The 57,049-nt window shown below is 66.0% G+C and carries 53 protein-coding genes and 1 tRNA gene (2 of these 54 only partly in view); 36 read left to right on the top strand and 18 right to left on the bottom strand.

The window, feature by feature from the left end:
- The 3 genes in view from rsgA to ACFWIX_RS15230 are tightly spaced (at most 6 nt apart) and all read right to left on the bottom strand, a layout consistent with a single transcriptional unit that may run on beyond the window.
- A protein-coding gene (rsgA, locus tag ACFWIX_RS15240; protein ID WP_377216973.1) for a ribosome small subunit-dependent GTPase A crosses the window boundary here: on the bottom strand, positions 1-1,080 show its 5' portion. It extends 36 nt beyond the left edge of the window; only the first 1,080 of its 1,116 coding nucleotides appear in the window; it begins with the start codon at positions 1,078-1,080; the stop codon falls past the left edge of the window.
- On the bottom strand, positions 1,064-2,431 hold the full coding sequence (gene aroA / locus ACFWIX_RS15235; RefSeq protein WP_377216972.1) for a 3-phosphoshikimate 1-carboxyvinyltransferase: 1,368 nt from the start codon (positions 2,429-2,431) through the stop codon (positions 1,064-1,066). Before aroA ends, rsgA begins: the two co-directional genes overlap by 17 nt.
- A 6-nt stretch (positions 2,432-2,437) precedes the next feature.
- On the bottom strand, positions 2,438-2,953 hold the full coding sequence (locus tag ACFWIX_RS15230) for a DoxX family protein (protein WP_377216971.1): 516 nt from the start codon (positions 2,951-2,953) through the stop codon (positions 2,438-2,440).
- A gap of 349 nt (positions 2,954-3,302) precedes the next feature.
- Between ACFWIX_RS15230 and ACFWIX_RS15225 the strand changes: the two genes are divergently transcribed.
- Both ACFWIX_RS15225 and rsrA read left to right on the top strand, forming a co-directional pair.
- A complete protein-coding gene (locus ACFWIX_RS15225; RefSeq protein WP_377216970.1) occupies positions 3,303-4,031 on the top strand; it encodes a sigma-70 family RNA polymerase sigma factor in 729 nt (242 codons plus the stop codon).
- Positions 4,028-4,288 carry a mycothiol system anti-sigma-R factor gene (gene rsrA, locus ACFWIX_RS15220; RefSeq protein ID WP_377216969.1) on the top strand — a complete coding sequence of 87 codons (261 nt, stop codon included), beginning with the start codon at positions 4,028-4,030 and terminating at the stop codon, positions 4,286-4,288. Before ACFWIX_RS15225 ends, rsrA begins: the two co-directional genes overlap by 4 nt.
- 112 nt (positions 4,289-4,400) lie before the next feature.
- Here rsrA and ACFWIX_RS15215 read toward each other — a convergent pair whose 3' ends face one another.
- The 5 genes from ACFWIX_RS15215 to ACFWIX_RS15195 form a co-directional block, all read right to left on the bottom strand.
- A complete protein-coding gene (locus ACFWIX_RS15215) occupies positions 4,401-4,475 on the bottom strand; it encodes a 50S ribosomal protein bL37 (protein ID WP_369299106.1) in 75 nt (24 codons plus the stop codon).
- A 90-nt stretch (positions 4,476-4,565) separates the two neighbouring features.
- Positions 4,566-5,192, bottom strand: coding sequence for a PadR family transcriptional regulator (locus ACFWIX_RS15210; protein WP_377216968.1), 627 nt, complete (start codon positions 5,190-5,192; stop codon positions 4,566-4,568).
- A complete protein-coding gene (locus ACFWIX_RS15205; RefSeq protein ID WP_377216967.1) occupies positions 5,192-6,019 on the bottom strand; it encodes a DUF4097 domain-containing protein in 828 nt (275 codons plus the stop codon). The genes ACFWIX_RS15210 and ACFWIX_RS15205 overlap by 1 nt, the downstream gene beginning before the upstream one ends.
- 84 nt (positions 6,020-6,103) lie before the next feature.
- The gene (locus ACFWIX_RS15200; RefSeq protein WP_377216966.1) at positions 6,104-6,703 is read right to left on the bottom strand and encodes a GDSL-type esterase/lipase family protein; all 600 of its coding nucleotides are present in this window, start codon (positions 6,701-6,703) and stop codon (positions 6,104-6,106) included.
- Between the two features lie 102 nt (positions 6,704-6,805).
- On the bottom strand, positions 6,806-10,612 hold the full coding sequence (locus ACFWIX_RS15195; RefSeq protein ID WP_377216965.1) for a multifunctional oxoglutarate decarboxylase/oxoglutarate dehydrogenase thiamine pyrophosphate-binding subunit/dihydrolipoyllysine-residue succinyltransferase subunit: 3,807 nt from the start codon (positions 10,610-10,612) through the stop codon (positions 6,806-6,808).
- A 530-nt stretch (positions 10,613-11,142) separates the two neighbouring features.
- Here ACFWIX_RS15195 and ACFWIX_RS15190 point away from each other — a divergent pair.
- The 5 genes from ACFWIX_RS15190 (at position 11,143) to ACFWIX_RS15170 (ending at position 16,317) form a co-directional block, all read left to right on the top strand.
- Complete coding sequence (locus ACFWIX_RS15190) at positions 11,143-12,480, top strand: hemolysin family protein (protein ID WP_377216964.1); 1,338 nt, start codon at positions 11,143-11,145, stop codon at positions 12,478-12,480.
- Positions 12,477-13,547, top strand: a complete 1,071-nt coding sequence (locus tag ACFWIX_RS15185) for a hemolysin family protein (protein WP_377216963.1) — start codon at positions 12,477-12,479, stop codon at positions 13,545-13,547. Before ACFWIX_RS15190 ends, ACFWIX_RS15185 begins: the two co-directional genes overlap by 4 nt.
- Before the next feature lie 83 nt (positions 13,548-13,630).
- Positions 13,631-14,626, top strand: a complete 996-nt coding sequence (locus ACFWIX_RS15180) for a metal ABC transporter solute-binding protein, Zn/Mn family (RefSeq protein ID WP_377216962.1) — start codon at positions 13,631-13,633, stop codon at positions 14,624-14,626.
- Positions 14,627-15,442: a metal ABC transporter ATP-binding protein gene (locus tag ACFWIX_RS15175; RefSeq protein ID WP_377216961.1), complete on the top strand. Its 816-nt coding sequence runs from the start codon at positions 14,627-14,629 to the stop codon at positions 15,440-15,442.
- Positions 15,442-16,317, top strand: coding sequence for a metal ABC transporter permease (locus ACFWIX_RS15170; RefSeq protein ID WP_377216960.1), 876 nt, complete (start codon positions 15,442-15,444; stop codon positions 16,315-16,317). The genes ACFWIX_RS15175 and ACFWIX_RS15170 overlap by 1 nt, the downstream gene beginning before the upstream one ends.
- A 19-nt stretch (positions 16,318-16,336) precedes the next feature.
- Here the strand turns inward: ACFWIX_RS15170 and ACFWIX_RS15165 are convergent, their stop codons facing one another.
- The gene (locus ACFWIX_RS15165; protein WP_377216959.1) at positions 16,337-16,807 is read right to left on the bottom strand and encodes a Fur family transcriptional regulator; all 471 of its coding nucleotides are present in this window, start codon (positions 16,805-16,807) and stop codon (positions 16,337-16,339) included.
- A gap of 95 nt (positions 16,808-16,902) precedes the next feature.
- Between ACFWIX_RS15165 and ACFWIX_RS15160 the strand changes: the two genes are divergently transcribed.
- From ACFWIX_RS15160 to ACFWIX_RS15145, 4 genes are read left to right on the top strand one after another with little or no spacing between them, the layout of a single operon-like run.
- The gene (locus ACFWIX_RS15160; RefSeq protein ID WP_377216958.1) at positions 16,903-17,559 is read left to right on the top strand and encodes an MBL fold metallo-hydrolase; all 657 of its coding nucleotides are present in this window, start codon (positions 16,903-16,905) and stop codon (positions 17,557-17,559) included.
- The gene (locus ACFWIX_RS15155; RefSeq protein ID WP_377216957.1) at positions 17,559-18,452 is read left to right on the top strand and encodes a sulfurtransferase; all 894 of its coding nucleotides are present in this window, start codon (positions 17,559-17,561) and stop codon (positions 18,450-18,452) included. The genes ACFWIX_RS15160 and ACFWIX_RS15155 overlap by 1 nt, the downstream gene beginning before the upstream one ends.
- Positions 18,449-19,609, top strand: a complete 1,161-nt coding sequence (locus tag ACFWIX_RS15150) for an NAD(P)-dependent alcohol dehydrogenase (protein ID WP_377216956.1) — start codon at positions 18,449-18,451, stop codon at positions 19,607-19,609. Before ACFWIX_RS15155 ends, ACFWIX_RS15150 begins: the two co-directional genes overlap by 4 nt.
- The gene (locus tag ACFWIX_RS15145; RefSeq protein ID WP_377216955.1) at positions 19,606-20,034 is read left to right on the top strand and encodes an HIT family protein; all 429 of its coding nucleotides are present in this window, start codon (positions 19,606-19,608) and stop codon (positions 20,032-20,034) included. The genes ACFWIX_RS15150 and ACFWIX_RS15145 overlap by 4 nt, the downstream gene beginning before the upstream one ends.
- 65 nt (positions 20,035-20,099) lie before the next feature.
- On the opposite strand, the gene hrpA is transcribed toward ACFWIX_RS15145, so the two are convergent.
- Both hrpA and ACFWIX_RS15135 read right to left on the bottom strand, forming a co-directional pair.
- A complete protein-coding gene (hrpA, locus tag ACFWIX_RS15140) occupies positions 20,100-24,098 on the bottom strand; it encodes an ATP-dependent RNA helicase HrpA (protein ID WP_377216954.1) in 3,999 nt (1,332 codons plus the stop codon).
- 92 nt (positions 24,099-24,190) lie between these two features.
- On the bottom strand, positions 24,191-24,358 hold the full coding sequence (locus ACFWIX_RS15135; protein WP_377216953.1) for a hypothetical protein: 168 nt from the start codon (positions 24,356-24,358) through the stop codon (positions 24,191-24,193).
- 81 nt (positions 24,359-24,439) lie between these two features.
- Here ACFWIX_RS15135 and ACFWIX_RS15130 point away from each other — a divergent pair, with 81 nt between their 5' ends.
- Positions 24,440-25,405, top strand: coding sequence for a GlxA family transcriptional regulator (locus ACFWIX_RS15130; protein ID WP_377216952.1), 966 nt, complete (start codon positions 24,440-24,442; stop codon positions 25,403-25,405).
- Between the two features lie 27 nt (positions 25,406-25,432).
- On the opposite strand, the gene ACFWIX_RS15125 is transcribed toward ACFWIX_RS15130, so the two are convergent.
- Together ACFWIX_RS15125 and ACFWIX_RS15120 are read right to left on the bottom strand one after the other, a co-directional pair.
- Entirely contained in the window at positions 25,433-25,813 is a 381-nt protein-coding gene (locus ACFWIX_RS15125) for a protealysin inhibitor emfourin (RefSeq protein WP_377216951.1), read from the bottom strand.
- 72 nt (positions 25,814-25,885) lie between these two features.
- On the bottom strand, positions 25,886-26,941 hold the full coding sequence (locus tag ACFWIX_RS15120; RefSeq protein ID WP_377216950.1) for a M4 family metallopeptidase: 1,056 nt from the start codon (positions 26,939-26,941) through the stop codon (positions 25,886-25,888).
- 182 nt (positions 26,942-27,123) lie between these two features.
- Between ACFWIX_RS15120 and ACFWIX_RS15115 the strand changes: the two genes are divergently transcribed.
- On the top strand, positions 27,124-28,911 hold the full coding sequence (locus ACFWIX_RS15115; RefSeq protein WP_377216949.1) for a DUF222 domain-containing protein: 1,788 nt from the start codon (positions 27,124-27,126) through the stop codon (positions 28,909-28,911).
- 108 nt (positions 28,912-29,019) lie between these two features.
- On the opposite strand, the gene ACFWIX_RS15110 is transcribed toward ACFWIX_RS15115, so the two are convergent.
- From ACFWIX_RS15110 to ACFWIX_RS15095, 4 genes are all read right to left on the bottom strand, one after another.
- Positions 29,020-29,095: transfer RNA gene (locus ACFWIX_RS15110), tRNA-Arg, on the bottom strand.
- Positions 29,096-29,193: 98 nt separating this feature from the next.
- Entirely contained in the window at positions 29,194-30,774 is a 1,581-nt protein-coding gene (locus ACFWIX_RS15105) for an FAD-dependent oxidoreductase (RefSeq protein ID WP_377216983.1), read from the bottom strand.
- 68 nt (positions 30,775-30,842) lie between these two features.
- Positions 30,843-31,718 carry an FAD:protein FMN transferase gene (locus ACFWIX_RS15100; RefSeq protein ID WP_377216948.1) on the bottom strand — a complete coding sequence of 292 codons (876 nt, stop codon included), beginning with the start codon at positions 31,716-31,718 and terminating at the stop codon, positions 30,843-30,845.
- Between the two features lie 22 nt (positions 31,719-31,740).
- A complete protein-coding gene (locus ACFWIX_RS15095; protein ID WP_377216947.1) occupies positions 31,741-32,196 on the bottom strand; it encodes an FMN-binding protein in 456 nt (151 codons plus the stop codon).
- Positions 32,197-32,351: 155 nt separating this feature from the next.
- On the opposite strand from ACFWIX_RS15095, the gene argS reads away from it, so the two are divergent.
- The 10 genes from argS (at position 32,352) to ACFWIX_RS15045 (ending at position 44,954) form a co-directional block, all read left to right on the top strand.
- The gene (gene argS / locus ACFWIX_RS15090) at positions 32,352-34,016 is read left to right on the top strand and encodes an arginine--tRNA ligase (protein ID WP_377216946.1); all 1,665 of its coding nucleotides are present in this window, start codon (positions 32,352-32,354) and stop codon (positions 34,014-34,016) included.
- A gap of 5 nt (positions 34,017-34,021) precedes the next feature.
- On the top strand, positions 34,022-35,497 hold the full coding sequence (gene lysA, locus ACFWIX_RS15085; RefSeq protein WP_377216945.1) for a diaminopimelate decarboxylase: 1,476 nt from the start codon (positions 34,022-34,024) through the stop codon (positions 35,495-35,497).
- Positions 35,498-36,814 carry a homoserine dehydrogenase gene (locus ACFWIX_RS15080; RefSeq protein WP_377216944.1) on the top strand — a complete coding sequence of 439 codons (1,317 nt, stop codon included), beginning with the start codon at positions 35,498-35,500 and terminating at the stop codon, positions 36,812-36,814.
- Complete coding sequence (thrC, locus tag ACFWIX_RS15075) at positions 36,815-37,921, top strand: threonine synthase (protein ID WP_377216943.1); 1,107 nt, start codon at positions 36,815-36,817, stop codon at positions 37,919-37,921.
- A gap of 2 nt (positions 37,922-37,923) precedes the next feature.
- Entirely contained in the window at positions 37,924-38,898 is a 975-nt protein-coding gene (gene thrB / locus ACFWIX_RS15070) for a homoserine kinase (protein ID WP_377216942.1), read from the top strand.
- A 293-nt stretch (positions 38,899-39,191) separates the two neighbouring features.
- Positions 39,192-41,282: a transcription termination factor Rho gene (gene rho / locus ACFWIX_RS15065; protein WP_377216941.1), complete on the top strand. Its 2,091-nt coding sequence runs from the start codon at positions 39,192-39,194 to the stop codon at positions 41,280-41,282.
- 111 nt (positions 41,283-41,393) lie between these two features.
- Positions 41,394-42,467 carry a peptide chain release factor 1 gene (gene prfA, locus ACFWIX_RS15060; RefSeq protein WP_377216940.1) on the top strand — a complete coding sequence of 358 codons (1,074 nt, stop codon included), beginning with the start codon at positions 41,394-41,396 and terminating at the stop codon, positions 42,465-42,467.
- Positions 42,468-42,477: 10 nt separating this feature from the next.
- Positions 42,478-43,359, top strand: coding sequence for a peptide chain release factor N(5)-glutamine methyltransferase (prmC, locus tag ACFWIX_RS15055; protein WP_377216939.1), 882 nt, complete (start codon positions 42,478-42,480; stop codon positions 43,357-43,359).
- Between the two features lie 12 nt (positions 43,360-43,371).
- Complete coding sequence (locus ACFWIX_RS15050) at positions 43,372-44,199, top strand: L-threonylcarbamoyladenylate synthase (protein ID WP_377216938.1); 828 nt, start codon at positions 43,372-43,374, stop codon at positions 44,197-44,199.
- Positions 44,199-44,954 carry a WecB/TagA/CpsF family glycosyltransferase gene (locus tag ACFWIX_RS15045; RefSeq protein WP_377216937.1) on the top strand — a complete coding sequence of 252 codons (756 nt, stop codon included), beginning with the start codon at positions 44,199-44,201 and terminating at the stop codon, positions 44,952-44,954. The genes ACFWIX_RS15050 and ACFWIX_RS15045 overlap by 1 nt, the downstream gene beginning before the upstream one ends.
- A gap of 39 nt (positions 44,955-44,993) precedes the next feature.
- Here ACFWIX_RS15045 and ACFWIX_RS15040 read toward each other — a convergent pair whose 3' ends face one another.
- The gene (locus ACFWIX_RS15040; RefSeq protein WP_377216936.1) at positions 44,994-45,890 is read right to left on the bottom strand and encodes a glycosyltransferase; all 897 of its coding nucleotides are present in this window, start codon (positions 45,888-45,890) and stop codon (positions 44,994-44,996) included.
- 290 nt (positions 45,891-46,180) lie between these two features.
- Between ACFWIX_RS15040 and ACFWIX_RS15035 the strand changes: the two genes are divergently transcribed.
- The 13 genes from ACFWIX_RS15035 to ACFWIX_RS14975 form a co-directional block, all read left to right on the top strand.
- Positions 46,181-47,293, top strand: a complete 1,113-nt coding sequence (locus ACFWIX_RS15035) for an MraY family glycosyltransferase (RefSeq protein WP_377216935.1) — start codon at positions 46,181-46,183, stop codon at positions 47,291-47,293.
- 112 nt (positions 47,294-47,405) lie between these two features.
- Positions 47,406-47,888, top strand: a complete 483-nt coding sequence (locus tag ACFWIX_RS15030) for a hypothetical protein (RefSeq protein WP_377216934.1) — start codon at positions 47,406-47,408, stop codon at positions 47,886-47,888.
- Complete coding sequence (locus ACFWIX_RS15025) at positions 47,881-48,219, top strand: hypothetical protein (protein WP_377216933.1); 339 nt, start codon at positions 47,881-47,883, stop codon at positions 48,217-48,219. The genes ACFWIX_RS15030 and ACFWIX_RS15025 overlap by 8 nt, the downstream gene beginning before the upstream one ends.
- Before the next feature lie 81 nt (positions 48,220-48,300).
- Positions 48,301-49,101 carry a F0F1 ATP synthase subunit A gene (gene atpB / locus ACFWIX_RS15020; RefSeq protein ID WP_377216932.1) on the top strand — a complete coding sequence of 267 codons (801 nt, stop codon included), beginning with the start codon at positions 48,301-48,303 and terminating at the stop codon, positions 49,099-49,101.
- A gap of 79 nt (positions 49,102-49,180) precedes the next feature.
- Positions 49,181-49,384: an ATP synthase F0 subunit C gene (atpE, locus tag ACFWIX_RS15015; RefSeq protein ID WP_009356484.1), complete on the top strand. Its 204-nt coding sequence runs from the start codon at positions 49,181-49,183 to the stop codon at positions 49,382-49,384.
- Between the two features lie 52 nt (positions 49,385-49,436).
- Complete coding sequence (locus ACFWIX_RS15010) at positions 49,437-49,988, top strand: F0F1 ATP synthase subunit B (protein ID WP_377216931.1); 552 nt, start codon at positions 49,437-49,439, stop codon at positions 49,986-49,988.
- Positions 49,988-50,815, top strand: coding sequence for a F0F1 ATP synthase subunit delta (locus ACFWIX_RS15005; protein WP_377216930.1), 828 nt, complete (start codon positions 49,988-49,990; stop codon positions 50,813-50,815). The genes ACFWIX_RS15010 and ACFWIX_RS15005 overlap by 1 nt, the downstream gene beginning before the upstream one ends.
- Positions 50,816-50,897: 82 nt before the next feature.
- On the top strand, positions 50,898-52,535 hold the full coding sequence (gene atpA, locus ACFWIX_RS15000) for a F0F1 ATP synthase subunit alpha (RefSeq protein ID WP_377216929.1): 1,638 nt from the start codon (positions 50,898-50,900) through the stop codon (positions 52,533-52,535).
- Positions 52,536-52,606: 71 nt separating this feature from the next.
- Positions 52,607-53,497: a F0F1 ATP synthase subunit gamma gene (locus tag ACFWIX_RS14995; protein ID WP_377216928.1), complete on the top strand. Its 891-nt coding sequence runs from the start codon at positions 52,607-52,609 to the stop codon at positions 53,495-53,497.
- An 83-nt stretch (positions 53,498-53,580) separates the two neighbouring features.
- On the top strand, positions 53,581-55,035 hold the full coding sequence (atpD, locus tag ACFWIX_RS14990; RefSeq protein ID WP_377216927.1) for a F0F1 ATP synthase subunit beta: 1,455 nt from the start codon (positions 53,581-53,583) through the stop codon (positions 55,033-55,035).
- Between the two features lies 1 nt (position 55,036).
- Entirely contained in the window at positions 55,037-55,321 is a 285-nt protein-coding gene (locus ACFWIX_RS14985; protein WP_377216926.1) for a F0F1 ATP synthase subunit epsilon, read from the top strand.
- Between the two features lie 10 nt (positions 55,322-55,331).
- On the top strand, positions 55,332-55,763 hold the full coding sequence (locus tag ACFWIX_RS14980; protein WP_377216925.1) for a DUF2550 domain-containing protein: 432 nt from the start codon (positions 55,332-55,334) through the stop codon (positions 55,761-55,763).
- A 5-nt stretch (positions 55,764-55,768) separates the two neighbouring features.
- Positions 55,769-57,049, top strand: partial view of an alpha/beta hydrolase gene (locus ACFWIX_RS14975; RefSeq protein ID WP_377216924.1) — the 5' portion only. It continues 66 nt past the right edge of the window; only the first 1,281 of its 1,347 coding nucleotides appear in the window; its start codon is at positions 55,769-55,771; its stop codon lies off the right edge, out of view.

Raw genomic sequence — 57,049 nt, 5'->3', positions numbered from 1 at the left:
CTCGTTGCGCGGATCCGCACCGAGCAGACGGCGCAGGGATGCCAGCCGGGCGGGCCCGGTGGGTCCTGCGTGCCCGTCGTTGACCCACGCATCGAGCCCGCAGTCCACGGCGGCGGCGGTGTGCTTGCAGCCCCGCTCGCAGTCCTCGATCCCGGGGGAGAGATCCGGAAAGGAACGCAGGATCCGGTCGGGGTCCACGTGGGCGAGCCCGAACGAGCGGATGCCGGGGGTGTCAATGATCCAGCTGCCAGGGGGAGCCTCTGCAAGCCGGAGGGCCAGCGCGGACGAGGAGGTGTGGCGGCCGCGGCCCGTGACCGCATTGACGCCGCCCGTCGCGCGTTCCGCCCCGGTCAGGGCGTTGACCATGGTGGACTTGCCCACGCCGGAATGGCCCAGCATCACGGTGACCTTGCCGTCCAGATGGGCCCGCAGCCGGGCGACGGCGCCGCTGTCCAGCCGGGCGGATAGGCCGTCGTCGGAGCGGGCGTCGATTCCCGAGGCGCGGTCGTCGGCCGTCCGGCTGATGATGACGGGGAACTCAAGGTGCGTGTAGTTCGAAAGGAGCTCCGCAGGATCCCTGACGTCCGCTTTGGTAACCAGCAGGATCGGCTCGATGCCGGCGTCGTACGCTGCCACCAGGGCGCGGTCGATGAACCCGGTGCGCGGCTCCGGGTTGGCCGCGGCGACAACGATGACCAGCTGGTCCGCGTTGGCCACCACTGCGCGCTCAATAGGGTCGGTGTCGTCGGCGCTGCGGCGCAGCAGGGTGCGGCGGTCCTGGATCTTCACCAGGCGCGCCAGCGTATCGGGCTCGCCGGAAACGTCACCCACCAGCGAAACGAAGTCGCCGGCAACCACCGGGGAGCGCCGCAGTTCACGCGCCCGGGCCGCGACGACCACGCGCTCGGACGGGGAATCCTCGTCCACAACGGCCGTATAGCGACCCCGGTCCACCGTGATGATGCGCCCCGTGACAGCGTCGTCGTGGCTGGGCCGGTCCTTGGTGCGCGGCCGGGAGCCTTTCTTGCTGGGCCGGATGCGGACATCCGACTCATCCCAGGAGTCAGTGCTCCGAGCCACTGCCCGAACCCTCCGCCCCTTGCGCGAGCATCCCGGACCAGAGCCTGGGGAAGTCCGGCATCGTCTTGCCAGTGGTGGCGATATCCTCCACCTCAACTCCGTGGACGGCAAGGCCCAGGATGGCGCCCGCGGTGGCCATCCGGTGGTCCGCATAAGTGTGCACGACGCCGGCGCGCAGCGGAGCGGGGCGGATCATCAGCCCGTCGCTGGTCTCCTCGGCGTCGCCGCCCAGCCGGTTGATTTCAGTAACGAGCGCGGCGAGCCGGTCCGTTTCGTGGCCGCGCAGGTGCGCGATACCGCTCAGCCGGGATGGCCCGGAGGCAAGGGCGCACAACGCCGCCACGGTGGGGGCCAGTTCGCTGGTGTCGGCAAAATCGCCGCCCTTGATCTCCGGACCGCCGGTGACCGTCAGCGTGCCGTCGCGGAGGGTGACGTCCGCCCCCAGCTCAGCGAGGATGCTGCGCCACAGGTCGCCCACCTGTTGCGTCTGTTCGGGCCAGTCCGGGATCCGCACGGTTCCGCCCGTGGCCAGGGCCGCGGCCAGGAACGGCCCCGCGTTGGAAAGGTCCTGCTCGATCCGCTGGTCGAAGGCGCGGATGGGCCCGGGTTGCACCACCCAGTGGTTGGGCTTGGAATCATCCACCTGCACTCCGGCGCCGCGGAGAACGGCGACGGTCATGTTGATGTGGTCCAGGCTCGGAACCGTGGCGCCGGCGTGTTCCAGATGCAGTCCCTCGGTGAAACGGGCGCCCACCAGCAGCAGGGCGGAAACAAACTGGGAGGACGCGCTGGCGTCGATCACGAGGTGCCCGCCGCGGACTTCCCCGGTGCCTTCCACCACGAACGGAAGGGACGACGGCGTGCCCCCGCCTTCTGCGGTAACCGCCACGCCCAGCCCCAACAGGGCCTCGATGATCGTTCCCATGGGCCGCTTGCGCGCGTGGGGATCGCCGTCAAACACGCTGGTGCCGTTCCGGAGCGCTGCGAGCGGCGGGACGAACCGCATCACCGTGCCGGCCAGGCCGCAGTCGATGGCCGCGTCCGCAGCCGGCGCGCCGGCACGGGCCGGAATGACCTCGAGGTCCGGCCCGAATGCCCCATCACCCGGAACCTCGGTGATGGTGGCCCCCAGCTGGCGCAGGGCGTCGATCATCAGGGCCGAATCCCTGGAATGCAGGGGTGCGCGCAGGCGGGACGGGCCGTCAGCCAGTGCGGCAAGCACCAGATACCGGTTGGTCAGCGACTTGGAGCCAGGGACCTGGACGGTGGCGTTGACAGGCCGCGATGCGAACGGTGCGGGCCAGTGGGGGAGTGCTCCGGTGCCGGCCGGTGCTGCGGGTGCTGCGGTCATTCGGCTTTATGCCCCCGTGGCGTGCCCGACGGCACGGCGAACGGCTTTGTCGGCCTTGTGGATCTTTTTGTTGGTTGTCCTGCGTGCATCCGCGGCGAGGTGCTCCGCGCGCCATGCCAGCCCGGGCTTGCCCGCGGTGTCCACTGAAGCCAGCAGCGCGCCGCCGCTGAGCGAGAGATTCTTCAGGAGCTGGGTGCGCCGGTGCTCGCGGCCCTCCTTGCTGCTGATGTCGGCGCTGCGCCATTCCACGAAGGTGTTCAGGAGCGATACCACCGTCAGCACGCCGGCGGAGAGGCGGGAGAACTTCCCCAGCCCAAACAGGATGCCCGCGCCAACCTGGGTGCCGCCAATGACGCGGGCCAGGGCCTTCTCATCAGCCTGGAAGGGCAGGGCAGCGGCGGCCTTGCGGAGCAGCGGAGAGAGCTGCTGGGCGGTGTCTTCGGAATTCTTGAGCTTGTCCATTCCGGCCAGGACAAAACTGGAGGCCAGCATGGGCCGTGCAAGCGTGCGGATAACGGACATGGATTTCCTCCTGGATGGACGAGCCGCATCGGAGCGGGGGAGTCCGTTCTAGTCTTGCACTTTTGGGGAATATTTGCCCAAGGCGCGGGGTTACGTAAAGCAGGTCCGCATCCGCAGGGCCGCACAAAAGCACGGACACATTCCAGGCAGCAACTGCCGGCGCCCGCACGCGTTCGCGCGCACGCGCTGGCGGCCGCAGCCTGCGGTGGAAGACAGGAACGGGGTGGCCTTGGGAAGCGTAACGGATTTCGTCTCCGCGCCAGGTCCGGTGGAGACGGACGCATTGCTGTCCGATCCGCCGGAGTATGGCACGCCGGCGGGGCGCGCCCTGACAGTAGACTTGAGGGCAATGAGCACCCTGGATCCGGCCGTTCCGGCCACCTACGAGGAATCCTCCGTCCCGGCCAGCGCCGCGGCGGGGCCAGCTGTGGCCGCCACGGAAGAGCTGGTGGACGTCGCCGCGGAGTCAGCTGAAGAACGGCGGGCCCGGTTCGAGCGGGATGCCATGCAGTACGTGGACCAGCTGTACTCAGCCGCCATGCGGATGGCCCGGAACCCGTCGGACGCCGAGGACCTGGTGCAGGAGGCTTATACCAAGGCATTTTCGGCGTTCCACCAGTACAAGCCCGGGACAAACCTCAAGGCCTGGCTGTACCGGATCCTCACGAACACCTACATCAATCTTTACCGGAAGCGCCAGCGCGAGCCGCTGCAGTCGAACTCGGACACCATCGAGGACTGGCAGCTGGCGCGGGCGGAGTCCCACACCTCCAGCGGCCTCAGGTCCGCGGAAGCCGAGGCTCTGGACCACCTTCCGGATTCGGACGTGAAGCGTGCGCTGCAGGAGATTCCGGAGGAGTTCCGGCTTGCCGTGTACTTCGCGGATGTCGAGGGATTTGCGTACAAGGAAATTTCCGACATCATGAACACCCCCATCGGTACGGTGATGTCCCGGCTCCACCGCGGCCGGAAAATGTTGCGGGACATGCTCGCGGAATACGCCGCCGAGCGCGGATTTACGGCCGCCGCCGATCCAAAGGACGCGGCAGGAAGCACACAACAGGAGAGCGGAAAATGAGCGACTGCCAGGGATTGGGCGATTGCGACGACACCAGGATGCAGCGGATCTACGAGTACCTCGACGGCGCACTCACCCGGGAGGACCTCACGGAGATCAAGACGCACCTCGACGAGTGCCCGGAGTGCAGTGAGCAGTACGACCTCGAATGCGTCATCCGCAAAGTGGTCAAGCGTTCCTGCACGGAGGCCGCACCGGAGAACCTGAAGAACGCGATCCTTGACCGGATCCACTCCATCCGGTCGGTCGGCGCATAGCTGCCGGGGCGGCTGCCCGTCCCCGGGTGCACAAGCCCCGGACACAGAAAGGACCCCGGAAACCGAGAGGTTTCCGGGGTCCTTTGCTGTAACCAAGTTACCTGGCGTGTGCCTAGGTGTTGGGGCGCTTCCCGTGGTTCGCGCCGCCACGCTTACGGTCACGACGCTTGCGTGCACGCTTGCTCATAGCTGGCCTCCTTAATGTTGGTACTCAAAAGAGCTGCCCTCAAGTCTCCCACATCCGCAGGGTGCCCGCGAACCGGAACCGCAGGTACGGCTACGCATCCAGTGCGGTGCGGATGGCGGCGCCGGCCTGGTCCAGGACCGTCCGCAGCGTTTCAAGGGCGGCCGGGCTGAGGGGCCGGTCCCGGGAGCGAAGCCGCAGTTCAGCGCGGATTCCGTCGCGGAAGTCCTGCAGCAGGGCCTCGGCATCCTTCAGTGGCCGAGCAGCCTGCGGGGGCATGCGGCCACCGGGCATGCGCATATCAGCCGACTGGGCGGCGGAGTGGGCTGCAAGCCTGGCCGCCTCGGCCGTGGCCACGAGGTCCGCCCGCAGGCCGCGCATGTTGCTGCGGATGTCTTCGCGCAGGGTGTCGGCCAACCGCCGCACCGACGCGGAGATGTCGTTTTCGACGGCGGCCAGCTCGTCGCGCCGGCGCTCCAGTTCAGCCAGACCGGCAGCGGTTATGCGGTAGTTCGTCCGGCGGCCCGCGGCTTCAGTGGCCACCAGGCCCTCTGCCTCCAGCTTGCCCAGGCGCGGGTAGATGGTCCCCGCACTCGGGGAGTAAGTGCCGCCAAAACGCTCCTTGAGTGCCTTGATCAGCTCGTATCCATGTTTGGGACCCGACTCAAGCAGGGCCAGGAGATAAAGGCGGAGTGCTCCGTGCGCGAACACGGGAGGCATCAGCGGCCTGCTTCCGCGTCTTCCGGCGCGGGTCGATGAAATACGGACGTTGCACCGGAAACCGAGTTGGTCCGCAGCAGCATCAGCTGCCGGTCCGGGCCCGCGATGGTCTCCACCGTTCCCGCGAGGTGCGGGAAGCGCTGGTTGTCGATGACCACCGCGCCGCTGGCCGATTTGGCGATAACGTCCACGCCGACGTCGTGCGGCAACCGGATGGTGAGGTCTCCCGAAACCGAGTTCGCCCCGAAATCATGCGCGTGGCCGTACAGATCGAAGCTGAGCCCGCCGCTGACGGTGTTGGCCCTGACATTCGTCAGCTCCCCGGAAACGGTCACTTCACCGGAGACGTTCTTTGCGGTCAGTACGCCGGTATGGTTGCGGGCCGCTACCTCGCCGCTGACGGTGTTGACATCGAGCTGGCCCGTGGTGCCGTCCGCCACCACCGAACCGGAAACCGTGTTCAGGCGGGTGTGGCCGGTCGTTCCGGAAACCAGGCCCTCGCCGCTGACGATGGCCGCCTCGACGTCCACACCGGCGGGGAGGGCAATGCTGATGACGGCGGAGTTCTCGCTGTTGTGGCCGACCGCCCCCATCAGGTTCTTAAGCCATCCCTGCGCACCGTGCAGCTGGTGCCGGATTTCCAGCCGGCCACCGGTTACAGAGACAGCCACGGGGTCGCCCTGGACGTCCGAGACCTCCACCCGGGCCACCGGGTCCTCGTGTGTGACCACATCAAACCGGCCGCGGACCATACCCAGCTTCAGGGACGAAACACCGTCCACATCGATGGTCTGCGGGCTAGTGATGCTCCACTGCTGATCGGACACGTCTCCTCCAAAGGCGATATATCGTGTTGGGCTTCCAACGGTACCCCCGGGCGGTCCGGCAATCAAGATATATCGCGAAGGGTGCTACTCCGGGGCGTCCATGCCCAGCCACTGGAACCAGCCGCGGTGCAGGACCAGCCAGGCCATGAGCCCGTAACCCGCCTGGCCGGGCGCCCCGCCGTTGGCTGCCAGGTCCTGGCGCCACTGTTCATGGTTCAGCAGGGGAGAGAAGGTATCGACGTAGAGATGCTTCCGGCGGGTGGTGACGTCCGCGAAGGCCGTATTAAGCTCATCCAGCCTCCGGTTGCGCACCGGGTCGAGCGTGGGCGGCGGGCCTACGACGAAGACCTCTATGCGGTTCTGCGAGGCTGAGTCGAGGATATTGGCGAGGTTGAGCCGGCTCCGTGCGGTGGAGAGACCGAACTCGATGTCGCGTCCGGAGAGGCCTATGACCAACCGGTTCTCCGCCTGGTCGCTGAACCGCCGGCCCGCTTCGTCAAGCCAGCGGCTGGCCAGGCCCTCGGTGCCTTCCTCGGGGCAGGCCAGCGCGTAGCTTTCCACCGCTGTGCCGTCCTGGGGAGTGCGGGCCAGCACGCGCCCGAACCAGCCGAGCGCGCGCGGGTCTCCCATTCCGGCCAGCAGTTCATCTCCTACGGCTGCAATGCGCAGCTTCCTGTCTTCCACACGTACCTCTTCACTTCCGGGGCCTGACCGGTGTTGTCCATTAAACGGCAACTGCCCGGCCGGAGTCTGATGGGTCGACGTCCGGCCGGGCAGCCTTGGTGCTTACTTGCGTGCGAATGCCTGCTTCAGCAGGACGTCCTGCTCAGCGGCGTGCCGCTTCATCGAGCCGGCAGCCGTGGAGGCCGAAGCGGGGCGCGAAACCAGGCGGATCCTGCGGTCGAGGGCGTCCGGCAGGTTGAGGCCGATGAACGGCCACGGGCCCTGGTTGGCAGGCTCATCCTGTGCCCAGACGACCTCGGCGTTCGGGTACTTAGCCAGTTCCGCGGCGATTTCCTCGTGCGGCAGCGGGTAGAGCTGCTCGACGCGGATGATTGCCGTGGTGGTGTCGCCCGTCTTCTGACGGGTGGACAGCAGGTCGTAGTACAGGCGGCCGGAGACCAGCAGGACACGTTCGACGGCGTTCGCCGCCAGCTGCTCGTGCTCAGCGATGACGGGGCGGAAGGCGCCGCTGGTGAAGTCCTCCACGGAGGACGCTGCAGCCTTCAGACGCAAAAGCTGCTTGGGCGTGAAGATGATCAGCGGCTTTCGCGGGCGACTGTAGGCCTGGCGGCGCAGCAGGTGGAAGTGCGAGGCCGCCGTCGTGGGATTGGCCACGATCATGTTCTCCTCGGCGCACAGCTGGAGGAAACGCTCAATGCGTGCTGAGGAGTGGTCCGGGCCCTGGCCCTCATAGCCGTGGGGCAGCATGAGTACCAGCGACGAACGCTGACCCCATTTCTGTTCCGCGGAGGAGATGAACTCATCGATGATGGTCTGTGCACCGTTGACGAAGTCGCCGAACTGGGCCTCCCAGAGGACCAGCGCGTCGGGACGCTCCACGGAGTAGCCGTATTCGAAGCCCATGGCGGCGTATTCGGACAGCAGGGAGTCGTAGATCCACAGCTTGGCCTGGTCGTCGGAGAGGTTGCCCAAGGGCAGCCATTCCTTGCCGTTCGCGCGATCGTGGAACACGGCGTGGCGCTGCACGAAGGTGCCGCGGCGGGAGTCCTGGCCGGCGAGCCGGACAGGGACGCCTTCCATGATCAGCGAGCCGAATGCGGCGATTTCGCCGAAGCCCCAGTCGATGCCGCCTTCGCGGGACATCTGCTCGCGCTTCTCCAGCAATTGCTTGAGCTTGGCGTGGACGGTGAAGCCTTCGGGGACCTCGACGTGCGCCTTACCGATCCGGGCAAGGGTTTCCGCGGAGATGGCCGTCGAGGCAGGGGCGTTCACGCTCGAATCGGACTGCTGTGCCATGGGGCGCTCGATGTCCGACACCGCGGCGGAGTCGGCCGTGATGATCGGGATCGGAGATGTCTGTGCCGCGTGGGTTTCGGCGAACACCCGCTCCAAGCGCTCCTGGTAGTCGCGGAGCAGCTGCTCTGCTTCTTCCTCGGTGATGTCGCCGCGGCCGATCAGCGATTCGGTGTACAGCTTGCGCACCGAACGCTTGGCCTCGATGAGGTTGTACATCAGCGGTTGGGTCATCGAGGGGTCGTCGCCCTCGTTGTGGCCGCGGCGGCGGTAGCAGACCATGTCGATGACGACGTCCTTGTGGAACCGCTGGCGGAACTCATAGGCGAGCTGGCCGATGCGTACCACGGCCTCGGGATCGTCACCGTTCACGTGGAACACCGGCGCCTGGATCATCTTCGCAACGTCGGTGGAGTACGTGGAGGACCGCGACGAGGAGGGAGCCGTGGTGAAGCCCACCTGGTTGTTGACCACGATATGGATCGTGCCGCCGGTGCGGTAGCCGCGCAGCTGGGACAGGTTCAGTGTTTCGGCAACTACGCCCTGGCCGGCGAAAGCTGCGTCGCCGTGCACCATGATGGGCAGCACGGGGAAGGTCTCGCCCTGGTCCAGGCGGTCTTGCTTGGCGCGGACGATGCCTTCGAGGACCGGGTCCACGGCTTCAAGGTGGGACGGGTTGGCGGCGAGGTAGACCTTGGTCTCCTTGCCGTTGTCCGAGGTGAAGGTGCCTTCGGTGCCCAGGTGGTACTTGACGTCACCGGAGCCTTGGACCGAGCGCGGATCCTGCGTGCCCTCAAATTCGCGGAAGACCTGGGCGTAGGTTTTGCCGGCGATGTTGGTCAGCACGTTGAGGCGGCCGCGGTGTGCCATGCCGATGGCAACCTCGTCGAGGCCGTCGTCGGCGGCATCGGACATGATTGCGTCCAGCAGCGGGATCAGCGACTCGCCGCCCTCGAGGGAGAAACGCTTCTGGCCCACGAACTTGGTCTGCAGGAAGGTCTCGAAGGCCTCCGCGGCGTTCAGCTTGGAGACGATCCTGAGCTGCTCTTCGCGGCTGGGCTTGGAGTAGGGGTGCTCAAGCTGGTCCTGGAACCACTTGCGTTCGGCGGGCTCCTGGATGTGCATGTACTCGATGCCGGTGGTACGGCAGTAGGCGTCGCGGAGAACGCCCAGGATGTCGCGGAACTTCAGGCTCGGTTTGCCGCCGAAGCCGCCCGTGGGCCATTCGCGGTCCAGGTCCCAGAGCGTCAGGCCATAGGTGAGGACATCGAGGTCCGGGTGCTTGCGCTGGACGTACTCCAGGGGGTCCGTGTCCGCCATGAGGTGGCCGCGGACGCGGTAGGAGTGGATGAGCTGCTGGATCCGGGCAACCTTGTTGATCTCGTCTGCCGGGTCAACCTGCTTGTCGGCGCTCCAGCGTACGGGCTCGTACGGAATCCGGAGGGACTCGAAGATCTCGTCGTAGAAGTTCTGCGCGCCGAGCAGCAGCGAGTGGACCAGCTTCAGGAACTCGCCGCTGCCGGCGCCCTGAATGACGCGGTGGTCGTAGGTGGACGTGAGCGTGAGGACCTTGCTGATGGCGTTCTGCGCAATGATCTTCTCGCTGGCGCCTTGGAATTCTGCCGGGTAGTCGAGTGCGCCCACGCCGATGATGGCGGCCTGGCCCTTGGAAAGGCGGGGCACCGAGTGCACCGTGCCGATGCCGCCCGGGTTGGTCAGCGACACGGTGGTGCCCTGATGGTCTTCCGCTGTGAGCTTGCCGTTGCGGGCGCGCTTGATCAGGTCCTCGTAGGTGTGCCAGAACTCCGAGAAGTTCAGGGTTTCGGCCTTCTTGATGTTCGGAACCATGAGGAGGCGGGTGCCGTCGGGCTTGGGCATGTCGATCGCGATGCCGAAGTTGACGTGTGCCGGCTGAACGGCGACGGGCTTGCCGTCCACTTCGTTGTAGTAGACGTTCATGGACGGGAACTGGGAGAGTGCCCGGATCACGGCATAGCCGATCAGGTGGGTGAAGGAGACCTTGCCGCCGCGTGCACGGGCCAGGTTGGAGTTGATGACCACGCGGTTGTCGATCAGCAGCTTCGCGGGAATGGCCCGGACGCTGGTGGCCGTGGGTACTTCGAGGCTGGTCACCATGTTGCTGGCAATGGCCTTGGCGGGACCGCGGAGGACGGAGACGACGTCCTCTTCGGGCGCCGTGGGGGCCTTGACGTTCTTGGGCAGCTGCGCCGGAATCGGGGGAGTGCCGCCGCCTGCTTCCGTCTTCTTGGAGCCGTCGCGGGCGACGGTGGCCGGTGCCTTCTTCGCGGGGGCTGCTGCCGGCGCCGGTGCCGGGACAGGTGCGGAGGCGGGTGCGGCAGGAGCTGCGGCCGGCGACGCTGCCGGAGCCGCAGGAGCTGCCTTGACAACCGGAATCTGCGTGGTGGGAGGGTTGGCCGCGTTCCCCGAATTTCCGTTGGAAGAAGAACGGCTGCCCGAGTCAAAGGATTCAAACAGCGGCCACCACTTGGCGTCTACTGCGTTTTTGTCCTTCTGGTACTGCTCGTACAGTTCGTCAACGAGCCACTCGTTTCCGCCAAATTCCTCTGGTAGACGGTGGCTAGGCTGCTCTGGCACTTGAAATACGCCTCTTCCATGAGTTTGATTTCTCTCCGGCCCACGGTGCTTGAGTACTCCGTTCGAACCAGTCTCTGCGTCCTCTGAACCCAGACCTTGCAAGTCTAGTGAGCATCACGCGTTAACTGCCAATAAGCGTGACCCAAATCATGAAGTGACGTCCGGTGTCCCGGAACCGGTGCTCTCCATAAGGGCGCCGCGGCCATTTAACGGCCCCGCCGCGGCAGGGCCGGCGTGGCCACGGGCTCCTGTAAACTGTGAGCCTTATGGACAGTAAATCCAGGTGCCGGCCTGGGGGCTGCAAGCGGAGGTCTGCCACGACCGCTGCGCAGTCCACCCGCCGAGCCGGCAGACCCCGAACAAATGCCCATTACCAGCCCGAGCCGGGCCCTGCCGCGCCCCGTACCGAAAGAGGGGCGGCCTCAGCCGACCACCCTCCGCCGGAACGGGCCACCTACAGACGAACCGGCCCGATTCCCGAAACGCCCCCTCCTGCAGGTCCCGCCGCTTTCCGTCAGGCGGGATGCTGAGTGGAATGGCTCCTTCTGGCCGCCGGCCTGCTCCTCATCGCCGGCACAGGATTCTTCGTGGCGGTTGAATTCTCCCTTATTGCCCTGGACCAGCCCACGGTCCAGCGGGCGGTCGACGACGGCGATGCCGGTGCCGTCCCGCTCCTGAAGTGCCTCAAATCCCTGTCCACCCAGCTGTCCAGCTGCCAGCTGGGCATCACGCTCACCACGCTGCTCACCGGCTACGTCATGGAACCTTCGGTAGGCCGGCTGCTGGAAGCCCCGCTGGCCGCCGTCGGACTTCCCGACGCTGCCGTGTACTCCATTTCGCTGGTGCTGGCCATGGTCCTCGCCACCCTGCTCTCGATGCTCCTGGGCGAACTCGTTCCCAAGAACATGGCGATCGCATTGTCCTTCCAGGTGGGCAAGGCGCTGGCACGTCCGCAGCTGATGTTCACCGCGGTCTTCAAGCCCGCCATCGTGGTCCTGAACGGCTTTTCCAACAAGGTCCTCAACGCCTTCGGCCTGGAGGCCAAGGAAGAAATTTCCGGTGCCCGCACACCCGCCGAGCTTGCCTCGCTGGTGCGCCGCTCGGCTGCCATGGGAACGCTCGACGCCGGGACCGCCAATTTCGTGGCCCGCACCCTTGATTTCTCCACGCGGACGGCAGCGGACGTTATGACGCCCCGCATCCGGGTGGAAACCATCGATGCCGGCCAGCCGGTGTCGGATGTCCTGGACGCAGCACGCCGCACGGGATACTCCCGGTTCCCGGTGATCGGCGAGTCCGCGGACGACATCCGCGGACTGGTACACGTCAAAAAGGCGGTGGCCGTCCCCGCGGACCGCCGGCAGAAGCTTGAAGCCGGCGCCATCATGACCGAAGTGCTCCGTGTTCCGGAGACCATTCACCTGGACGCACTCCTGGCGGAACTGCGCGACGGCAACCTCCAGCTGGCGGTGGTGCTGGATGAGTACGGCGGAACGGCAGGCATCGCCACGCTTGAGGACCTGGTGGAGGAAATTGTGGGCGAGGTGGCGGACGAGCACGACAAGGTCCGACCGGGCCTGCTGCAGAGCGCCTCCGGGGACTGGTATTTCCCGGGACTGCTCCGTCCCGACGAGCTGTCTGAACAGATCCCGGGCCTGACGGTCCCGGACGAGTCCGCCTACGAAACGGTGGGCGGCTATGTCATGAGCCAACTCGGCAGGATCGCCGCCGTGGGCGACACCGTCCCGGTCGAAGGCGGGACCCTCAGCGTTACCCGGATGGACGGACGCCGGATCGACCGGATCTGCTTCCACCCTGTGTCACCTGAAGCGGAAAGTCACCACGAGACCCGCGGGAGCGGACAATGAGCGACTGGGCCGGAATCTTTTGGTTGGCTGTGCTGCTGTTGGGCAACGCCTTCTTTGTCGGTGCTGAGTTCGCGGTCATGTCTGCCCGGCGCAGCCAGATCGAACCGCTGGCGGAGGCCGGTTCGAAGCGGGCGCAGACGACGCTGCGGGCCATGGAAAACGTCTCGCTCATGTTGGCCTGCGCCCAGCTGGGTATCACAGTGTGTTCCCTGCTCATCCTGCTGGTGGCCGAACCTGCCATCCACCACCTCCTGGCCGTGCCGCTCGAGGCGCTGGGCATCCCCAAGGAATTCGCTGATGTGGCGGCTTTCGCAGTGGCGCTCATGGTGGTGACGTTCCTGCACGTGACGTTCGGCGAGATGGTTCCCAAGAACATCTCCGTCTCCATGGCGGACAAGGCCGCGCTGTTCCTTGCCCCGCCGCTGATGTTCGTGGCCCGGCTGGTCAACCCCGTCATCGCGACCCTGAACTGGTCGGCGAACCACATCCTCAAGCTGCTGCGCATCGAACCCAAGGACGAGGTGAACTCCTCGTTCACCCTGGAGGAAGTCCAGTCAATCGTCCAGGAGTCCACGCGGCACGGACTGGTGGATGACGATGCCGGCCTGATCACCGGTGCGCTTGAGTTCTCCGACTACAGTGCGGCGGACATCATGGTTCCGCTGGACAAGCTGGTGATGCTTAAATCGCCCACCACGCCGGTGGACTTCGAAAAGGCCGTCAGCCGGACAGGTTTTTCCCGCTTCCCCATGCTGGACGAGGACGACATGCTGTACGGATACCTTCACGTGAAGGATGTCCTCTCCATACCGGAATCCGCCTCCGGCTACCCCATCGCGGAGAGCCGCGTCCGTTCGCTGGCCAACCTGGCCCTGGACGACGAGATCGAGAAGGCCATGTCGGTTATGCAGCGCACCGGGTCCCACCTGGCCCGCGTTATCGGTCCGGACGGGAAAACGCAGGGCGTCCTCTTCCTGGAAGACGTCATCGAACAACTGGTGGGTGAGATCCGGGACGCCACCCAGGCCCGGGGAATCCGGCGCTTTGGGCAGGAAAACGGTGTGTGACCCTTTTTTCTAAATAGGAATCATTCCCATTTAGGTGTAAGGTGGAGGGGTTGTTCCGCCCCTCCACCTGAACTGAGGTTTCCGTGCGCCGATCCGCCGCTGCCCGCTCCACCTTTGCCGCCCTTGCCGCGGCGGGCCTCTTGCTGTCTGCCTGCAGCCAGCAGCCAGAGGCCGCCCCCGCTGCCGACGGGCTGAATGTGGTCACCTCGACGAACGTGTACGGGGACATTGTCAAAACCGTCGGCGGCGACAAGGTCAACGTCACGGCGCTGATCACCAAGACCAGCCAGGACCCGCATTCCTACGAAGCAACGGCCCAGGACCGCCTTGTGGTCTCCAAAGCCGATCTGGTGGTGGAGAACGGCGGAGGCTACGACGGGTTCATCCACACGCTCGCAGAGGACAGCAACGTGGACGAAGCGAAGGTGCTGAACGCCGTCGAACTTTCCGGCCTGGAGGAAGCCGACGCCGGCGCGGAAGCAACCGCCGGGGCAGCGACTGAGGAAGCAGGAGCTGAAGAAGAGCATGCCGAGGATGAACACGGCCACGGCGAGTTTAACGAACACGTCTGGTACAGCCTTTCCGCCATGGAAAAAATCGCCGACCAAGTGGCCGCCAGGCTGGGCGAGCTGGACCCGGAGTCCGCTGACGGGTTCACCGCCAACGCCGACGCGTTCAAGAAGGAACTGGCTGCCCTGCATGGCAAGCTCGACACGCTAAAGGCCAGCGCCGGCGGCGCACGCGTAGCCGTAACCGAGCCGGTGCCCCACTACCTGTTGGAGGACGCCGGGCTGGTCAACGCCACCCCCGAGGACTACACGGCCGCCGTCGAAGAGGGCTCCGATGTCCCTCCCGCCGTACTCAAGGCAACCACCGACCTCGTAGAATCGAAGTCCGTCCGCATCCTGGCCTACAACAGCCAAACTGAAGGTCCCCAGACGCAGTCACTCAAGAAGGCCGCCGAACTGGCAGGCATCCCCGTGGTCGATTTCAGCGAAACCCTGCCGGAAGGCAAGACGTACCTGCAGTGGATGACGGACAATGTGGAGAACATCGGCAAGGCTCTGGGAGAAAAATAGTTGAAATCACTGGTCAGCCTCACCGGGGCGTCCCTCAGGTTCGGTCAACGGGTCCTGTGGGAAGGCCTTGACCTGCAGATCAGGCCCGGTGAATTCTTCGCCGTGCTCGGACCCAACGGCAGTGGCAAGACCAGTTTCCTGAAGGTGCTGCTGGGCCTTCAGGGCCTGCACCACGGGAAAGCGGAACTCGGCGGCCGGCCGGTGGAACGCGGCAGCAGCATGATCGGCTATATCCCGCAGCAAAAGTCCTTCGCCCCCGACACCCCGATGCGTGCCCGCGACCTGGTGGGCCTGGGCGTGGACGGGCACCGGTGGGGGTTCCGGCTCTCGTCAGCCAAGGCGAACCGCCGGATCGATGAACTCCTTGACCTCGTGGGCGCCTCGGATTACGCCAAGGTCCCGGTTGGCCAGCTTTCCGGCGGCGAGCAGCAGCGGCTGCGCGTGGCACAGGCCCTCGCCACGGATCCACAGGTCCTGCTTTGCGATGAACCGCTCCTCTCCCTGGACCTGCACCATCAGCAGGCGGTCAGTTCGCTGATCAACCGCCAGTGCCACGAGCACCAAAGCGCAGTGGTCTTCGTCACGCACGAGATCAACCCGATCATCGACTACGTGGACCGCGTCCTGTATCTCGCCGGTGGACGTTTCAAGGTCGGTACGCCGGAAGAAGTCATGACCACCGACGTCCTCTCCGACCTGTACGGCAGCCACGTGGAAGTGATCCATGCCAACGGCCGGATCGTGGTGGTGGGCCTGCCCGACGCCACCACGCACCACCACGCCGAACCGCACGCCTTTGCCGGAGAGGCCGCCTGATGGACTTCGACAGCATCCTGGGCGCCATCTTCAACTTCAACAACTACGGCGAATTGCTGGTCCTGGTCCAGAACTCCATCTGGGCCGGAGCCGTGCTGGGCCTCCTGGGTGGCCTGGTGGGCACCTTTGTCATGAAACGCGACCTCGCCTTCGCCGTGCACGGCATTTCGGAGCTCTCCTTTGCCGGCGCGGCGTTCGCCCTCCTGATCGGCGCGGACATTGTCTTCGGGTCCCTCATCGGCTCCGTGGCGGCAGCCCTGCTGCTGGGCCTCATGGGCGTCAGGGCACGCGACAAGAACTCCATCATCGGCGTCATCATGCCCTTCGGCCTCGGACTGGGTATCCTCTTCCTGTCCCTTTACGAAGGCCGGGCGGCCAATAAGTTCGGGCTCCTCACGGGGCAGATTGTTTCCGTAGATACGGTGCAGCTCCAGGCGCTGGCCGGGACGGCCCTGGTGGTCATGGTGGCGCTGGCACTGATCTGGCGGCCGCTGAACTTCGCCAGCGTGGACCCGGAACTCGCGGAGGCCCGGGGAGTGCCGGTGCGGACTCTCGCCATCGGGTTCATGGTGCTGCTGGGCGTGAGCGTTGCGCTGTCCATCCAGGTGGTGGGGGCCCTGCTGGTCCTGGCACTGCTGATTACGCCGGCGGCGGCCGCGCTGCGGGTGACCTCGTCCCCGGTGGCCGTGGTGGCACTCAGCGTGCTTTTCGCCATGACCGCGACCGTGGGTGGAATCCTGCTGGCCCTTGGCGGACGGATCCCTATCAGCCCCTACGTCACGACGCTCTCATTCCTCATCTACGTGGCATGCCGGGTCACCGGATCCGTCCGGGCGCGCAGGGGCCTCAACGGCAGGCTGCTGCAGCCGGCCTAAGCGGACCAGCGGCCCGTCCTCAGTCTGTGCCGGCTGCCTTCCGGGCCGTGCAGTCGGGGCAGAGGCCGAAAATTTCTACCGTGTGCGCCACCTCGGTGTAGCCGTGCTCCGCCGCAGTGCGGGCCGCCCAGGTTTCAACGGCGGGCGCTTCCACCTCCACGGCCTTGCCGCAGCTGCGGCACAAGAGGTGATGGTGGTGCCCGGTCACGGCACAGCGGCGGTAAACGGCTTCGCCCTCGCCGTTGCGGAGCACATCCACCAGGCCTTCGTCCGCCAGGGACTGAAGGATCCGGTACGCCGTGGCCAGGGACACGGAAACGCCCTGGTTCTGAAGGATCCGGTACAGCTCCTGCGTGCTGACGAAGTCATCCAGTTCGTCCAGGGCGGCGCTGACGGCCCGGCGCTGTTTGGTGACCCGCTGCTCCTTCCCGCCGGCTGCCGTGCCGGTCCGGGCGGGCTTGGTGGCATCAGCCTGGGCGCCGAGCGGCATGGAGGAACTCGCTTCCGTAGGGGTGGTGGCAAAGATCCAGATTACCAGCCGGGCTGCCGTGGACAGGGTTCGCGGCCCGACCCTAGGCTGGCGCTATGAAGCTGACCAAATACACGCATGCCTGCGTCCGGCTCGAAAAGGACGGGCGGGTCCTGGTCCTTGACCCGGGCAACTTCTCCGAGTGCGCCGAGGCGCTGGACGGCGCGGAGGCTGTCCTGGTCACGCATGAACATCCGGACCACATCGACACGCCCGCCGTGGCCGCGGCCCTGGGCGCCAACGCCGGACTCAATCTGTTCGCCCCGGAGGGCGTGGCAGCCGGTATGCGGGCCGAGGCACCTGCGGCCGCCGGACAGATCCATACCGCGGAACCCGGATCCGCGTTCGAAGCCGCGGGCTTCGGGATCCGCACCTTTGGCAGCCAGCACGCGCTGATCCATCCGCAGATTCCCGTGGTGGCCAACATCGGCTACCTGGTGGACGAGAACGTGTTCCACCCGGGCGACTCGTTCACGGTCCCGGACGGCGTGGACGTCCGCACGCTGCTGGTGCCGCTGCATGCGCCGTGGAGCAAGATCGGCGAGGTGGTGGATTTCGTGATCGCCGTGCGGGCACCCCGCGCTTTCCAGGTCCACGACGGCCTTCTGAATGACAACGGCCTGAGCGTCGTGGAAGCCCATGTCCGCAGGATCGGCGCCAAGTACGGCACAGAGTACGCGCACCTCGCTCCGCGTGAATCTGTGGAGGTCTGATGGGCACGCTGATCAGCGTCGCGGACCTGGCGGAGCGTCTGGAGCAGGGCCGCAGGACGGTCCTGCTGGATGTCCGCTGGGCTTTGGGGGACCCGCACGGGCGCGCACACTATCTCGACGGGCACCTTCCGGGCGCGGTGTATGTGGACTTGCCGAGTGAACTCGCCGCCCCGGCCGAGCCTGCGCGCGGGCGCCATCCGCTGCCCGCGGCTGCCAACTTCCAGGCGGCCGCCCGCAGCTGGGGCATCAAAGACGGCGACACAGTGGTGGCCTACGACGATTCCGGCAACCTCGCAGCGGCCAGGCTCTGGTGGATGTTGCGGGACGCCGGGCTCGGGGAGGTCTACCTGCTGGACGGCGGGCTTGCGGCCTGGCGCGCTGCCGGGTTACCGGTGGAGTCCGGCACCGTGGCTCCCTCCGAAGGAAACGTCACCCTCGGCGCGGGGAACATGCCGGTGCTCGACGCCGGCGCTGCCGCCACCTGGGCGGATGCCGGCCTCCTGCTTGATGCAAGGGCGGTGGAGCGCTACCGGGGCGAGGTGGAACCCGTGGACCCGCGGGCCGGCCACATCCCCGGCGCACTGAGCGCGCCGACGTCGGACAATCTCGACGGCGACGGCCGCTTCCTGCCCGCCGCCGACCTGCACACTCGTTTCACTGGACTGGGTGTCAGGGCCGGCGTTCCCGTGGCTGTGTACTGCGGCTCCGGCGTCACGGCCGCACACGAAGTGGCGGCACTGGAAATCGCGGGCTTCCGGGCGGCCCTGTACCCGGGATCCTTCTCGGAGTGGTCGAACAACCCGGAGCTTCCCGTTGCCGCCGGTGCCTCGCCCCGGGGCGACGGGCCGCCAAGTGGCATCGCCCCCGGCCGCGGGGGTACGGTCGCCTTATGACCCCTGGACGTCCCGTACCCCCGCCCCTTGCCCGCCCGGTTGCTCCCGTTGACGATGCCGGTACCGCCCCCACGGGTGCCGGCACCTTGGCCGCCGCCTACGGTGCCGTCTCCGGAGACAGCGGGTTGGTGCCCCTGACCGTTGCCCGGCGCGCCCCGAAAGCGGACGACGTCGAGATCGCCGTCGAGTACTGTGGCCTGTGCCATTCCGACGTGCACGCAACCCGCGGCGAATGGGGCGGCGACACGTACCCGCTGGTACCCGGCCACGAAATCGTGGGAACGGTTAGCCGCGTGGGCTCGGCCGTCACCGATTTCGCGGTGGGCGACCGCGTGGGCGTCGGCTGCATCGTGGATTCCTGCCGTGAGTGCGACAGCTGCCTGGACGGCCTGGAGCAGTACTGCGAAAAGGGCATGACCGGCACCTACGGCTCCAAGGACCGCCGCAACGGCGACGCGATTACCCAGGGCGGCTACTCACAGTCCATTGTGGTGGACCGCGGCTATGTCCTCCGCGTCCCTGAATCACTGGACCCGGCCGCCGCCGCGCCGCTGCTCTGTGCGGGCGTGACCACGTATTCGCCCCTGCGCCACTTCGACGTGGAAGTAGGCGACGTGGTGGGCGTGGTGGGGCTCGGCGGGCTGGGCCACATGGCCGTCAAGCTGGCCAAGGCGATGGGCGCCACCGTAGTGGTGTTCACGACGTCGGAATCCAAGGTTGCCGCAGCATTGGAACTCGGGGCGGACCAGGTGGTGCTGTCCCGCGACGAGGACGCGATGGCAGCGGCAAACCGCAGCATCGACCTCATTATTGACACTGTTGCGGCGCCCCACGACCTGAACCCGTTCTTCCGCACCCTGCGGGTGGACGGTGCACTGTTCCAGCTGGGCCTGCCCTCAGAGGCAATGCCACCAGTGAATCCGGGCGCACTTATCCGGCGCCGGATCGCTTACGCCGGCTCACTGATCGGCGGCATAGCGGAGACCCAGGAGATGCTGGACTTCTGCGCCGAGCACGGGGTGGTGTCGGACATCGAAATGGTGACTGCGGAACAGCTCAACGAGGCCTACGACCGTATGGTGGCAGGCGATGTGAAATACCGGTTCGTGCTGGACACCAGCACCCTGCAGGCACCCGCCAGGGAGGCAGACGCGTGAGCACGCTCTTTACCCGGATCCTGGACGGCGAGATCCCTGGCCGTTTCGTATGGCGCGAAGAGGAGGTTGCCGCCTTCCTGACCACCGGGCCGCTGGCGGACGGCCACACCCTGGTGGTGCCCCGCGAAGAGGTGGACCGCTGGACGGATGCCTCGCCGGAGACGCTGGCCAAGGTCATGGAGGTGGCCCGCCGCATCGGGGCCGTCCAGGTGGACCTCTTCAACGCCCGGCGGGCGGGCCTCATCGTGGCGGGCTACGAGGTCAACCACCTCCACGTGCACGTGTGGCCGTCGCAGAGCATGGCGGACTTCGACTTTGCGTCCGCGGACCAGAACCCGGACCCGGCGGTGCTGGACGCCAATGCAGAGAAGCTCCGAGGGGGGCTCCGCGCCGCCGGGTATGGGGAGTTCGTGCCGGAATCCTGAACCGGGGCAGCCGGTCAGGCCGGCTGCCCGTCAGGAAAGTTCCCAGGTCACGCAAAGTTCTCCGGTCAGGCGGGAGCCAGAGCCTTGTTCAGCACGGTGCGGATCCGCTTCTCGGACACCGAATAGGCTGTGCCGAGCTCGACGGCGAACAGGCTCACCCGGAGCTCTTCGATCATCCAGCGCACCTGGGTTAACTCCCGCCCGGCCTTCCGGCCGGGGAGGAGGGCGGCCACGGCGTCGTCGTAGTCGTCCTCCAGCCGCTGGACCGCGGCCATGTTCAAGGCATCGCGCTGTACGTTGCCCGGCAGGCGTTCCAGGCGCCGTTCGATGGCCGTCAGGTACCGGGGCAGCTGGCTGAGCTGGGCGTAGCCCGTGCGTGCCACGAAACCCGGGTAGACCAGCTGCTCCAGCTGGCTCTTGATGTCGTTGAGCGCGCTGATCAGGGCAAGGCTGGTGGTTCCCTTCAGCTGCTTCTCGATCCTCCGGGTACTGGCAAGGATGCGTTCGACGACGGCGGTGACGCTGAAGACGGTATCGATCAGTTCCGCACGGACCACCTCGTACAACGCATCGAAGGACTCCCGGTCCCAGGGGAGTTCCTCCGGCGTGAGCTTGTCGATGGCAGCCAGCGCGCAGTCGGCGATCAGGGCAGAGACCGAGCCGTGCGGGTTCTGGCTGAACGTCAGTTTCTCCGTGTTGTTCAGGTGCTCCAGCACGTACCGGTCCGGCGCCGGAACCCGCAGCGCCAGCAGCCGGATGACGCCGCCGCGCATGGCGTCCAGCTGTTCCGCGGACGTTTGAAACACCCGCAAGGAGACGGAAGTGCCGTGGTCCACGAGTGCCGGATAGCCGGTCACGGTGTGGCCCTTCACCATGCTGCTGACTTCACGCGGCAGGGTGCCGAAGCTCCACACGACCAGCCCGTCCTGCTCCACGAACCCGGCAGGGGCTGAGGCCCCGGGTACTTCGGCGGCCTGCGCGCTCCCGTGCGCGCCGCCGTCGTACGCGTCTTTGCCGCGCTGCGTCCTGGTGACGATGCCGCTGCCGTTTCCGCCGGCGCCCGTGTTCCCGGTGCCCGGTTTTGTGGACGCCGGTGTGGCGCCCAGGGACTCGGCGATCGCGCGGCGCGTGGCGGGGGCCAGTTTCTCCTGCAGGGCTGCGAGGTCCTTGCCCTCGTCGAGGACCTTGCCCTTGCTGTCTACCACCTTGAAGCTAAAGCGCAGGTGTGGCGGAACGGCATCCCAGTTCCAGGAACCGGGCGGGATGACGGCCCCGCGGATGCGGCGCAGCGCGAGCTCCAGCGAAGGCTCGAGGTCATCGGTGGCAGGATCGAAGTCCGCTTCCAATGCTGCCACCGCCTGGCGCGCGACGTCCGGGGCCGGCACGAAGTTCTTGCGGATGTTCTTGGGCAGGGACTTGATCAGTGCCGTCACCAGCTCCACGCGCTGGCCCGGGATGAGCCAGCGGAACGGGGCGTCATCGAGCTGGTTGAGGAACAGGACCGGCACTTCGGCGGTGACGCCGTCGGACGGATTGGGCGGCGAGCCGGGCGCGACCGGGTGGAACTCGTAGGTCAGCGGCAGGTCGAAACCCTTGTGGCGCCACGTCCTGGGGTAGGCGGACTCGTCGAGGTCCTCCGCGTCGTCGCTGAGCAGGAGCGACTTGTCGTAGTCGAGGAGGTCCGGGTTCTTCTGCCGGGCCTCCTTCCACCACTTGTCGAAATGCCGCTCGGAGACGACGTCGGGGCCCACGCGCGCGTCATAGAACTCGAACAGCGTCTCGTCATCTACCAGCAGGCCGCGGCGGCGCATGCGGTTCTCAAGTTCCTCCACTTCGTGCAGGAGCGCACGGTTGCGGTGGAAGAACTTGTGGTGGGTCTTCCAATCGCCCTCCACCAGGGCGTGCCTGATGAAGAGTTCCCTCGCCACGGCTGGATCCACCCGGCCGTAGTTGATCCGCCGTTGGGCGATGATCGGCACCCCATAGAGGGTGACCTTCTCGTATGCCATGACGGCGCCCTGCCGCGTGGACCAGTGTGGCTCGCTGTAGCTGCGCTTGACCAGGTCCGGAGCCACCTGCTCCGCCCACAGCGGGTCGAACTTTGCAGCAACGCGCGCCCACAGCCGGCTGGTCTCCACCAGCTCCGCAGCCATCACGAACGTGGGCGACTTTTTGAACAGTGCGGATCCCGGGAAAATGGCGAACCGGCTGCCGCGGGCGCCGGCGTACTCACGCTTGCGCTCGTCGAGGATGCCGATGTGGCTCAGAAGGCCGGACAGGAGGCTGATGTGCACGCCGTCATGGTTGCCCACCGGATCCGCCAGGCGCTTGTTGTCCAGGCTGATGCCCAGGGGCCGCGCAAGCTGGCGCAGCTGGGCGAAGAGGTCCTGCCATTCGCGCACGCGCAGGTAGTTGATGAATTCGGCCCGGCACAGCCGGCGGAATGCCGACGACGAGAGCTCCTGTTGCTTTTCCTGCAGGTAGTTCCAGAGGTTCAGGTAGCCGGTGAAGTCTGAGTTCTCATCTTTGAACCGGTTGTGCTTTTCGCCTGCGAGCTGCTGCTTGTCCGTCGGGCGCTCGCGCGGATCCTGGATGGTGAGCGCCGCCGCGAGGATCATGACTTCCCGGACGCAATTGCGCTTTCCGGCCTCCACAATCATGCGGCCCAGCCTGGGGTCCACAGGCAGTTGCGCAAGCTTTTGTCCGACGGCGGTGAGGCCGCTGCCGCGCCGTCCGTCGCCCTCTCCCTTGCCCGCCTGGGGCGGGGCCAGGGCGCCGAGCTCGCGGAGGAGGGTGACGCCGTCGTTAATTGCCCGGGTCTCCGGGGGCTCCACGAAGGGGAAGGCTTCCACGTCCTTGGGGCCCCTGGCAACGCCCATGGCGGTCATTTGCAGGATGACGGCGGCGAGGTTGGTGCGGAGGATTTCCGGGTCCGTGAACAGGGGACGGGATTCGAAGTCCTCCTCCGAGTAAAGCCGGATGGCGATGCCGTCCGAGACTCGGCCGCAGCGGCCCGAGCGCTGGTTGGCGGAGGCCTGTGAAACCCGTTCGATGGGCAGTCGCTGGACCTTCGTGCGGTGCGAGTAGCGGGAGATGCGGGCGGTTCCCGTGTCGATGACGTACTTGATGCCCGGGACTGTCAGCGATGTTTCTGCCACGTTGGTGGCCAGCACGATCCGCCGTCTGTTTCCCGGGTGGAAGACCTTGTGCTGCTCCTGCAGGCTGAGGCGGGCGAAGAGCGGAAGAACTTCCGTTCCGGCCAGCCTGCGGTTCCCTTGGATCCGGGCCTGCAGGGCTTCCGCCGCGTCGCGGATTTCGCGCTCGCCGGAGAAGAAGACCAGGATGTCTCCGGGTGCTTCGGCGGCGAGCTCGTCCACGGCGTCGCAGACGGCGTCGAGGGGGTCCCGGTCCTCCTCGAGCTCATCGTCGGAGGGATCGTCCTCGTCCGTTTTTGGCTGGGACAGCGGGCGGTAGCGGATTTCCACCGGGTATGTCCTGCCGGAGACCTCGATGATGGGTGCAGGTTTTTCCGGGGTGCCGAAGTGGTTGGCGAAGCGCTCCGGATCGATGGTGGCGGAGGTGATGATGACCTTCAGGTCCGGACGCTGCGGGAGGATCCGCTTGAGGTAGCCCAGGATGAAATCGATGTTGAGGCTGCGCTCGTGGGCTTCGTCGATGATGATCGCGTTGTACTTGCGCAGGAGCTTGTCCCGCTGGATTTCGGCCAGCAGGATGCCGTCGGTCATCAGCTTGACCTTGGTGGCCTTGCTGATCTCTCCGGTGAAGCGGACCTGGAAGCCCACTTCCTGGCCCATTTCGACGCCCAGTTCTTCGGCAATGCGTTCGGCCACCGTGCGCGCTGCCAGGCGGCGGGGCTGCGTGTGGCCGATCAGTCCGTTCTCACCGAGGCCCAGCTCCAGGCACATTTTGGGAATCTGGGTTGTCTTCCCGGAGCCGGTCTCGCCGGCGATGATGGTCACCTGGTTGGCGGCGATGGCGGCCATCAGGTCCTCGCGGCGCTCGGAGACCGGCAGCTCGGCGGGATAGGAGATATGAAGAGTCATGGCTGCAGACAGTCTACTGCGGCCCGGCTCCGGCTTCTGTGGCCGGCGGGAACTCCGCCCGCCGGCCGAAGGCGCGTGGCTTTCGCCGTCGGCTAGAAGATGCGGAACGAGTAGCTGCTGCTGGGAAGGTCCAAGGCGGACCACGCCTCGTGGGAGGCTACCGGCGGCGTGTGGCCGCGGCCATCCCTGAGCAGCGCCGCGACCGTGGAGGCAGCGGACATGATGATAATGACGACGAGGAGGGTTGTGATGACTTCCATATCTCCATGGTTCTCTTGGTTGCCTTCGAAAAACAGTGGCAGAAACGACCGAAATGATCATATTTCTGCCACAATGGAGCCATGCTTAAAAGCGTTGCAGTGATCGTGGCTCCGGGCTTCTCGATGTTCGAGTTCGGGACGGTTGTGGAAGTCTTTGGGACGGACCGCTCCGGGCGGGGAAGCGGCGTGCCGGCCTTCGACTTCCGGGTCTGCACGCCCACGCCCGGAAGGGTGGCTGCGCAGTCAGGAGTGGCCATGGAGGTGGGGCTGGGACTCGACGCCGCTGCTGACGCCGACCTGGTGGTCATGACCCCGTTTGGGCGGGGGGACGGCCTGCCGGAGTCTGTCCTCGAGGCCTTGCGCGCTGCGGAAGCCCGGGGCGCCTGGGTTATGTCGATCTGTTCCGGCGCCTTCGCGTTGGCTGAGGCGGGCCTGCTTGCAGGGCGCCGCTGCACCACCCATTGGCACTTTTCCGGTGAGCTCGCGAAATACCCCGGCGTCCAGGTTGATGAGAACGTCCTCTATGTACAGGACGGCAACATCATCACGTCCGCGGGAACCGCCGCCGGGATCGATGCCTGCCTGCATCTGGTCCGGGTGGAGCTAGGCGCGCAGGTGGCCGCCGCAATTGCGCGGGACATGGTGGTGCCGCCACACCGCGACGGGGGACAGGCCCAGTTCATCGAAAGGCCTATCCCCGCCTGCGGGTCGGCGCCGATGGAAGAGCTGCTGCGCTGGATGGTGGAGAATCTGGAACAGGAACACCCCGTCAACGAACTTGCGGCCCGGGTTCACATGTCGGCCCGGACGTTCGCCCGGCGGTTCCGTGCCGAAACCGGAGCCACGCCGGCCGCCTGGCTCAATTCCCAGCGTGTCCTGCGGGCCCAGGAGCTGCTCGAAACCACGGACTTGAACATCGAAGAGATTGCCAGGGAATCAGGTTTTGGCCACCCCGTCCTGCTGCGCCACCATTTTGCCAAAGTGCTCGATACCAGCCCGCAGTCATACCGCCGGGCCTTCCGGGGGAATCTGGCGGCGGCGGGCTGACCGGTTCTGCGGAGCTGCAAGCAGGATTTATTCTGTGCCGGAGTCAGCAGACTGATCCGGCTTTCCGGAGACACCAGGATCTGGTAACTGGTCCGGGGCCAATGCGCTGTCCGGCGCTTCGGCGGCAGCCCTGGCGCTGTCCACCAGGGTCCGCCACGGACCGGTGACGGCCCGTTCCGGCAGTGTAGCCCGTCGCTGCCCGGCGCGAATGGAATACATGAAGCGGTCCGGCTGCCCGGCGCCCGCGAACTCCCGGGCGGCAGCGCTTGCTGTGCGGGGCACGGCGTCCCAAGGGCAGGCTTCGATGATGGGTTTCCACTGGTCGCGGGCTGACGACGACTGGGCGTTCACGGTCCAGACACGTGTCAGCGCTGCAATGCCGCCTGACCGTTCCACACTGATCTTCATGCCTGGCCCCTGGAGTTCCGCGTACCTGGCTTCCGCCGGGCAGTGGCCGGTGTGCCCCGCCTGGCAAGCGGTCTATAGTCTGACCTTCACAGTTTCCCACGCCTGGCGCACTGCGTCATGCTCTGGTGAACCGTCCCCGTACAGCTCGACGGCGGCGCCTGCCGTTGCGCGGGCAAAAACGGTGAAAGTGGCGGTCGCCGGCAAGGAACCCGATGTCAGCGCCTGGTACCAGATTCTGCCGGGCGCCTCCCAGGCGTATCCGCCAAGCTGGTCGGCCACAAGGTAGAAGGCCCGGTTGGGGATCCCGGAATTGATATGCACACCGCCATTGTCTGCGCTGGTCCGCACGTACGAGTCCATTGAATCCGGCTGGGGATCCTTACCCAGCACATCGTCGTCGTACGCTGTCCCGGGAGCCTTCATGGAGCGGAGGGCGCGGCCCTCCACCTCAGGCGTGAAAAGGCCCTCGCCGATGAGCCATGATGCTTCCGCGGCCGACTGGTTCAGCACATGCTGCTCAACAAGGGCGCCGAAGACGTCCGACATCGACTCGTTCAGTGCGCCGGCCTGGTTGCGGTAAGCAAGCGCCGCCGAATGCTGGGTGACACCGTGGGCCAATTCGTGGCCGATGACGCTGAGCGATTTGGTGAAGCGGTCGAAGACCTCACCGTCCCCGTCGCCGAATACCATCTGGGTGCCATCCCAGAAAGCGTTGTCATAGAGCCTGCCGAAATGAACGATGGCGTTAAGCGGGAGTCCTTTGCCATCGATGGAGTCCCGGCCGAAAATGTCGGTGTAAAGCCGGTGGGTGTGACCGAGGCCGTCGTACGCCTCGTCGGCGGAGGCGTCGCCTGTTGGTTTTTCTCCTTCTTTCCGGACCAGCTTGCCGGGAAGGATTTCGCCGCCGCCGGCGTCGAAGATGGATCGCTGCGGCAGGCCGGGAGTCGCTGCGCGGGCAGTTCCCGGCGGTTCCATCCCGGCAGCCTGGCGGCGGGCAGCCTGGACGGACCGGACATGCCCCAGCGCCTCCTTGGCCGCCCGGGAAGCTGCTGAAAACCGTGGTGCGTCCAGCCGGGCCAGGCGCTTCAGCAGGTATGGCGGAACGATTGAACAAAATGGAACATGCATGGCGTACCCCCTCAACGTGGTCAACTCAGCGTACGAGCGGCCTGTGACAATTACGCGACGGCACACCTGTTGGGGTTACTGCGGCCTATGTCCCGGGACCCCCTCGCAAGGTTGTGATCCTGGGGACAGGTTCGTTGAGGTGCCCGGCTCAAATTGTCGGACCCGGGTTGGATGATGTGGGTATGGGTTTTGGTGGGGGTATCGGGGTGGCGGTGGAGGCTGTTGGGGGCTCCGCCGCGCGCCTGGATGCGCTGGTCCGGCAGGCAGAACATCCGGCACCCGGCGGCGCAGGTGGTGGCGTGCGGGATTGGTGGGCTGATCCGATGCGGGTCGAGGCCGACGCCCTCCTGGAGGTGATGGCCGAAGCGGCCCGGCTTGAGGCGAAGGCCGCGGCGTTGAAGGCCCGTGCTGCTGCCCGGTTCGCGGAGCTCGAAATGGCTCTCGCCCCGCCGGCGGTGAAGGCTGCCGGGATGCTCGAGGTGTCCATCCGGGCCGAGATCGGGTGCCTGCTGCGGATCAGTGACGGCGCCGCGGCCCTTTTTCTGGCCCAGGCCCGGGCCCTGTGCACGGATCTCCCGTTGGCGTTGGGTGCGCTGCAGGCGGGGGCGATCTCCTGGCGCCACGCGGTCATCGCGTGCGATGAAACCACCGGCCTCACCCCGGCCGGGACCACAGCCCTCGAAACCCACTTCCTCACCCCACAACCGTCGCTTCCCGACGAGGCCGCTGGCCCCGCTGAGGCCGCCGGCGCCGATGATTCTGCTGATCCTGCCGGCCTTGATGTTGGTCATGGTGGGGTGTGGGGGTGTGTTGCGGGGGATTTGACGCCGGGGAGGTTCCGGTCCCGGGTGCGGGCCTGGCGTGAGCGCCATCATCCGGAGACGCTGGAGCAGCGGCATGTGAAGGGTGTCGCGGACCGCCGGGTCGAGTGTTCGCCGGACCGGGACGGGATGAGTTGGTTCAGCGCCTACCTGCCCGCGCACCAGGCCGAAGCGATCTGGAACCGGACCACCGCGATCGCCCGCGCCCTCCAAGGCCCCACCGAATCCCGGACCCTCACCCAGCTCCGCGCCGACATCTTCGCCACAGCCCTCCTCACCAACACCACCGAGGTCAAAACGGGGGCCGCCGCCTCAGCCAGGGGCCATGACGCCAAGACCGAGAATGATGCCGATGCCCGTGCTGCCGCTGATACCGGTGCTGACCTAGCCGGGCCGGCCGGTGAGGGGCTGGCCGGTAACGGTGCGTTGGCGCGGGTGCCGGTCCCGCGGGCGCAGGTCCTGGTGACCGTGCCGGTGTTCGCGCTCCTCGGGCTCACGGACGAACCGGCAGAGCTGGACGGATACGGACCCATCCCCGCCTCCATGGCAAGGGAAATCCTGGCCGACGGTGCGGACTCGTTCTACCGGGTCCTCATCGATCCCCGCGACGGGGCGCCGCTGGAGATCGGCCGCAGCAGCTACCGCATCCCGCAGGCCATGCGGAACTGGCTCCGGCTCCGCGACACCAAATGCCCGTTCCCGGGCTGCACCAACCACTCCCTCGACAACGACGCCGACCACCTCACCGCCTGGCACCACGGCGGCACCACCGGCATCAGCAACCTCGCCCAGCCCTGCCCCAAACACCACCGGCTCAAACACGCCAGCACCTGGACCCCCACCCCGGCGACCAAAACCACACCACCAGGCTGGACCTCACCGACCGGACGCCACTACAACAACGAACCCCACCCCTGGCACCCACCCAACCTACCCACCAACCTGCCCACCACCGCGGTGCCCATCAACGCCGCACCCACCAACACCGTGCCCATCAACGCTGGCTTCATCGACGACCACGACCTCCACCCGGCACACCCCGCCTGGGACACCTACCCCTACCCCGACACACTCCCACCGGACCCGATGCCCGACGTCTGGGAATCATTCCTTGAAACCATCAACACCACCGGACTGCTGCCAACCTAGGGTGGTCGTACGAGCCGGTGGTCGTACGAGCCCCAATACAGGGGGAGCAACGACGTGTGCGGAGGTTAAACAAGAAGCACCCTGTCAGTGACAGGGTGCTTCTTGTTTTGGTGCCCTCGGTAGGATTCGAACCTACGGCCTTCTGCTCCGGAGGCAGACGCTCTATCCCCTGAGCTACGAGGGCAATCCGGATTCCTGCCGTTGCTGGCGGGACGTCCTAGAGCTTAGCAGGAAGGTGGCCCGCAAAGGAAAATCGGCCGCCGGTTCAGTGCCCCTTTCTGATTAGTAACCAGCAAATGAATCTGTGTGCACCCTGCGGGCGCCGGCCTGCCGTGCCGCTGCCCGCAGGGATGCGACAGAGGACGGTGACCCGGAGATGTAGACCTCCCGGTCGTTGATCTCCGGAACCAGGTCCGCCAGTCCGGCCGCATCCAGCCAGCCGGGGGAGCCCTGCCCGGACGGCGTAGAGACGGCCGCCCCTGACTGGTCGACGGCGTCTCTCGCAGCGTCGTTTCCGGCAACGTCGTCTCCAGCACTGTTGTCAATGGAACTGTCCGCCCGGAGACCGCCAGTCGCCCGGATGATGGTTCGGACTCCTGCATTGTGTGCTCTGCGCAACTCGTCGGCGAAAGGCACCTCATGTTGGTTCCTGGCCAGAACGATCAGGAGGGCGTCGCGCCGCTGGAGCTCCCCTGACCGCAAATAGGACATGAACGGCGTGATGCCTATGCCAGCCGCAATGAGCAGGACCGGTTTTGCGGTGTCGCGGGGCAGCAGGAAATCGCCTCCCACGGTGGTGGCCCTCAGCCGATCGCCCGGCTTCAGCGCAAGGAGTACGCCCTTGGCGGCAGAAACCGGCTCAGAGGTGCGGACTGCGAACCGGATCAAGGGCTCACGCGGGCTTCCCGCCAGGCTGAAGACCCGCCGTCGTCCTTTCCCGTCCGAGCGGGCGTGCGGCAAGTCCACCTCCAGATACTGCCCTGGCTGAAAACGGACGGGACGGGACGGCCGGAACGAAAATTCGCGCGTGGTCGCCGTCAGGGACTCCGCTCCAACAAACGCCAAATCCACGGAACCGCGCTGCCCGACAAGGAACGCCACTATGTTGCCGACCAGCAGCGCGAGTTCCGGGGAGTTTGCGACGAACCCCAGGTTGTAGGGCACTGCGAAAATGGCGCCCACCACAGCAGCAAGCGCCAGTTGCTGCCACCGCCGCGGCGGCAGCGTGAGCGGTTCCGTCAGCATGAAGCCCACAAAGAACAGGAGTGGCCGCTGGGCCAGGGCCTGCCACATTGCCTGTCCGGCCGACATCCCGGCACCAAGGAGTTCCACCGTAATGATGCCGGCAGCCATCGCCAGGAAGACCCCTGCCATGCGCAGCTTGCCCATCCGGTATAGGACCAGCAGGACACCGGGGACCACCACGATGAGCATGGCCGGGGTGGCAGCCCACCACGTGGCGATATTGAGTCCTGTCAGTCCTGCAAGAAAGGCGCCGGCGGCGGCGGGGTTGAAAATATGCCGACCCCGCCAGGCGAGGACGTACTTGGACAGCGAAGCCAGCACACAGGCCAGGAGCGTGCCGGCGAGATCCAGGGGCCTGAACGACGGCCAAAAGAGGAAGTAGAGCAGCAAACCGGTGATCAGCGACGATTCCGGATGTGGCGGAACACGGAACAACGCGGCCATCACCTTGTTTGCGGCGTACGTGGCACCCAGGCAGATGACCAGATGCGCTGCCATCTCCGGAAAGCCAAACGTCAGCCAGCCCAACAGCTCCAGCACGAGGCTGTAGGTGGCCAGCACAGCCAGGACCATCAGGGTAAGCCGGTACATCGTGATCCGGCCCAGGGCCGTGTCCATCCTGGCGCGGACGGTGCCGCGTTCGGACCTGGGAGCGGGGCGCGGGGCAGTGGGCGGATGTGAAGCGCTCATGTGAACAGTGTCCCTGCAAACCCGGGGGAGTAGGCCGCGCCGCCGTCGGAAAAGACAGTGAGCCAAGAGAAATCGAAGTCCTTCTCGAGGGTGCTGCCGGGCATGAAGAAGAGTGCAGTTGCCAGCGCGTCCGCCAGCATGGCGGTGTTGGCCAGGGCCCAGGTGGCCACCACCGTCCGGACCGGCTGTCCTGTGGTTCCGTCCAGCACGTGATGCAGTCCGTCGCCCCAGGCGCGGCGATTGGCTGCCGAAGCGCACAGAGCCTGGTTGTGCACGGGGACAACCCCGATAGCCTGCGCCCGGTTGTAAGGGTGCTCCAGCCCGACGGCGAGTGGTTCAGTCCCGCGGACCAGCAGGTCGCCGCTGGCGTCAAGGCAGTAGGATTGCACGCCGGCGGACTCCAGCTCAGCAGCCAGCAGGTCCACCAGCATTCCTTTTCCTGCCGCCCCGATGTCCAGCACCACCGGAGACTTGGCGGTGATGGAGCGGCCGCTCCAGCCGAGAACGTCGTCCCACGCAGGCGCTGGAGAAGCTGAACCGCGGCGCTGCAAGGAGTAAGCGGGGTCATAGCCCAGTTGCTCCAGGCTGCTCCCGACGAGTGGCGTCATGGCGCCGCCGCTGATGTCATACAGCCGCCGGTAGAGCCTGCCCAGAGCGTCCGCTTCAGCCGGAAAGCGGTAGCTGCCCGGGGCCCGCGCCATGGCCCCCACCAGGGAGTCGCGGCGAAAACGCGACCAGTCGCCGTCGAATGCTTCGACCCTCTCACGCAGACCCGCCCGCAGCGCCGCCGAAAGGGCTGCCGGTGTGGAAATCTCCCAATGGGTGCCGATCCCCTCGAAGGCGATGGAGTGCTGCCCCGCCGGCTCCACCATGGCTACTGTCCCGTCGCCACAGCTACTGAGCCTGGGCCTTGATGCGCTCCAGCGCCTGGTTGAAACCGCCGCTGGTCAGTGATGATCCGGCCACCTTGGAGATGTTTAGATCATCTACATTCTTGCCCACCACCTGGTCAGCGATCCCGCCAGCGAACTCACCCTGGAACTTCCGTGTGTTCGGGCTGGTGGGGTGTTCGGTGATTTTAACGTCGGTGACCGTGCCGGATGCAAGCGTGAGCTGCACCCCTACTGTTTCGGTGCCGTTGGGGGAGACGTAATTGCCGTCTGCGCTGTAGGTGCCGTCCTTGTACGTGCCCGGAGATGCGGTCGAAGGCGCGGCAGTCGTCCCCGGGCTGCCCGTCGCAGCGTCCGGCGGGGTGGTGTTATTGGCAGCGGGTGCACACGCCGCCACCGTGCCGGCGAGGGAAAGGCCGGCGACGCTGGCGAAGAGGGTCTTGCGTACGGAAGGTCTCATGGCGTGGCCGTTCGTCAGAGGAAAATGCTTAGGTCTTTTCATCATTGTCAACGCAGCAACGGGGAAATTGGTTCGGACTGCTGCAGCGGGAGGAACAATCGGCGAAGCGGTGGTGAAAATTCTTTGCTGTGACTGGCCCCCGGTAGGCTAGAGGGGTGACTCCCGAAGAACTCTCCCTCGCCATATCCGCCTGCCTGAAGGACGCTGTCGCCGCCGGCGAGATCGCCCTTTCGGCATCCGCTGTGCCCGACGAGGTGCGCGTAGAGCGGCCCAAGAACCGCGATCACGGCGACTGGGCCACGAACATCGCCCTGCAGCTGGCCAAACAGGCAGGCACCAACCCGCGCGAGTTCGCCACGCTCCTGAGCAGCCGGCTCAAGGATATTAACGGAGTCGCCGGCGTGGAGATCGCCGGACCCGGATTCCTCAACATCACCGTTGACGCCGCCGCCGCCGGCGCCCTGGCGAAGGTCATCGTCGAGGCGGGCGTCCGATACGGCACCAACTCTGCGCTGGCCGGCCACACCGTCAACATGGAGTTCGTCTCCGCCAACCCCACCGGGCCGCTCCACATCGGCCACACCCGCTGGGCGGCCCTGGGCGACGCGATCGCGCGGGTGCTCCGGGCATCCGGGGCCGACGTCACCGCCGAGTACTACATCAACGACGCCGGATCGCAGATGAACACTTTTGCGCACTCCGTGTACAACCGGCTGCACGGCCTTTCCGTGCCCGAGGGCGGCTACCCCGGCCAGTACATCCAAGACCTTGGCCACGATGTCCTCGCCGCACACCCGGATATCCGCGAGCTCACCGAAGTTGCCGCGCTCCCGGTCATCCGCGCTGCCGCCTACGAGGCGCAGATGAAGGACATCAAGTCCACCCTCGCGGACTTCGGCGTCGAGTTCGACGTCTTCTTCTCCGAGCAGGAACTGCACGACGCCGGTGCCATCGAGAGTGCCGTGGCGCGCCTTCGGGAGCAGGGCCACGTGTTCGACGACGGCGGAGCGGTCTGGCTGCGGACCACGGACTTTGGTGATGACAAGGACCGGGTGATGATCCGCGCCAACGGCGAGCCCACGTACTTCGCCGCCGACGCTGCGTATTACCTGTCCAAGAAGGACCGAGGCTTCACCGAGAAGATCTACCTGCTGGGCGCCGACCACCACGGCTACATCAACCGGCTCAAGGCCATCGCCGCCGCAGCAGGCGACGACCCCGAGAAGAACATCGAGGTGCTGATCGGCCAGCTGGTCTCCGTCAACGGTGCCAAGCTGTCCAAGCGTGCCGGCAACATCATCGAGCTCAAGGACCTGATCGACTGGCTCGGCAAGGACGCCGTCCGCTACTCGCTGGCACGCTTCCCGGCTGACTCGCCGCTGACCCTGGACCCGGAGCTGCTGAAGAAACACAGCAACGAAAACCCTGTCTTCTACGTCCAGTACGCCCATGCCCGGTCCCGCGGCGCCGCACGCAACGCGGTGGCCGCCGGCGTGGAGCGCCAGGTGGACGGCGCGGAAAGCTTCGACGCGTCCCTGCTGGACCACGCCACGGAGAACGAACTGCTCTCGCACCTGGGCAGCTACCCGTCCATCGTGGCCAAGGCGGCGGAACTGCGTGAGCCGCACCGCGTGGCCCGCCACCTGGAAGTCATCGCCGGCGCCTACCACCGCTGGTACGACGCCTGCCGGGTGGCACCCATGGGCGATGAACCTGTCACCGACCTCAATCGCACCCGCCTGTGGCTCAACGACGCCACCAGCCAGGTGCTCGCCAACGGACTTGACCTGCTGGGCGTCTCGGCGCCGGAACGGATGTGAGCGCAATGTCAGTATTCCCAGGCACGGCCGCATCGCCGCTGGCCCCGGAGTGGCTTGACGTTCCGGCGGACCTCAACGCGCTGCACGCACCCATGTGGGCGGGCAGCGTTGCGCGGGGTGACGACGGCGGCCTGACGGTGGGCGGCCTTGGCGTCACTGAGCTGAAGCAACAGTTCGGGACGCCCCTGTTCGTCATGGACGAGGCGGACTTCCGTTCCCGGGCGAGGGCGTTCAAGGACTCCTTCGACGCCGCGTTCGCCGACATCTGCGGCGGCGTGGACGTCTACTACGCCGGCAAGTCCTTCCTCTGCACCGCAGTGGTGAAGTGGGTGGAAGAAGAAGGCCTGCGCCTGGACACCGCATCCGGCGGTGAACTGGCCGTCGCCGCCCGCGCAGGAATCCCGGGGGAGCGCGTGGCCCTGCACGGCAACAACAAGTCCGACGCCGAAATCAACCGCGCCCTGGACATGCAGCTGGGCCGCATCGTGGTGGACAGCCTCGACGAGCTGGTCCGCGTCGGCAACATCGCCCAGGTGCGCGGCGTCCAGGCGAAAGTGATGCTGCGCCTGACCCCGGGCGTCCACGCACACACCCACGAATTCATCGCCACGGCCCACGAGGACCAGAAGTTCGGCCTCTCCATGGCCGCCGACACCACGGATGAGGCCGGCGTCTCCGCAGCGCAAGAGGCAGTGGCCGCAGCCTCGGCGCACCCCGGCATCGATCTCCTGGGATTGCACTGCCACATCGGTTCCCAGATCTTCGAGCCGGACGGCTTTGCCCTGGCCGCGGAGAAGCTGCTGCGCTTCCTGGCCGCCATGCAGGAAAAATACTCCATCACCATGCCGGAACTGGACCTCGGCGGCGGGTACGGCATCGCCTACACTCCGGTGGACACCCCACGCCCCGCAGCGGAAATCGCGACGGCGATGGCCGCCGTCGTCCGTTCCACCTGCGCTGAACTGGGCATCACCTCGCCGCGCATTTCGATCGAGCCCGGCCGCGCCATCGTGGGCAGCACCACTTTCACGCTGTATGAGGTGGGCACGCTGAAGACCGTCCGGGTGGATGCTCCGGCGGTTCCGGAGAAGGGTGACGGCGGTAACAACGTTACGTATCCGCGCCGGTATGTTTCGGTGGACGGCGGCATGAGCGACAACGCCCGGCCGGTGCTCTACGACGCGGATTACTCGGCAATCCTGGCTTCACGCACGTCGGATGCCGCCCCGCAGCTGTCCCGCGTAGTGGGCAAACATTGCGAGAGCGGCGACATAGTTGTTAGAGATGTATATCTGCCCGGGGACGTGGCAGCCGGTGATCTGCTTGCTGTACCGGGTACCGGCGCTTACTGCTGGGCACTCTCGAGCAACTACAACTATCTGGCCCGGCCGGGCGTTGTCGCGGTGCGCGACGGAAGAGCCCGGCTCATTGTCCGCGGGGAAACCGAAGAAGATTTGTTGAACCGCGACATGGGAGCCTGAATGACGGAAATGCGAACCCTGAAAGTAGCCCTGCTGGGCTGTGGCAACGTTGGGGCCCAGGTTGCGCGGATTCTCATTGAGGACGCCGACGCCCTGGCAGCGCGCACGGGAGCCCGGCTGGCGCTGAGCGGCATCGCGGTGCGCAACGTCAACGCCCCCCGGGACGTGGAACTGCCGCAGGAGCTGTTCACTACCGACGCCGCCACGCTGGTCAAGGACGCGGACCTGGTGATCGAACTCATGGGCGGCATCGAGCCGGCGCGGACCCTGATCCTCTCCGCGCTGAGCAACGGCGCCTGCGTGGTCACCGGCAACAAGGCCCTCCTCGCGCAGGACGGTCCCACGCTTTACGAAGAAGCGGACAAGGCTGGCGTGCAGCTCTCCTACGAGGCCGCGGTCGCTGGTGCCATCCCCATCCTCCGCCCCATCCGCGACAGCCTCTCCGGCGACCGGATCACGCGAGTGCTGGGTATCGTCAACGGCACCACCAACTTCATCCTGGACCAGATGGATTCCACGGGTGCGCAGTTCGCCGACGCCTTGGCCGAGGCGCAGCGGCTGGGCTACGCGGAGGCCGATCCCACGGCAGACGTGGAAGGCCACGACGCCGCTGCCAAGGCCGCGATCCTGGCCACCTTGTCCTTCCACACCCGCTTCCCGCTGGAAGACGTCTACTGCGAGGGCATCACCGGCGTCACCGCCGCGGACATTGCCGCTGCCAAGGACGCCGGCTTCGTCATCAAGCTGCTGGCAATCGCCGAGAAACTCACCGGTTCCGACGGCGGCGAGGGAGTATCCGTGCGGGTCCACCCCACGCTGCTCCCGCGCGAACACCCGCTGGCCGCCGTCCGCGGTGCCTTCAACGCGGTGTTCGTGGAGGCCGAAAATGCCGGCGAGCTGATGTTCTACGGCCAGGGCGCCGGCGGCACGCCGACTGCCTCGGCAGTCCTGGGCGACCTCGTGTCGGCAGCACGCCGGCTTGTCCTGGGCGGGCCCCAGCGGACCGAAACCACCACCGGCCACATCCCGGCGTTGCCCATCGACGCCGCCATCACCAGCTACTACATCGGCCTGGACGTTGCAGATGAGCCCGGGGTGCTGGCCCGGATCGCGCAGCTGTTCGCCGAGCATGGCGTGTCCATCGAAATCATGCGGCAGACCATCCACCGCGACACGGAATCCAACGTGGAGTCCGCCGAACTGCGGATCGTCACCCACCGCGCATCCGAGGCTGCCCTGGCGGCCACCGTCGAGGCCGTGAAGGGCCTGGACGTTGTTAACTCAGTTACATCCGTTCTGCGGGTAGAAGGAGTCTAAGTGGCTCACCAATGGCGCGGCGTTATCCGCGAATACGCTGACCGTCTGCCCGTCACCGAAGCCACCCGTGTCATCACGCTGGGCGAAGGCGGCACCCCGCTGGTGCACGCGCAGAAGCTGTCCGAACTCACGGGCTCGCAGGTGTACCTGAAGGTTGAGGGCATGAACCCCACCGGCTCCTTCAAGGACCGCGGCATGACCATGGCCATGACGGCCGCCGTCGAAGCCGGGGCCCAGGCTGTTGTCTGCGCCTCCACGGGCAACACCTCTGCCTCCGCTGCCGCATACGCCACCGCAGCGGGCCTGAAGTGTGCCGTGCTGGTGCCCGAAGGCAAGATCTCCATGGGCAAGCTCAGCCAGGCCATTGCCCACGGGGCCACGCTGCTCCAGGTGGACGGCAACTTCGACAACTGCCTCGACATCGCCCGCAAACTGGGGGAGTCCTATCCGGTGTTCCTGGTGAACTCGGTCAACCCCGCCCGCATCCAAGGCCAAAAGACCGGCGCCTTCGAGATCGTGGACGCGCTCGGCGACGCCCCGGACATCCACGTGCTTCCCGTGGGCAACGCCGGCAACATCACCGCCTACTGGAAGGGCTACAAGGAGTACTCGGCTCCGTTCGAGTCGAAAACCGCGGGCACGCTTCCCGCCGTTGCCACCAAAACGCCTGCCATGTGGGGCTTCCAGGCCGCCGGTGCCGCGCCGTTCGTTGCCGGCCACCCCATCACCGAGCCGGACACCATCGCCACGGCCATCCGCATCGGGAACCCGGCTTCATGGGACGGCGCCATTGGCGCCCGTGACGAGTCCGGCGGACTGATTGACGCCGTCACCGACGAGGAGATCCTGAACGCCCACCGCTGGCTGTCCGCCAAGGAGGGTGTCTTCGTGGAACCGGGTTCCGCCGCAGGCGTGGCAGGCCTCCTGAAGAAGCACGCCGCAGGCGAGGTGCCTTCGGGCAAGACTATCGTCATCACCGTAACGGGCCACGGCCTGAAGGACCCCCAGTGGGCCCTCCGAACCGAGGACGGCAGCGACGTCCAGCCCGTTAAGGTTCCCAACGACGTGGTGACCGTGGCAGCCGAACTGGGACTGGAAGAAAAATAGCCGTGGACACCACCTCGCAGGCCACTGTCGGACTGCAGCTCATCGAAGCCGGCCAGCGCGTCACGGTGCGCGTGCCGGCCACCACGGCCAACCTGGGACCCGGTTATGACAGCCTGGGGCTGGCACTTGGCCTCCACGACACCCTGACCGTGGAGACCCTGGACACGGATGAACTGCTCTTCGACCTGCGCGGCGAAGGCGCTGCAACGCTGCCGCGGGACGCAAGCCACCTCGTGGTGCGCGCCATGGCGGCAGCCTTCCGCCGGCTTGGGTTCCGGAACGGCGGACTGAAGATCACGGCCGAGAACGTGAACCCGCACGGCCGTGGTCTGGGTTCGTCCGCCTCTGCCGTGGTGGCCGCGGTGACTGCTGCCAATGAGCTCGTACCGGCGGAGAGCCGCAGGGGACGTGACTGGATCCTGCAGCTGACCAGCGAAATGGAAGGACATCCGGACAACGTCGCACCCGCTATTTTTGGCGGGCTGGCGCTGTCCTGGCAGGACAGTGACCAGTACAGGAGCACCACGGCAACCGTCGTGGAGCAGGTGGTTCCCATCGTGGCCGTCCCGGACTTCGAGCTTTCGACGGAGGCGGCGCGGGCCCTGCTGCCCGCGTCGGTGGGCCACTACGCAGCCGCCATGAACGCCGGTCGCGCCGCGCTGCTGATCCACGCGCTGACGCACAGCCCGGAGTTCCTGCTGGCCGGCACAGAGGACTACCTTCACCAGAGCTATCGCGCGGAGGCCATGCGGCCCAGCGCGGCACTTATCGCGGCGCTCCGCGCCGAGGGCTACGCAGCCGTCGTTTCCGGTGCAGGACCGACGGTGCTGGTGCTGGCAAACGGCGAAGCGAACGCCGCCGAAGCACTCGACTTCATTGCCGACTTCACCGCCGCCAACACGCCGGACGTGGGCTGGCGCGTGCTGAAGCTGTCGGTGGACGTTGAAGGTGCTAAGGTGGACGTGCACCGGCGGTAATTCCGCCTATCTGATCTGCTGTTGCACCTAGCTGCTCATCGGCCTTCTACTGCGCAATCTATTCCGGTGCCGCCTGCTTGGCCTGTCGCAGGAACCTGCAGCATCAAACTGCCCCTCAAGCGTCAGTCAAGCGTTCCGCCACGGGCGGGACGCAAGGTGAGAAGTATCCGGCCCTGCTGGCCGAAATCCATCCGGCAAGGCCGAAATCCCGGCTGCAGATCTGAACTGCAGCCCAGATCAAATCATCGCGTCCAGCTCCCGGTCTGGACGCCGTCGAGGGGGAAGGATCCTTCGTGACCGAAACCACTGAGCTGTCGCCAGCTGTGGAACTATCATCTTCTGCTGCCGAATCGCCGGCAGCATCCGCCAAGAGCAGCGGCCTGGCCGGCCTCAAGCTTGCCCAGCTGCAGGCCCTCGCCAGCCAGCTTGGGATCTCCGGCGGCTCCCGCATGCGCAAGGGGGACCTGGTCGCAGCGATCTCGGCCCACCGTGCCGGTACGCCCGCCAAGGCTCCGGTCCGCACCGAGAAGGCCGTCGAGAGCGCGGCTGCTCCGACTACCGCTGCCGCTGCTGCGCCTGAAACGGCAGAGGCTCCTGCCGCCGATGCTCCCCGCACCCGTGGACGCGGCCGCAGCCGTCGTGCCGTGAGCGACGGCGTCGTGGCACCTGCCGCTGTCGAATCTCCTGCAGCCGAGGCAGCCGCACCGGCGCCGGCCGAAGCGACTGCCGCCCCCGAGGCCGCAGAAGGTGGTGCCGAGCGCCGCCAGCCCCGTACCCGCAACCGCCGCCGCGGCGAGGCTGCCGCTGCAGCACCGCAGGCCGTTGAAGCAGGCGAGGCTCCGGCCGAGCAGACCGGCGCCGAGCGTCCCGCCGAAACCCGCACCGAAGGTTCCGGCGAGGGCGAAGGCCAGCGCGAACGCCGCGACGGCGGCCGCAACCGCGGCGGCCGCGACGGCTCAGGGCGCGAGGGCTCCGAGGGCGGCCGTGACTCCGGCCAGCGTGACTCGGGCCAGCGCGAGAACCGCCGTGATGACAGCCGCGACAATGACGACTCCGACGGCGGAAGCCGCCGCAACCGCCGTAACCGCCGCGACCGCAGCGACCGTTCGGGAGGCCAGGACCGCGAGAACTCGCGCAATGACCGCTTCCGTGACCGCAACGACCGCCGCCGCGGCCGCAACCAGGGTCCGGACGTGGACGACGTCGAGGTCACCGAGGATGACGTCCTGCTGCCGGTGGCCGGCATCCTGGACGTCCTCGAGAACTACGCCTTCATCCGTACGTCCGGCTACCTCCCCGGCCCCAACGACGTCTACGTCTCCCTGGCCCAGGTCAAGAAGTACAACCTGCGCAAGGGCGACGCCGTGGTCGGCGCCATCCGTGCGCCCCGCGAAGGCGAGGACCGCAACCAGCAGTCCAACCGCCAGAAGTTCAACGCCCTCGTCCGCGTCACCTCCGTGAACGGCAAGACCGCCGAGGAACTCAAGGACCGCGTTGAATTCGCCAAGCTGGTTCCCCTGTACCCGTCCGAGCGCCTGCGCCTGGAGACCGATCCCAAGAAGATCGGCCCCCGCGTCATCGACCTCGTTGCCCCCATCGGCAAGGGCCAGCGCGGCCTGATCGTCTCCCCGCCCAAGGCAGGCAAGACGCTCATCCTGCAGTCCATCGCGAACGCCATCACCACCAACAACCCTGAGGTCCACCTCATGATGGTCCTGGTGGATGAACGTCCCGAAGAAGTCACGGACATGCAGCGCACCGTCAAGGGCGAGGTCATTGCCTCCACCTTCGACCGCCCTGCCGATGACCACACCACCGTGGCCGAACTGTCCATCGAGCGCGCCAAGCGACTGGTGGAAATGGGCATGGACGTGGTGGTCCTGCTGGACTCCATGACCCGCCTGGGCCGCGCCTACAACCTGGCAGCACCGGCCTCCGGCCGCATCCTGTCCGGTGGCGTGGACTCCGCCGCGCTGTACCCGCCCAAGCGCTTCTTCGGTGCCGCCCGCAACATCGAAAACGGCGGCTCGCTCACCATCCTGGCAACCGCGCTCGTTGAGACCGGCTCCAAGATGGATGAGGTCATCTTCGAAGAGTTCAAGGGCACCGGCAACATGGAGCTCCGCCTGTCCCGCCAGCTGGCCGACAAGCGCATCTTCCCGGCAGTCGATGTCAACGCATCCGGCACCCGCCGCGAAGAGAATCTGCTTTCCCCCGAGGAAGTCAAGATCATGTGGAAGCTGCGCCGTGTCCTCTCCGGGCTCGAAACGCAGCAGAGCCTTGAACTGCTGACCAACAAGATCCGGGAAACCCAGAGCAACGTCGAGTTCCTCATGCAGGTCCAGAAGACGACGCTTGGCGCGAAGTCGGACAACGACAAGTAGTTGAGTTACAGGGGTGGGGCCGTCGCATATTCTTGCCGGCCCCGCCCCTTCGTCGTTCGGTTTTGCCGCCCCCGCGAAACTAGACTTGTACAAGTCGAAAGAGGTTTATAGATGTTTGAGTCCGTACAGGGCCTGCTTGATGAGCATGACTCCATCCAGGCGCAGCTGGGGGATCCCGCTGTTTATGCCGACCAGCGGCTTGCCCGGAAGCTGGGCCGGCGGTCGGCTCAGCTGAACGGCATTGTTGAGGCTTACCACCGCTGGGAGGGGCTGCGCGACGACCTGGCCGCTGCCAAGGAGATGGCCGCGGAGGATCCCGAGTTCGCAGCCGAGGTCCCCGAGCTTGAGGAGAAGCTGGAGGCTGCGGCCGCCAAGCTGCGCCGGTTGCTGATCCCGCGGGACCCCGATGATGCCCGCAATGTGATCCTCGAGGTCAAGGGCGGTGAAGGCGGCGACGAAGCAGCCCTCTTCGCCGGCGACCTGCTGCGCATGTACACCCGCTACGCGGAGTCCCGCGGCTGGAAGACCGAAATCATCTCGGCCACCGAATCGGACCTTGGCGGCTACAAGGACGTTCAGATGGCCGTCAAGGGCAGCTCCAACGATCCGGCCGAAGGTGTCTATGCCCGGCTCAAGTTCGAAGGCGGCGTCCACCGCGTGCAGCGCGTGCCCGTCACGGAATCGCAGGGCCGTATCCACACCTCCGCGGCCGGCGTGCTGGTCCTCCCGGAGGTCGATGAGCCTGAAGAGCTGGAAATCAACCAGAACGACCTCAAGATCGACGTCTACCGTTCCTCCGGTCCGGGCGGCCAGTCGGTGAACACCACGGACTCCGCAGTCCGCATTACCCACCTGCCCACAGGCATTGTGGTCGCCATGCAGAACGAAAAGTCGCAGCTGCAGAACCGCGAAGCCGGCATGCGCGTGCTCCGGGCCCGCATCCTGGCCCACCAGCAGGAACAGATCGACGCCGCCAACTCGGAGCAGCGGAAGTCCCAGATCCGCACTATGGACCGTTCGGAGCGCATCCGCACCTACAACTACCCGGAAAACCGCATCGCGGACCACCGCACCGGCTACAAGGCCTACAACCTGGACCAGGTCATGAACGGCGACCTGGAACCGGTCATCCAGTCGGCCATAGAGATGGACGAACAGGCCCGCCTGGACGCCCTCGGCGACTAGTACCGCAGGTATGAGTGCAGGCCAGACCCTGGCGGAAGCGGTCACCGAAGCAACAGCCGTCCTGCGCGACGCCGGCGTCCCCAGCCCGCGCGTCGACGCTGAACTGCTGGCGGACCATCTCCTCAATGTGGGGCTGGGCCGCCTCCGCGCCATGATGCTGGGGGACACCCCCGCGCCGGAGGGTTACGCGGAGCTGGTTGCCGAACGCGCCGGCCGGGTGCCACTGCAGCACATCACCGGAGTGGCGCATTTCCGCTACCTCGAACTGGCGGTGGGTCCTGGGGTCTTCATCCCGCGGCCGGAAACCGAATCCGTGGTGCAGTTGGTCATCGACCACCTCAGGGCCGGCCGCCCCAGGGAAACGGTTGGGCCCTGTGTCGTGGACCTGGGCACGGGCTCGGGTGCGATTGCCGCCTCCATCGCCTCCGAAGTGCCCGGCGCAAAGGTCCACGCAGTGGAATTCAGTGCTTTTGCACACGCCTGGGCTGAGAAGAACCTGGCGCCGCTGGGCGTCCACCTGGTGCTGGGGGACCTGCGCGACGCACTGCAGGAACTGAACGGAACTGTCGACGTCGTGGTTTCCAACCCACCCTATATCCCTGCCGAGGCGGTTCCGAACGAACCGGAAGTGGCGCTTCACGATCCCGCCGAGGCGTTGTACGGCGGGGGAGCGGACGGCATGGAGCTTCCGACGGCGGCAGCGGCCTCCGCGGCCAGGCTGCTCCGCCCCGGCGGCTACTTCGTGATGGAGCACGCGGAAGTCCAGGCCGGCTGGATCGCGGCAATGATGGAGGGCGCCGGGATATGGCAGGGCATCACGACACATCTGGACCTCAACGGCAAGGAACGTGCCACCAGTGCCCGGCTGGCCATGCCGGGCCGCACGGAATGAAAGAATAGGCCAGTGACCACAACGTATAACTGCACCAGCACCGAACAGCGCGCCGAGGGCCTGGAACACGCCCAGCGCGCCATCAGCGAACAAAAGTGCGTCGTGTTCCCCACGGATACGGTGTACGGGATCGCCGCCGACGCCTTCTCGCCCCAGGCGGTCACCCTGCTCCTGGCCTCGAAGGGCCGCAGCCGCGCGATGCCGCCGCCGGTCCTGATTCCGCGCATCAACGCCCTCGACGGCCTGGCGACGGACGTCTCCGCTGACGCCCGCAAGCTCGCCGAAGCCTTCTGGCCGGGCGGGCTGACCCTGATCCTGCATGCGCAGCCCTCCCTGGACTGGGACCTCGGCGAAACGAAGGGCACGGTTGCCCTGCGCATGCCCGCAGACGAGATCGCCCAGGAACTGCTCACCCTGACCGGCCCGCTGGCGGTCTCGTCAGCCAACCGCACAGGCCGGCCCGCGGCGCAGACCGGCGCCGAGGCCCGCGAACAGCTCGCCGAATCCGTGGAGGTTTACCTGGAAGGCGGCTTCCGGCCGGTTGAAGGCAGCGACGCGGTTCCGTCCACCATCGTGGATGCTACCGGTCCCGTGCTCCGCGTAGTACGCCAGGGCGCAGTCAGCCTGGAGCAGTTGCGCGAGCACGTTCCCGGCGTTCTCGGACTGGGCGAGGTTACGGCTGAAGAGGCGGCTCCTGAAGAGGCTGCTCCTGGAAGGGCTGCCACTGGGGAGCCCGCCGTTGAGGCTGCCGAAGAGCTTCCCGCGCACGACGCCGGCACGCCGGTTTCGGACGCCGGTTCCGTTGGCGGGGGAGACTCCGCCAGGGCCACAGAAGACTGATGGTCCCACAGCGCCAGCAGGTCCCGCTGCTGGACGTCGACGCCACTCCTCTCAGGGTGCCGGAGCTGATGGCCGAACTGGGCCGGTTTCTCCGCGAAGGCGGCACCCGCACCGTCCTGGGACATAACCTGCACAGCGTGACCTTGGCACATTCGAATCCGGCGTTCCGCAGTTTCTATGACCGGAGCGATGTGGTCCTCTTGGATGGAGCGCCCCTGCTCTGGCTGTGGGGCCGGACGGGCAACGCCGCAGGCCCGGTGATGGACTACCGGCTGGGAACCAACGACTGGCTGCCGGCCCTCGGACAGGTGGCCGGCCTGGAGCGGATTGCGGTGGTGGGCGCCGGGGCGGAAGCGAATGCCGGTGCGGTCCAGCGGCTGCGGGCCACCGTTCCCGGCGCCCGCGTTTCGGGCTTTCCGGGCGCAGGGTGGAACGCAGCCGTGGAAGAGGACGCGGTGGAGTGGCTCCAGCGTGAACAGCCCCAACTGGTCCTCCTGGGCCTGGGCATGCCGCTGCAGGAAGAGGTGCTGCAGAGAAGGCTCGGTTCGTTGCCGCCAGCGGTGTACTGCGCCGTGGGCGGAGCCATTGAACAGCTCGCAGGTGTCCAGAAACTGGCACCGCGCTGGCTGGGCCGGCTGGGGCTGGAGTGGGCCTGGCGGCTGCTGCTCCACCCGCGCCGTGTGGCCTACCGGGTCTTTGGTGAGCCTTGGGTCCTGCTCTGGCTGCTGGCGCGCCGCCGGCTCAACGGCGGGTAATCCCAAGCAGGACTGCGCATCCGGAGGCGTCCGGAACCTCTAGAACTTCTGGTCCTCGAGGGGTCCGAAACCCTTGCCGCGGAGGCCGGCGCTGAAGGACTTCGCCCACGCGGCGAGCCCGGCCAGGTCGCGGCGCTGCAGGAAGTAGCCCAGGTAACCTCCCACGTCCGCGACGAAGGACTTCACCCGGAAGTAACGCCGGATCAGGTACCCGCGGTTGCGGTAGTAGTAGTGGCGCTTGAACGCCGAGTCCGGCACGATGACGTGCCACCGCGCTCCGTAGACGTGCTGGGTTTCGGTGAAGGCGTGGGGATGGGTGATGGCCGTGGTGGTGACCGTGCCGAACCGGATGCCGGCCCGCCGCAACCGGATGGTGAAGTCCACTTCGTCGCCGCGGATGAACAGCCGCATGTCCGGCAATCCCACTTTGAAGAACACGTCCGAGCGAATCAGGGCGCCGTTGAAGAAATGTCCATTGTCAGGGAGGAATCCGAGCTTCTCCACGTCCGCGCGGCTGTGCGTGACCTTGCCGTCGAGGCGGAAGAAGAAGGAAAGCCGGTCCGGACGCCCCGGCGCGGTGACCAGGGGGACCACCGCCTCCAGGTCGCGCGCCTCGGCCTCGCGGATCAATGTGGCGAGGCATTCGGCGTCGCCCGGTTCGGCGTCGTCGTCCATCATCCAGATCCAGCGCGCCCCGCTGGCGACCGCCTTCAGCGCCGCCAGGGCGAAGCCCCCGGCACCCCCGAGGTTTGCCTCCGAACGGATGTAGTCGACGTTGGCATGCTGGCCGGCCACCTCGCGGGCGGGGTTGGTGCCGCTGTCCACCAGGCAGATGGTTTCCACCGGCGCCGTCTGGGCGTTGATGCCGCGCAGCAGAACTGCCAGTTCGGTGGGGCGGTCGAACGTGACGGCGGCGACTGCTACGCGGGGTGTCATGGGGTCCTTTCAGCATGGCTGTCAGGGATGTCCCCGGTGGGAGTGCGCCCGTGTTGCGCGAAGCCATGGAGCCGTTGGCGCTAGTATCTTTGACTAGAGTCCACTGTAATACAGCCCTGTAAGGCCGCGCGTATAGGAAAGACCGCGGGCCTGCTGCGCGCTCGGCGACGGAGAAGTTTCATTTACCAAAGAACAGATTCCCTGCCAGTGAGCCCCTCCGTCGATGACCGGTTAACCGTCCGGCTGCAGCCTTTCCGCAGCGAAGCTCCGGCTGGAACGGTCTCCACGCCATGATCATGTACCTCCTCATGGGGCTGACCGCTGCGGTCGTGTCCTATGCCGCTACCTGGGGTGCCCGCGTGGTGGGGCGGCGAATGGAGCTCCACCTGCCCATCCGCAGCCGCGACATGCACTCCACGCCGGTATCCCGGCTGGGCGGGGTGGCCATGTTCCTGGGCGTGATGGTGGCGCTGGTGGTCGCCAGCCAGTCGTTTTTCGTCAAGGACATCTACCGCAACAATTTCTCGCCGTGGGGCGTCCTGGCCGGCGCAGCCGTGATCGTCCTGGTCGGTGTTGCCGACGACCTCCTGGACATCCGCTGGTGGGTGAAACTCATCGGCCAAAGCATCGCGGGCTTCACTGTGGCGCTGTGGGGCGTCCAGATGACCATCGTCCCCTGGGTGCCCGAGCCGATCTATCTCGAGAACGAGACCTTGCGGGTGGTGCTGACGGCGGGCCTGATCGTGGTCACCATGAACGCCTTCAACTTCATCGACGGCCTGGACGGGCTGGCGGCGGGGGTGGCCATCATCGGCGGTACAGCCTTCTTCTTCACCGCATACTGGGTCCACCGTAATGCTGTCCTGCTGGACTATTCGGACCTCGCCACTCTGCTGACCGCCGTCCTGGTGGGCGCCTGCCTGGGCTTCCTGCCGCATAACTGGTTCCCTTCGAAGATCTTCATGGGGGACTCCGGGGCCATGCTGATCGGCCTGCTGATGGCCTCCGCAGGTGTGGTGTCCACCGGCCAAATCACCTCCGGGCTCTATGACCGGGCCAACGGTATCTCCACCATCATTCCCATCCTGCTCCCGTTCGCAGTCCTGTTCCTGCCACTGCTGGACCTTGGACTCGCGGTGGTCCGGCGAACGGCCCGCGGCCGGTCCCCGTGGTCCGCGGACCGCGGGCACCTCCACCACAAGCTGCTGGACATCGGTTACTCGCACCGCACCGCCGTCGTACTCATGTATCTGTGGACTGCGATCCTGTCCTTCGGCGGCCTCGCGTTCGCCGTTTTCCCCTGGCAGGTTGTGCTGGTGGTGGACATCTTGGCAACCATTGTCATGGGCCTCGTGACCGCCTGGCCCTACGTGGCGCGGCGGGCCGATGACGCCCGTACCTGACTGGTTCCGCAATAATTTCTATCTCGTGTAGAATTTAGGGGCAGCCCCAAAGCTGCCCCCTCCTTACCAGCCTGATGGCTTCCTGCCACCAGACGCCGACGATTGGGATCTCATGACCGCCAACGCCGACCCCGGACCTGCCTCCGGCAGCGGACGCGTCGGCGCATCCGGCCCCACGGCTTCGCTCTGGCTGCACCTCCTCAAGCTCAGTACCGTGGCCTCGGCCGCAGGACTGCTGGTGGGCGCCGTTGTTGCCTGGCTGCTGGCCGGACCTGCGGCGATCCTGTCCATGGTGGCGGGCGGACTCCTGGTCATGGTGTTTTTCGGCATCAGCCTGCTGGCCGGCCACGTGGTGGGACGCAACAACCCGTCCGGTGCCATCGGCGTCTTCGTCGCCATGTATTTCATCAAGGTGGTGGGTTTCGCCGCGGTGCTGTTCACCGTCGGCCAGCCTGCCTGGCTGGAAAGCACCTGGTTTGTCGCCGGTGCCGTCACTGCCGTCGTGTTGTGGCAGACGGCGGAGATGTACGGTTTCAGCAAGGCCCGCCTCCAGATCTACAACGACCCGCAGACCAAGGACAGCTCCGATGCGTGACCGAAAGAACCACCGCGACGGCGGCCCCGCCGCCCGTGGAACCGGGCCCTCCGCCCCGGGTGTATCAGGCGATGGCTCCGACGGCGGATACAACGCCGGAATGGCCGTCTTCAGCTACATCATTGGCGGAATCATCGTCTGGAGTTTGATAGGGTGGGGGCTGGATTATCTGTGGGGAACGCGCTGGATTGTGCTCGCAGGCGCTCTGCTTGGAGCCGTCGGAGGTTTTTACCTTTCCCACATGCATGGCCTCACCAGTTCTCGACAAAAAGCTGGCGAACGCCCTGCTGCCAGCGGGCCGTCCACGGACGGCGACACTAATGCCAAATAATTTCACAGGGGGAACAGCAGGCCATCAGGCTGCCGGACCCCGCCCAACGCCCAATGATGGACACTGCAGAGAGGAAACGCGTTGATCGCGCTTGCGCTCCCGGCCCAAGATTCAGGAGAGTTCACTCCTCCTGGTATTAACGAAATGCATTTGCCGGCAATCCTGCCGTGGGGTGCCGCAGAGGGATTCTCCAAGCAGATGCTGCTGGTCCTCCTTTCTGTCGTCTTTATCGCCGTCTTCTTCGTGCTCGCCGCACGCAAGCAGCAGCTGGTACCCGGCAAGCTCCAGTTCGCCGGCGAAGCCGCCTACGGCTTCGTCCGCAACGGCATCGCCAAGGACATCATCGGCGGAAGGGACTTCATCAAGTACGTCCCGCTGCTGTTCAGCCTGTTCTTCTTCATCCTGGTGAACAACATCTACGGCGCCATTCCGCTGTTCCAGCTCCCCACGTTCTCCCACGTGGGCGGCGCGTACGTCCTGGCCGGCCTGGTCTACTTCACCTGGATCGCCATCGGCGTCAAGAAGAACGGCCTGCGCTACTTCAAGCTGGCCACCGTTCCCTCCGGTGTCCCGTGGTTCATCCTGCCGATCGTTATCCCGATCGAGATCATCTCCAACTTCCTGGTCCGGCCCGTGACGCACAGCCTCCGTCTGTTCGCCACCATGCTGGCCGGCCACCTGATCGTGATGATCGCCGGCTCCGGTATCGAGTTCCTTGTCATGCAGGAGAACCTCCTGCTCAAGGGCACCTCGCTCCTGGTCCTCGCCGGTGCCATCGCCATGTACATGCTTGAAGCCCTGATCATGGTCCTGCAGGCCTACGTCTTTACGCTGCTGACCGCGATCTACATCGAAGGCGCACTCCACGCCGACAGCCACTAGGCACCCCTAAGCTTCCCCTCACGGGGATAGAGCAACCCAAACAACCTGCCACACAGGTGGCATCTTGAAAGGAAGAAAAATGGAAGGCAATCTCAACCTCGTAGGTTACGGTCTCTCCGCAATCGGCGGTGGTATCGGTGTTGGTCTGGTATTCGCTGCCTACATCAACGGCGTCGCCCGCCAGCCTGAGGCACAGCGTGTCCTGCAGCCGATCGCATTCCTCGGCCTTGCACTGACCGAAGCACTCGCCATCCTCGGTCTGGTCTTCGCTTTCGTTCTCTAGTCCTTAGAGCGAAGCGAACTTTCAAAACCGAGTAGAAAAGGACGGGTGAAATATGAATCAGCTGATCATCTCAGCCGCCGCTGAGGGCGAAGTTAACCCCCTGATGCCCAACCTCTGGGAAATGGGCGTTACCCTCGTGGGCTTCGCCATCCTCATGTTCATCGTGGTCAAGTTCGTTGTCCCGATGTTTGAGAAGACCTTCGCAGAGCGCGCCGAGGCTATCGAAGGCGGCATCGCGAAGGCTGAAAAGGCCCAGGCTGAGGCGTCTGCTGCACTCGAAGAGTACAAGCAGCAGCTGACCGACGCCCGCACCGAAGCCAACCGCATCCGTGAGGAAGCCCGCGCCGAAGGTGCACAGATCCTCGCGGATCTCAAGGAAAAGGCAGCCGCAGAGTCTGCCCGCATCACGGCACAGGCCCACGCGCAGATCGAATCGGAGCGCCAGGCAGCAGTTGTCTCGCTGCGTTCCGAGGTGGGCACGCTGGCTACCACCCTGGCCGGCCGCATCGTTGGCGAAGCACTCACCGACGATGAGCGCGCAGCGCGGGTAGTGGACCGCTTCCTGGCAGATCTGGAGTCCCAGAACGCAGGTGCAGCTAAGTAATGGCAGGCGTATCGAGCGAATCGCTGGCAACAGCCCTGGCCGCGCTGGAAGCAAAACTTCCGACGGCGTCGCTGCAGCTGGCAAAGGAACTCTTCGGAATTCTGGGAATGGTGGACAGCTCGGCTGGCTTGCGCCGTGCCCTGACTGACCCGTCCCGCAACGGTGACGAGAAGTCGGCACTGGTCAAGCAGCTGGTGGGCGGGAAAGTCTCCGCTGATGCTGCAGAGATCGCGGGCGGACTGGCCAGTTCACGCTGGGCATCGGCGCGGGATATCGGCGATGCACTCGAGACTCTTGCCGCAACGGTGGTCATTTCCGTTGCTGAAAACAAGTCGGCCGTTTCTGCCTCCGGAATCTCCGGCCTGGAAGAGCTGGAGAACGATCTGTTCTCCTTCAACCAGGCAGTTGCCTCCAGCCACGAGGTACAACGTGCTCTGTCCGAGCCGCAGGCAAGTGCTGCAGCCAAGGCATCGCTCGCCGAGAAGTTGGTACCCGGGGCCAGCGAAGAGGCCAAGGTCCTCATCGTCCAGGCTGTGACGCAGCCCCGCGGCATCAAACCCACGCGGCTTGTGGAGCGGTTCGCCGAGCTTGCAGCCAAGCGCCAGCAGCGCTGGATTGCGACGGTCAGCGTGACGCGTCCCTTGACGCCGGTGCAGCTGGAACGTCTCCAGGCGGCCCTCAATGCGATGTACGGCCGGGAACTGAAGGTCAACATGAACGTTGATCCGTCACTTATTGGCGGCATCCGCGTCCAGGTCGGTGACGAAGTGCTCGACGCTTCGGTGCTGAACCGCCTGGGCGAGCTGCAACGCCAGCTGGCCGGCTAGCCGGACAAGCACAACCTAACTGATAGAAACCCCGGTCATCGTGGACAACGATGATCACAAAACAGGAGAGCAGGGACTGCAGATGGCCGAATTGACCATCAACGCCGACGACGTCCGTAATGCGCTGAACGAGTTCGCGGCGTCCTACGAACCCGGAAACGCAGAGCGCGTAGAGGTCGGCCGCGTAACCACCGCTAGTGACGGCATCGCCCGTGTTGAGGGCCTTCCCTCGGTCATGGCGAACGAGCTGCTGCGCTTCGAGGACGGCACCCTGGGCCTCGCCCAGAACCTGGACGTCCGCGAAATCGGCGTTATCATCCTTGGTGACTTCACCGGGATCGAAGAAGGCCAGGAAGTACACCGCACCGGGCAGGTTCTGTCCGTTCCCGTTGGTGACGCCTTCCTGGGCCGCGTGGTGGACCCGCTGGGTGTGCCCATCGACGACCTCGGCGAGATCAAGGCCGAGACCACCCGTGCACTGGAACTCCAGGCCCCGGGCGTGACCCAGCGTAAGTCGGTTCACGAGCCGATGCAGACCGGACTCAAGGCTATCGACGCCATGATCCCGATCGGCCGCGGCCAGCGCCAGCTGATCATTGGTGACCGCCAGACCGGTAAGTCCGCCATTGCGATCGACACCATCATCAACCAGAAGGCCAACTGGGCTTCGGGTGACGTGACCAAGCAGGTCCGTTGCATCTACGTGGCGATCGGCCAGAAGGCGTCCACCATTGCCGCCATCCGCCAGACCCTCGAGGACAACGGCGCGCTCGAGTACACCACCATCGTGGCGTCTCCCGCTTCCGACCCCGCTGGCTTCAAGTACCTGGCACCGTACGCCGGCTCGGCCATCGGCCAGCACTGGATGTACGGCGGCAAGCACGTCCTTATCGTTTTCGATGACCTGTCCAAGCAGGCCGAAGCCTACCGTGCAGTCTCCCTGCTCCTTCGCCGTCCGCCGGGACGCGAAGCCTACCCGGGCGACGTTTTCTACCTGCACTCCCGCCTGCTGGAGCGTTGTGCAAAGCTGTCCGACGAACTGGGTGCCGGTTCCATGACGGGCCTGCCGCTGATCGAGACCAAGGCGAACGACGTGTCCGCCTACATCCCGACCAACGTCATCTCCATCACCGACGGCCAGATATTCCTCCAGTCGGACCTCTTCAACGCCAACCAGCGTCCCGCCGTCGACGTGGGTGTTTCCGTGTCCCGCGTGGGTGGTGCCGCGCAGGTCAAGTCCATGAAGAAGGTCTCCGGTACCTTGAAGCTGGACCTCGCCCAGTACCGTGACATGCAGGCATTCGCCATGTTCGCGTCGGACCTGGATGCGGCTTCCCGCCAGCAGCTGACCCGTGGTGCACGCCTGATGGAACTGCTCAAGCAGGGCCAGTACTCGCCGTTCCCCGTCGAGAACCAGGTTGTCTCCATCTGGGCCGGCACCAACGGCTACCTCGATGATGTTCCGGTTGAGGACATCAGCCGTTTTGAGAGCGAATTCCTGGAGCACCTGGCGCACAAGTCCTCGATCCTCACCACGCTGGCGCAGACCAACGTGCTGGGCGATGACACCGTTGAAGCCTTGAAGTCAGCCATCGTTGACTTCAAGAAGGGCTTCTTCGGCGAGGGTGACAACCACCTGGTAGGCGCCGGCCACGAGGAGCATGATGCTATCTCCGAGGGCGACGTTGACCAGGAAAAGATCGTCAAGCAGAAGCGCTAGTTCCGCCCGCCGGGTGTGCCGGGCCCCAGGGCCCGGCACACCCGGCAACGGAATGTTAGGAAAGGATAAGTATGGGAGCCCAGATCCGGGTCTACCGCCAGAAGATCAGTTCGACCACGTCGATGCGCAAGATCTTCAAGGCGATGGAACTGATCGCTACCTCGCGCATCGGGAAGGCCCGTGCGCGCGTAGCAGCTTCACTGCCTTACGCGAACGCGATCACGCGCGCCGTTTCTGCTGTCGCCAGCCAGAGCGAAATCGACCACCCGCTGACCACTGAGCCGGAACAGATCCGCCGCGCCGCCGTCCTGGTAATTACCTCGGACCGTGGCCTCGCAGGTTCGTACTCGGCCAGCGTCCTCAAGCAGGCGGAAGGTCTCAACGAGCTGCTCCACGCTGAAGGCAAGGAAGTCAAGACCTACCTCGTGGGCCGCAAGGCCCAGGCGTATTTCGACTTCCGGAACCGCGAGTACGCGCGGGTCTGGACCGGAGGAACCGACGCCCCAGAGTTCAGCACTGCCCGCGAGATCGGTGAAGTGCTGCTGACCGACTTCGCCGCTGACTTCGAGGACGGCGGCGTGGACGAAATCCATGTTGTCTACACGCGCTTCAAGTCGATGGTTACCCAGGAGCCCACGGTCATCCGCCTCCTGCCGCTGGAAGTCGTCGAAGAGGAAGCAGCCTCCGAATCGGACCTGCTGCCGCTGTACGAGTTCGAGCCGGAAACCGAGCAGGTTCTCGACGCGCTGCTGCCGCGCTACATCGAGTCGCGTCTGTTTGCAGCGATGCTGCAGGCCGCGGCCTCCGAACTGGCTGCCCGCCAGCGCGCGATGAAGTCAGCCGGGGACAACGCCACGGACCTGATCAAGAAGTACACGCGTCTGCGCAACACGGCCCGCCAGGCCGAAATTACGCAGGAACTCTCCGAGATTGTGGCCGGTGCCGACGCGCTTGCGTCCTAACCTGTACAGCCTCGGTTCCCGCGGAACCAGCACCACCACAGATAAACTTAACCCCACGCCATCTACTGAGTGAAGTGAGAGAGATGACTGCCACTGCTACCGAACACGTAGCCGCAACGTCCGGTGCTACCGGCCGCATTGCGCGCGTAATCGGCCCGGTTGTCGACGTCGAATTCCCGGCTGACGCAATCCCGTCGATCTACCATGCCCTCACCACCGAGATTACTCTCAACGGTGAGACCAAGACCATCACGTTCGAGACCTCCCAGCACCTGGGTGACAACCTCGTACGCGCCATCTCCCTGCAGGCTACTGACGGGCTCGTCCGCGGCACCTCCGTGGTGGACACCGGCGCCCCCATCTCCGTCCCCGTCGGTGACGGAGTCAAGGGCCACATCTTCAACGTCCTGGGCCAGCCCCTCGACGTGGCCGAGTCCGAACTGGACATCAGCGAACGCTGGCCCATCCACCGCAAGGCGCCGAGCTTCGCTTCGCTCGAAGGCTCCACCGAGATGCTGGAAACCGGCATCAAGGTCATCGACCTCCTCACCCCGTACATCAAGGGTGGAAAGATCGGCCTCTTCGGCGGCGCCGGCGTTGGCAAGACCGTTCTGATCCAGGAAATGATCACCCGTGTTGCCCGCAACTTCGGTGGTACTTCCGTGTTCGCCGGTGTCGGCGAGCGTACCCGTGAGGGCAACGACCTCTGGGTCGAAATGGAAGAGGCCGGGGTCCTCAAGGACACCGCCCTTGTGTTCGGCCAGATGGATGAGCCGCCGGGAACGCGTCTGCGCGTCGCCCTGTCCGCCCTGACCATGGCGGAGTACTTCCGCGATGTCCAGAACCAGGACGTGCTGCTCTTCATCGACAACATCTTCCGGTTCACCCAGGCCGGGTCCGAGGTTTCCACGCTCCTCGGCCGCATGCCTTCCGCAGTGGGCTACCAGCCCAACCTGGCTGACGAGATGGGCCTCCTGCAGGAGCGCATCACGTCCACCAAGGGCCACTCCATCACCTCGATGCAGGCCATCTACGTCCCGGCAGATGACTACACCGACCCGGCTCCGGCAACGACCTTCGCACACCTCGACGCGACCACGGAACTTTCCCGCGAAATCGCTTCCCGTGGTCTGTACCCGGCCGTTGACCCGCTGACGTCCACCTCGCGAATCCTGGATCCCCAGTACATCGGCAAGGACCACTACAACACGGCTGTCCGTGTGAAGCAGATCCTGCAGAAGAACAAGGAACTCCAGGACATCATCGCCATCCTCGGTGTCGATGAACTCTCCGAAGAGGACAAGATCGTCGTGTCGCGTGCACGCCGCATCCAGCAGTTCCTGTCGCAGAATACCTACACCGCCAAGCAGTTCACCGGTGTCGAGGGCTCAACGGTTTCCATCAAGGACACCGTTGAAGGCTTCGCTGCCATCTGCGACGGCGAGCTGGACCACATCGCTGAGCAGGCGTTCTTCAACGTCGGTGGCCTCGACGACGTTGAGCGCCAGTGGGCCAAGATCCAGGAACAGACCAAGTAATATGGCTGAGCTTGAGGTTGAGATTGTCGCAGCGGACCACTTCGTGTGGTCCGGAGCGGCCAAGATGGTCAAGGCCCGCACCAGCGATGGTGAAATCGGAATCCTGCCCGGCCACTCGCCCCTGCTGGCGATCCTGGCCGAGGGTGAACTGGCGATTCAGCCGGTGTCAGGTGATCGTATCTCCGTAGACGTTGACGGCGGATTCTTCTCCGTCGACAACAACCGCGTGGTTATTGTTGCTGACAACGCCCACCTGGGCGGTTCGGCTACCGCGGGGATTCGCTAGCAACACCCTGATGGACGTATCGAGTCTTCCGTTCATCGCCATGGCAGTCATTTTTGGATTGCTGGTATTTGCACTGTGCCTTTCGGGGGTGCGCCGCTTCAACCTGCGGCGCGCCCTTGGCACGGTGGACGCCTCCATTTGCATGGCTGGAAACAGTTGGCAGATGGGGGTTTGTCGTTATCAGGACAATGACCTCGAGTGGTTCCGTCTCTTCTCGCTGAGCGTCCGGCCCAAGCACAGGTTCAGGCGCAGTTCCCTGGAACTCCTGGGCCGCCGCGCACCCACGGAGGCCGAGGCCGTCAAGGTCCAGCCCGACGTCGTCATTGTTGATCTGCGCTATGAGGGCCAGGATCTCCGCCTGGCCATGAAATTCGACGCCTACACGGGCCTGTCCTCGTGGCTCGAGGCCGGCCCGGTCATTGGCGTGGGGACCTGGCGCTAGCCCGCGTGGATTGGATCCTCGACGTCCGGCTTACCGCCGGCCCGCTGTGGTGGTCTGCCCTCATCCTGGGTACAGGCGCCCTGGCCTACCTTCTGTTGCCTTTCGGCCCCTTGGCCAGCGGAGACCGCCTGTCTTATACCCGTCCCGACCGCTTCCGGCGCTGGGCTTATCGGACCGTCGTTTCGGCAGCGTGGGCCTTCGCCCTGGTGCAGTCCCTGCATTGGTTCCTGGTCAACGTTCTTGCCGTCTTTCCGGGTAGTATCGCCGGGCCCGTGCTCTTGTGGATTGTCCTGCCTGTCGGTGCTTGCCTGCTCACGGCCGCGCATTGGCGCGAAAGCCGCCCGCGCGCCCGCCTCGCCGCAACGGGCGCTGTCTTCCTGGTGGTCCTGATGGCCGCCCTCCAGATCAACGCGTTCTATGGACTGAACCGTTCGGTGGCCGACCTTACCGGCGGCGTGGCGGACCGGGTGCCGCCTTTGGAACCATCGCTGATGCTCCAGGCGGGGGCGGCCGACGGCGCCGCCCTCCACGGCTGGCGGCCGCAAGGCGAGCTTCCCCAGGAGGGGGTCCTGCGCAGGTCCGCGATCCCAGGCACCGCTTCGGGTATGACCACCCGGGATGCGTACATCTACCTGCCGCCCGCGTATTTTGCGCAGAACCGTCCCGCACTTCCCGTCCTGGTGCTGGTGGCAGGGCAGCCCGGGGGTCCCGCCGACTGGCTGACCGGCGGGAGGCTGCAGGAGCATATGGACGCCTTTGCTTCCTCGCACGGGGGCGTTGCTCCGGTGGTGGTGGTACCCGATCCCAATGGCTCGCAGTCCGCCAACACCATGTGCATGGACAGCAGGATCGCGCAGGCAGATACGTTCCTTACGGAGGACGTGGTCGGCTGGATCAGCTCAACCCTCGCCGTTGACACGGACCACAGGCAGTGGGCGGCCGGCGGCTTCTCGTTCGGTGGCACCTGCGCGCTGCAGCTGGGGACCCGGCACCCCGAGCTTTTTCCCGCGGTCCTCGCCTTCTCCGCGGAGGCCGAGCCGGCACTGGCGAAGGACCGGAACCGCACCATTGAGGCCGCCTTTCCCGGAGCTCCGGACGCCTTCACCCGGCAGACGCCGCTGGCCATCATGGCAACTCAGCGGTTTGACGGGAGCCTGGCATACCTCACGGCCGGTAGCGGGGACCCCGAGTTTCTCGGGTATCTGCGCACGCTGACTGCAGCCGCAGAGAAGGCCGGGTTCACCGTGCATTCCCATGAGGTTGAGGGCGCCGGGCATTCGTGGGAT

Source organism: Pseudarthrobacter sp. NPDC058362 (assembly GCF_042723515.1).
Lineage (GTDB): Bacteria > Actinomycetota > Actinomycetes > Actinomycetales > Micrococcaceae > Arthrobacter.
This window is presented reverse-complemented; position numbering and strand designations above follow the sequence as displayed.

Bases quoted from the DNA above. Each gene is read 5' to 3' on its own strand.
- aroA (WP_377216972.1), bottom strand. From the start codon at position 2,431: ATGACCGCAGCACCCGCAGCACCGGCCGGCACCGGAGCACTCCCCCAC.
- ACFWIX_RS15230 (WP_377216971.1), bottom strand. From the start codon at position 2,953: ATGTCCGTTATCCGCACGCTTGCACGGCCCATGCTGGCCTCCAGTTTT.
- ACFWIX_RS15225 (WP_377216970.1), top strand. From the start codon at position 3,303: ATGAGCACCCTGGATCCGGCCGTTCCGGCCACCTACGAGGAATCCTCC.
- rsrA (WP_377216969.1), top strand. From the start codon at position 4,028: ATGAGCGACTGCCAGGGATTGGGCGATTGCGACGACACCAGGATGCAG.
- ACFWIX_RS15210 (WP_377216968.1), bottom strand. From the start codon at position 5,192: ATGCCTCCCGTGTTCGCGCACGGAGCACTCCGCCTTTATCTCCTGGCC.
- ACFWIX_RS15185 (WP_377216963.1), top strand. From the start codon at position 12,477: ATGAGCGACTGGGCCGGAATCTTTTGGTTGGCTGTGCTGCTGTTGGGC.
- ACFWIX_RS15170 (WP_377216960.1), top strand. From the start codon at position 15,442: ATGGACTTCGACAGCATCCTGGGCGCCATCTTCAACTTCAACAACTAC.
- ACFWIX_RS15165 (WP_377216959.1), bottom strand. From the start codon at position 16,807: ATGCCGCTCGGCGCCCAGGCTGATGCCACCAAGCCCGCCCGGACCGGC.
- ACFWIX_RS15160 (WP_377216958.1), top strand. From the start codon at position 16,903: ATGAAGCTGACCAAATACACGCATGCCTGCGTCCGGCTCGAAAAGGAC.
- ACFWIX_RS15155 (WP_377216957.1), top strand. From the start codon at position 17,559: ATGGGCACGCTGATCAGCGTCGCGGACCTGGCGGAGCGTCTGGAGCAG.
- ACFWIX_RS15150 (WP_377216956.1), top strand. From the start codon at position 18,449: ATGACCCCTGGACGTCCCGTACCCCCGCCCCTTGCCCGCCCGGTTGCT.
- hrpA (WP_377216954.1), bottom strand. From the start codon at position 24,098: ATGACTCTTCATATCTCCTATCCCGCCGAGCTGCCGGTCTCCGAGCGC.
- ACFWIX_RS15135 (WP_377216953.1), bottom strand. From the start codon at position 24,358: ATGGAAGTCATCACAACCCTCCTCGTCGTCATTATCATCATGTCCGCT.
- ACFWIX_RS15130 (WP_377216952.1), top strand. From the start codon at position 24,440: ATGCTTAAAAGCGTTGCAGTGATCGTGGCTCCGGGCTTCTCGATGTTC.
- ACFWIX_RS15125 (WP_377216951.1), bottom strand. From the start codon at position 25,813: ATGAAGATCAGTGTGGAACGGTCAGGCGGCATTGCAGCGCTGACACGT.
- ACFWIX_RS15120 (WP_377216950.1), bottom strand. From the start codon at position 26,941: ATGCATGTTCCATTTTGTTCAATCGTTCCGCCATACCTGCTGAAGCGC.
- ACFWIX_RS15115 (WP_377216949.1), top strand. From the start codon at position 27,124: ATGGGTTTTGGTGGGGGTATCGGGGTGGCGGTGGAGGCTGTTGGGGGC.
- ACFWIX_RS15105 (WP_377216983.1), bottom strand. From the start codon at position 30,774: ATGGACACGGCCCTGGGCCGGATCACGATGTACCGGCTTACCCTGATG.
- ACFWIX_RS15100 (WP_377216948.1), bottom strand. From the start codon at position 31,718: ATGGTGGAGCCGGCGGGGCAGCACTCCATCGCCTTCGAGGGGATCGGC.
- ACFWIX_RS15095 (WP_377216947.1), bottom strand. From the start codon at position 32,196: ATGAGACCTTCCGTACGCAAGACCCTCTTCGCCAGCGTCGCCGGCCTT.
- lysA (WP_377216945.1), top strand. From the start codon at position 34,022: ATGTCAGTATTCCCAGGCACGGCCGCATCGCCGCTGGCCCCGGAGTGG.
- ACFWIX_RS15080 (WP_377216944.1), top strand. From the start codon at position 35,498: ATGACGGAAATGCGAACCCTGAAAGTAGCCCTGCTGGGCTGTGGCAAC.
- prfA (WP_377216940.1), top strand. From the start codon at position 41,394: ATGTTTGAGTCCGTACAGGGCCTGCTTGATGAGCATGACTCCATCCAG.
- prmC (WP_377216939.1), top strand. From the start codon at position 42,478: ATGAGTGCAGGCCAGACCCTGGCGGAAGCGGTCACCGAAGCAACAGCC.
- ACFWIX_RS15045 (WP_377216937.1), top strand. From the start codon at position 44,199: ATGGTCCCACAGCGCCAGCAGGTCCCGCTGCTGGACGTCGACGCCACT.
- ACFWIX_RS15040 (WP_377216936.1), bottom strand. From the start codon at position 45,890: ATGACACCCCGCGTAGCAGTCGCCGCCGTCACGTTCGACCGCCCCACC.
- ACFWIX_RS15035 (WP_377216935.1), top strand. From the start codon at position 46,181: ATGATCATGTACCTCCTCATGGGGCTGACCGCTGCGGTCGTGTCCTAT.
- ACFWIX_RS15030 (WP_377216934.1), top strand. From the start codon at position 47,406: ATGACCGCCAACGCCGACCCCGGACCTGCCTCCGGCAGCGGACGCGTC.
- ACFWIX_RS15025 (WP_377216933.1), top strand. From the start codon at position 47,881: ATGCGTGACCGAAAGAACCACCGCGACGGCGGCCCCGCCGCCCGTGGA.
- atpE (WP_009356484.1), top strand. From the start codon at position 49,181: ATGGAAGGCAATCTCAACCTCGTAGGTTACGGTCTCTCCGCAATCGGC.
- ACFWIX_RS15010 (WP_377216931.1), top strand. From the start codon at position 49,437: ATGAATCAGCTGATCATCTCAGCCGCCGCTGAGGGCGAAGTTAACCCC.
- ACFWIX_RS15005 (WP_377216930.1), top strand. From the start codon at position 49,988: ATGGCAGGCGTATCGAGCGAATCGCTGGCAACAGCCCTGGCCGCGCTG.
- atpA (WP_377216929.1), top strand. From the start codon at position 50,898: ATGGCCGAATTGACCATCAACGCCGACGACGTCCGTAATGCGCTGAAC.
- ACFWIX_RS14995 (WP_377216928.1), top strand. From the start codon at position 52,607: ATGGGAGCCCAGATCCGGGTCTACCGCCAGAAGATCAGTTCGACCACG.
- atpD (WP_377216927.1), top strand. From the start codon at position 53,581: ATGACTGCCACTGCTACCGAACACGTAGCCGCAACGTCCGGTGCTACC.
- ACFWIX_RS14985 (WP_377216926.1), top strand. From the start codon at position 55,037: ATGGCTGAGCTTGAGGTTGAGATTGTCGCAGCGGACCACTTCGTGTGG.
- ACFWIX_RS14980 (WP_377216925.1), top strand. From the start codon at position 55,332: ATGGACGTATCGAGTCTTCCGTTCATCGCCATGGCAGTCATTTTTGGA.